This window comes from Nocardiopsis prasina DSM 43845 (genome assembly GCF_000341265.1).
Classification (GTDB): domain Bacteria; phylum Actinomycetota; class Actinomycetes; order Streptosporangiales; family Streptosporangiaceae; genus Nocardiopsis; species Nocardiopsis prasina.
Genome location: NZ_ANAE01000159.1, coordinates 1 through 51,188 on the forward strand (window position 1 = coordinate 1; position 51,188 = coordinate 51,188).

A 51,188-nucleotide genomic window follows, 5' to 3' on the forward strand; every position below is an offset into this window, starting at 1 on the left:
CGCTTCCAGGCCACCGTCACCGCCGTGGAAGCCGAACTCCGCTCCGGGCCCACCGTCTACCGCTACCACCGCGACGACGGCCTGCCCGGCGGCGAGGGCGGCTTCCACCTGTGCACCACCTGGCTCATCGAGGCCTACCTGCTCACCGGCCGAAGGGCCGAGGCCGAGGAACTCTTCAAGCACCTGGTCGACTGCGCCGGCCCCACCGGGCTCATCCCCGAGGAGTACGACCCCGTCACCGAACGCGCGTTGGGCAACCACCCCCAGGCCTACTCCCACCTGGGCCTGATCCGCTGCGCCCAACTCCTCGACCAACACTGACCCACGCCGCACACGCGTAGGGGGGGTGTCCCGTGGTGGGACACCCCCCTACGCGTGTCCCGGGGAGGGCCGTCCGGTCCGCTATCGGTCTGCTCATCACGAAGTCCGCGTCGAGACCACGCCCGGAACGGCGTGGTTCACCCGGATTCATCCCATTTGAGAGGTAGGGTGCCCGCACGTTCCGCACACCGGAGGACCGGAGGGACACACCATGGCCACGACCCTCAGCCGACGCGAACTCAACCGCGCCACCCTGGAACGCCAGTTCCTGCTGAGCCGGGTGGAGCGACCGGCCACGGAGGTGCTGAGCCACCTGGCCGGACTCCAGGCGCAGACCACGCACACCTGGTATGTGGGGTTCCAGAGCCGCATGGCGGACCCCGACCCGCACGAGGTGGGGCGCCTGCTCACCGACGGCACCCTGGTCCGGATGTCCCTGATGCGCTCCACCCTGCACCTGGTCTCCGCCGAGGACGCCGCCTGGATGCGTCCGACCACCCAAGAGGTCATGGAGCGGGACCTGTCGCACGGGTCCCACGGGAAGGGCACCGCAGGGGTGGACCTGGAGGCGGTGGTGACGCTCGGCCGCAAGATCCTGGAGGAACGCCCGCTCTCCCCCAAGGAACTGGGGGAGCACATCGGCGCCCACTGGGAGGGCGTGGACGGCGAGCACCTGGCCTACGTGGTCCGCTGCCTGCTGCCGGTGGTGCAGATCCCGCCGCGCGGTGTGTGGGGAGCCTCGGGGCAGCCGGTGCTGGCTCCCGCCGACACCTGGACCGGCTGGCCGATGGCCCCCGGACCGGACCGGGAGAGGCTGGTCCTGCGGTACCTGGCGGCCTTCGGTCCGGCCAGCGTGATGGACGTGCAGGCCTGGTCCGGCCTGACCCGGCTCAAGGCCGTGGTGGAGGGCCTCCGTGAACGGCTGGTGTCGTTCCGGGACCCCTCGGGTACGGAGCTGTTCGACCTGCCCGACGCCCCACGCCCCTCGGCGGACGTCCCGGCGCCGGTGCGCTTCCTCTACGACTTCGACAACCTGCTGCGCGGGCACGCCGACCGGAGCCGGGTGGTCTCCCACGAGAACCTGCGCGGGCTCTCCGCGCGCAACGGCATGCCGCCCGCGACGGTGCTGGTGGACGGTGAGGTCAGCGCCTCGTGGAGGGTCGACCGGGGCCGGGGAACGCCCTCACTCGACATCACGCCCTTTCGCGCGTTCAACAAATCGGAAATCGAGGAGATCACTGCCGAGGGGGACCGTCTCCTCGCCTTTCTCCACCCTGGCCAGGAGAGTGCGGGTCCGCGATTCACGGACCGCACCTGATTTCCCGCACACCCGGAGGCCGACCGTTTTGTGCACGTGCATCCTGACCATGGATGGCAAGGGCCGGTATGACAGGATTCGGGGGTGACTGAAGAGTTCCGCGCCGCGTTCCAACGTGTGCTCGACACCGCCGCCAGCCAGGCACCCGGCTTCCCCGAAGCCGTGCACGACGTGTTCCGGCTCTCCTCCCAGGTGCCCCGGGAGGAGCTGGCCATAGCGCTGGAGGCGCTGACTCCGGTCCTGAGCGACTGCGAACCCCACGCGGGGGTGGCCGCCGACCTCTCGGTCCTGGCCGGCGCCCTCGTGGAGTCCGGCGCGCCCGCCGGCCAGGTGGGCCTTGAGGTGCTGCGCCAACTCGGCAGCTACGGCCAGGCCGCCGTCGCCTTCATCCACGCGTGGGAGAAGACCGGCGGCGGTGCCCTGCCCGCCCCGAACGGCGTGGACGAGGCCGAGGAGAAGCGGGTCGAGCAGGTCCTCGGGGACAACGCCCCGCTGGCGACCATCGGCTGGTGGACCTCACTCCGCTACGGCCTGGCCGCCAAGGCCATGCTCGGCGACTCCGGAGTGCGCTCGGCCGTGCGCGCCGACCCCGGCGCGCTGCACGAGCTGAGCCAGATCGTGCAGGCGCTCTCCACGCGGCTCAGCGAGTTCGGCGAGGTGGGCGAGCTCCTGCGCATGTCCGAGGCGGACCGGCTCCTCGTCCTGGACCGGGTCTCCCGGCGGGGCTTTCGCGTCGCCTTCGACGGCGTGAGTGACAACTTCCAGCTGCACACCCTGCTCGCCGACGCGCTGATCGGCAAGGAGGGGAACCGCCTGCCCGGCACCCGGCCGGACCCGCGCTGGGTCGCGGCCTCGGTGGACGCGTCGGTGGACCCGTTGGCCGACGTGGTGCGGGGCGAGTGGGACCTGGTCGGCGGGGACGGCACCTGGGTGGGGAACGAGGCCTGTCCCGGCGACGTCCCGCAGGTGGACGGCGAACGGGTCCTGGTGCTGGAACCGCAGTCGCTGCTGCACTCGTGGCGTGCCGGGCGCCGACACCCGCACATCACCGGCTCCCTGAGCGTCCTGGAGGAGCTGTCCCCGGACGAGGCGACGGCCTGGTGGGCGCGCACGCACCCGGCGGGGGCGGTCCGCCACCCGCAGGCCCCGCCGATCGAGAACGACGACACCGGCGCGCACCGGCGCCCGCCCCGGCACTTCGGGGTGGCCGCGCACTTCGCCGAGGTGGATTCCGGACCGATGTCGGCGCCGTTCGCCTCCCTGGGCCCGGACCTGGACCTGGACGCCCCCGGCGGGGGTCTGTCCGCGTCCTTCGAGGACGTCACCATCAACCCCGGGGCCGCTCCGGTGTTCCCGGACTCCCCCGCCTCCCTGTTCGACACCCCGGCGCCGACGCCCGGGGCGCTGGACGACGACGAGGACGAACCCGACGACTTCACCGTGCCCGCGGCCTGGTCCGGCGCGCTGACCCCGACGGCGCCGGACCCCGACGACGACCCCCTCGTCCCTCCCCTCCCCGAGCCCGAGTGGCGCGACCCCCGCCCCCTCCCGGGCCCCGAACCCGAGCCGCGCGCCGACGACCGCCTCACGGAGGATCCCCCCGCCGCCGGGCGCCCGCCGGGCGCCCGGCTGCTCCCCCCGATGCCCCCCGGGGTGTCGGACAGCAGCACCTGGGCCCCCCAATGGAAGTGGCCCATGGGACCGCCCGGGCGCTGAACCCGGCCGCCCGCGCCCGGCCCCTCCACCGCGCGGGCACATGACAACTGTCATCCCCCACTCACCACGCCCCTCACACGAGGGCGGTGACTGCTGGGACTGTGGGCCGGACCCGGTTCACGGAATCATGGAGGGCATGAGGACGATGAGCCAGACCCCGCAGGGCCAAGGACAGCCGGGCGAGACCGGGCACTCCCCCAGGCCCACCCGTGAGGAGGCGCTCACGGCGGCAGGGAAGGCCTGGGACGAGGCCGAGGCGGAGCGCGCCATCGCGCACTGGAAGAGCCAGAAGCCCTGGCCCGGCACGATGCAGCGACAGGACAGGGTCCTGCTCTGGCTGCTCATCGGCATCCCCGCGTTCTTCCTCCTGACCATGCCGCTACGGCCGTTCCTCATCGCGGACCACGCCGTCCCCCTGGCCTTCGTCACCGGCAGCCACGCGGCGGTGGGCGCCGCCTCCGCCTTCGCCGGGGTCGGGCAGGGCTCCCTGTGGGTGGTGATCGTCGCGGGCGTGATCGGCAAGGTGAAGATCGACTGGCTGTTCTGGTGGGTGGGCCGCCGCTGGGGCCGCGGCATCGTCGCCTTCCTCGTCCCGAGCGAGCGCGGCCGTCAGTTCGCCGAGCGCCTGGAAACGATGAACCCGTGGGTCATGCGGCTGCTCATCCCGCTGAGCTACCTGCCGGGCGTTCCCGCGGGCATCCCCCACGTCATGGCCGGGGTGAGCGGGATGCGCCTGCGCACGTACCTGCTGCTGGACGTCATCGGCGCCCTGATGATCACCGCCGTGGTCGCGGCCATCGGGTACCACTCCGGCCAGGCGGGGGTGGACGTGGTCCTGCTGATCGACAGCTACGCGCTCTGGCTGATGCTCGCGATCATCTTCGGCATGGCCGCGATCCCCACCTACACCAGCATCAGGGACCAGCGCGCGCGGCGGAAGCAGGCCCTCGGGGAGGCCGCCGAGGCCTACGACGCCGAGACGGCCCGCCTGGCCGTCCAGGAGGACCCCGGGGCCGCCTCCCGGGAAACCACCCAGGATGATCCCGCCACCCCCACACCCCCTCCGAACAGCAGGGACGACTGAAAGTCAGCTCACCGTCGCGCACGGTCGCGCGCGGAGGCGGACTCCTTGACTAGGCTGGCGTTCGGCAATCCGACACCCCGGGCAAGCCGGCTGCGCTGGGTGCGTCACAAACACACTCAAGGAGATCCCGTCATGGGACAGCAACACTTCGATCTGGTCGTCCTCGGCGCCGGGCCCGGCGGCTACGTCGCCGCGATCCGCGCGGCCCAGCTGGGTCTCAAGGCCGCGGTCATCGAGGAGAAGTACTGGGGCGGCGTCTGCCTGAACGTGGGCTGCATCCCCTCCAAGGCGCTCCTGCGCAACGCGGAGCTGGCCCACCTCTTCAACAATGAGGCCGACCTCTTCGGCATCAAGGTGAACGGGACGGTCGAGTTCGACTACGGCAAGGCGTTCAGCCGCAGCCGCGAGGTGGCGGACGGCCGGGTCAAGGGCGTCCACTTCCTGATGAAGAAAAACAAGATCACCGAGCTCAACGGGCGCGGCACCTTCGTCGACGACCACACGGTCGAGGTCCGGGGCGAGGACGGCTCCACCGGGACCGTCACCTTCGACAACGCGGTCATCGCGGCGGGCTCCTCCACCAAGCTGATCCCGGGCACCTCGCTGTCCGAGCGGGTCGTCACCTACGAGGAGCAGATCCTCAGCGAGGAGCTCCCCGGGAGCATCATCATCGCGGGCGCGGGCGCCATCGGCGTCGAGTTCGCCTACGTCATGCGCAACTACGGCGTCGACGTCACCATCGTGGAGTTCCTCGACCGGGTCGTTCCGCTGGAGGACGAGGAGGTCTCCAAGGAGATCGCCCGCGCCTACAAGAAGCTCGGTGTGAAGGTCCTGACCTCCACCAAGGTGGAGTCGGTCGAGGACACCGGCAAGGGCGTGAGCGTCACCGTCACCGGCAGCGACGGCAAGCAGCAGACGCTGGAGGCGGACAAGCTCCTCCAGGCGATCGGGTTCGCGCCCAACGTCGAGGGCTACGGCCTGGAGAAGACCGGCGTGGCGCTGACGGACCGGGGCGCCATCGAGATCGACGGGCGCGGCCGCACCAACGTGCCGCACATCTTCGCGATCGGCGACGTCACCGCCAAGCTCATGCTGGCGCACACCGCCGAGGCGATGGGGATCGTGGCGGTGGAGACCATCGCCGACGCCGAGACGCAGGAGATCGACTACCGGTTCATCCCGCGCGCCACCTACTGCCAGCCGCAGATCGCCAGCTTCGGCTACAGCGAGACCGAGGCACGGGAAGCGGGCTACGACGTCCAGGTGGCCAAGTTCCCGTTCATGGCCAACGGCAAGGCGCACGGCCTGGGCGACACCCGGGGCTTCGTGAAGATCGTCTCGGACGGGAAGTACGGGGAGTTCCTCGGCGCCCACATGGTCGGTCCGGACGTGACCGAGCTGCTGCCCGAGCTGACCCTGGCCCAGCAGTGGGACCTGACCGTGCACGAGGTGGCGCGCAACATCCACGCGCACCCCACCCTCAGCGAGGCGGTCAAGGAGGCCGTGCACGGCCTGGCCGGGCACATGATCAACTACTGATCCGTCCGCCGACCCCGCACACAGGGGACGGGGCCGGTCCCGTCAGGGGGACCGGCCCCGTCGTTCATGGGGCGCCACGGGTGTCGGCGTCAGCGGATGAGCGACTCCACGTAGCCGTCCAGGCCCACGGACGCGTAGTGGGCGCGGGCCATCTCGATCTTGGTGAAGACGTCCTCGTACCCGGTCTGGGTGCCGTCCTCGTCCACGTACACCATCGCGCCGCTGATGTTGAAGAAGGTGACCATGTGGTCGCAGTCCTCGGGAACGGCGAGCGTGTGGATCTCACCCGGCGGCTCGTAGACGAAGTGACCGGCCTCGGCCACCCAGTCGTGCTCGTAGTAGTGCCAGCGGCCCTCGATGACGTAGCCGAAGACCGCCCCGGGGTGGCGGTGCCGGGAGACGATGCCGGACGCGGTGACCTTGAGCAGGTTGCACCACTGGCCGGTGACGGTGTTGAGCATCAGCGGGCGGAACCACACGTTCGGGGCCTGCGGCACCCACATGCGCGGGTCCTCGGGGACGGCCGGGATCGCGATCTCGTCGGGGATTCCGGCTGACGGGTTGATGACGGGAGCTCGGTTCGGTGACACGGTTCCTCCAGGTGGGCGGGGTGGGACGGCGAGCGGGGACTCGGGGGGAGGGGTCAGGCGGCCAGGTAGCCGCCGTCGACCGGGAGGACGGCCCCGGTGACGAACCCGGCGTCCGGGCCGCACAGGAACTCGACCGCCCCGGCGACCTCGGCCGGGTCGCCCCAGCGGGCCATCGGGGTGCGGCCGAGGATGCGCGCCTCGGCCTCCGTGTCGGCGCGGACCCCCTCGGTGAGCTCGGTGCGGATCCAGCCGGGCGCGACCGCGTTCACGCGGATGCCCAGGGACGCCCAGGCGACGGCGAGCGACCTCGTGAGCTGGGTGATCCCGCCCTTGCTGGCGCTGTAGGCGGGGACCAGGGGGCCGCCGAAGAAGCTGAGCATCGAGGCGACGTTGACGACGCTGCCACCGGCCGCCTCCAGGGCGGGCCGGGCCGCGACGCACGCCCGCATGGCGCAGGTGAGGTTGACCTCCACGACCCTCGCGAACACCGCCGGGTCGAACTCCTCGTGCCTGCGGATGATCCCGGCCGCGTTGACCAGCGCGTCCACGCGCGGGAAGGAGGCCAGGTAGTCCTCCAGAGCGTCCTCGCCGGTGACGTCCAGTTCGGTGACCTCGGCCCGTTCCCGGAGCCTGGCCGGAGCGCGTTCGGTGTCCAGGCCGCAGACCGCGACGCGGCGGCCGCGGTCGACGAAGCGGGCGGCCACGGCCGCACCGATGCCGCTGGTGCCCCCGATGACGACGACGGTCCCATCGTCGGACCTCGGTTCGGGGACATCCCCGGGTGCTGTCTCCATGCGCTGCTCCTTCTAGGCGTCGGAATCCGGGACGGCGAGGGACTCGATCCAGTACTCCCGAGCGAGGGCGTCGACACCCGCGGGGGACACCCCTCTGAGGTGGACCGTCGTGTCGGTCGTCCCGGCGACCCGTCCGTGGTCCTGGAGCTTGAGGAAGTGGTAGCGCTCCGGTTGGAAGCCGAGCACCACGTCCACGTCGAACCGGCCGCGTTCGTCGGGGGCGTCCCCGATCCCGGGTTCGGCCTTGCCGACCGCCTGGACCCCCAACCAGACCTGGTAGAGGAGGACGAGGAGCAGCACCAGCGCGATCCGGCGCAGGGTGGCGCTGCGTACCGCCCTCGCCCCGAAGGACCTAGCCGACATCGGCGGTGCTCCCGTCACTCTCCTGTGGCCCGGCGCCGTCGCGGCTCCGGTCGGAGTCGACGGCCAGGAGCCCGTTGATCCGCGCGACGGTCTCCCGGAAGCCGGGGTGGTCCACCGCCGCCTGCCAGGTGCGCGGGCGGGGCAGGTCCACGGTCACGATCTCCTGGACGGTGCTGGGCCGTGAGGACAGCACCACCACGCGGTCGGAGAGGAAGACCGCCTCGTCGATGTCGTGGGTCACGAAGAACACCGTGGGACGGCGCTCTTCGAAGATCCGGGTGAGGTCCTCCTGGAGCCTGCGCCGGGTCTGCGCGTCGATGCTCGCGAAGGGTTCGTCCATGAGCATCACGGCGGGCTCGTTGGCCAGCACGCGGGCCACGCCCAACCGCTGGCGCATGCCGCCGGACAGTTCGTGGGGGTAGCGGTTCTCGAACCCGGCCAGCCCCACCAGCTCCAGGTACTCGCGGCCGCGCTCCTCCCGCTCGCGGCGTCCCATGCCCTTCATGCGCAGCCCGAAGACCACGTTTCCGAGCACGGTCTTCCACGGGAACAGGGCGTGCCCCTGGAACACCACGCCCCGGTCGGGGCCGGGCCCGCTGACCTCGCGGCCGTCCACCGAAACCGTCCCGCCGGTGGGGTTCGCGAACCCCGCCACGGTGTTCAGGACGGTGGTCTTGCCGCAGCCGCTCGGGCCGAGGACCGACACGAACTCGCCGCGCTCCACCGTGAACGAGATGTCGCCGATCGCGACGACCTCGTCCCCGGTGTAGGAGTCGGTGAAGACCTTCTCCAGGTGTTCGATCACCAAAGCGGTCATCTGTCGTCCTCCATGCTTCGCACCAACCCCCACCGCTCCACGGTGGCCCGCTCGAACGGCGCCAGGACCAGCGCGTCGAGCATGTACCAGAGCACCCCGAGCACGACCATGCCGAGGAACACCTGACTGACGTCGCCCACCCGGCGGGCGTCGAACATCATGAAACCGATCCCACTGGTGCCGACGATGATCTCCGCCGCCACCAGCGCCCGCCAGCCGTAGCCCAGGCCGGTGCGCACACCGGTGGCCACGGACGGCAGCGCGCCCGGCAGGATCACCTCGAAGAACACCCGGACCCTGCCCGCTCCGAGGCTGCGCGCGGCCCGGATCAGCTCCTTGGGGACCTGCTCGACCCCGGAGACCACGCTCAGCATGAGCGGGAAGACGATCGTGTAGACGATGACGAACGTGACGGCGGTCAGGCTGAACCCGAACCACACGATGACGATCGGCAGCCACGCGATGTCCGCGATCGCCTGGAAGAACAGCAGGATCGGCCACACGGCCTTGCGCAGCCGCCAGAAGAGGGCGGTCAGGAAGCCCATCGGGAGACCGATGAGCAGACCGAACCCGACCCCGTAGGCCAGGCGCTCCAGCGAGTCGCCCAGGTAGCCGACCAGGATGCCCTTGCGGACCAGTTCGACGAACTCCAGCACCACCCGGTCGGGGCCCACGAAGAACGCCTGCGGGAAGAGCCCGCTCTCCGCGAGGGCCCACCAGAGGGCGATCACCGGCACGAACGGTCCGAGCGTGCGGAAGGCGGGGCTGCGGGTGAGCCGCAGCCACACGCGCCGGTGCAGGGGCGCCCGCCGACGGACCGCCCGCGCGGGCGCGTCGCCTGTTCTGTTTCCGGCGGGTTGGACGGTCCCGCCGGAAGTCTCAGTGAGGGACCGCATCAGCGACCACCCCCCGTCATGCCCCACCGCTCAACGGTGTTCCGCTCCAGGGGGGCGAGCAGGAGTCGGTCCATCAACAGCCACAGGACACCGATGATCACCATCGAGGCGATGATGACGTCGGTGGAGAACGAGGTCTGGGCCAGGAACAGCGCGTAGCCCAGACCGGCGCTGGTCGCGATGATCTCCGCCGCGACCAGGCCCCGCCAGCCGTAGCCGAGGCCGATCCGCAGGCCGCTGACCACGCTCGGCAGCGCTCCGGGGAGGAGGACCTCCCAGAACAGCCGCCAGGGACCGGCGCCCAGCGAACGCGCCGACCTCAGCAGCTCACCGGGGATGCTGCGCACGCCCAGCATGGTGTTGTAGGCCAGCGCGAAGAACATCGCGTTCCACACGATGAAGATGACGGCGCCGTCGCCGTACCCCAGCCACAGGGTCGCCACGGGGATCCAGGCGATCCCGGCGAGTGCGACGGAGAACCGCAGCAGCGGCGTGAAGAAGGCGGAGAGGACACGGCTGGCGCCGAGCGCGATCCCGAACGGGATGGCGGTGACGATCGCGATGACCGCGCCGACCAGGACCCGGTACAGGCTGGCACTCAGGTGCCGGACCAGCTCGCCGCTGACCGCCATGGACCGCAGGGCCTCGGCCACATCGGTGACCTGGGGGAAAACCCGTTTGGGCACCCCGGTCACGGCCACCGCGGCCGCCCAGGCTCCGACCAGGGCGACCAGCGGCAGCACGAACCAGAGGAAACCGGCGGCCCGGTCTCCGGTACGGCCGCGGCGTGGGGCGGCCGTACCGGATCGCGCGGTGCGTCCGGAACCGCGCGTCGGGCCGTGCGTCATACGGCGCACGCCTCCTGGTCGACCTCACGGATGAAGGTGTGGTCGGACTCGATCTCGGCCGTGTTGGGGACCTCGGGGAGATCGTCGAACAGCTCCGGGTTGTTCTTCTCGACGGAGAGGATCGGACCCGGAACGAACAGGTCGTTGATGTCGGTCTCGTACTCCAGCTGGCCCTGCTCCTCAAGCAGGACCGCGACGGTGTCCAGCGCCAGGTAGTTGCAGGCGGAGAAGCGGCCGTCCAGCTGGGCGATGTTGTACTCCATGGCGGCCTGGGCGACCTCCGGCTCGGTGCCGGTCAGCCAGCGCGCCGCGGAGTCGGCGGCGTCGTCGGGGTTCTGACGGATCCACTGGTCGGTGGCGGCGCGGGCGGTGAGGAAGGCCTCGACCAGCTCGCCGTTCTCCTCCAGGTACTCCGGCGTGGTGACGATGTAGCCGATGAAGGGGATGTACCCGCCGCCGCGCAGGATCTCCTCGGAGCCCTCGACCTGGTCCGTGATGGTGATCGGCCACGGGTCCCAGATGACGGCGGCGTCGATGCCGCCGGTCTCCAGGGCGACCGGCATGTCCGGCGGCGCGGTGTTGACCATCTCGACGTCGTCCGGGTCGATGCGCAGGTCCTTGAGCAGGCCCAGCAGGTACAGGTGGTTGATGGAGCCGAAGGTGGTGCCGATCTTGGCGTCCTCCAGCGTGGAGAGGTCATCCGGGTCGATGCCGGAGTCCTCGGCGGCGACGATGGCCGCCGTCTCGTCGACGCTGCGCTGGACGGCCGAACCGGTGTAGTTGCCGACCAGGGCCAGGTCGACTCCCTCGCCGGCGGCGGCCAGGGCCGGGACGCCGACCTGGATGATGTCGACCTCACCAGCCTCCAGCGCGTTGATCGCGTCGACGCCCGTGGGGAACGGGTCGGCCAGGGTCACGTCCAGACCGTGGTCCTCGAAGTAGCCGACCTCGGTGCCGACGGGCAGGCCGATCTGGTCGATCGCGGACACGTATCCGGCGTTGAGGGAGCCGCTGACGGAGCCGCTGGCTCCCTCCACGTCCTCGTCGACGGTGGAACCGCCACTGCACGCCGTGGCGAGCAGGACTGCGGAGCAGACAAGGGAAAGGGGAGTGAGCGGAAATCGCTGCATGAGGGTTCTTCCGGTGACAGGGTGTGCGCCCTCACACGAACGCTTGCACGTGCCGTTCCCGCTGGTAGGAGACGCACCTGGGACCCGCCCGCGCGGCGGTGAGGGAATGGGGCTGGAGGGCGTGCGAAGCTCCGGAGGACGAGGAGTCGTCCGGAACTTTCATGCTTTCGCTTGCAGACCGTACCTGGATTTGCCCCTGGTCGTGAAGTTCCATTCGCTTATACCCTTATTCGGAAAGCGAATAAGCCCAGGTCCCGACTCCCTGCTCCTCGCTCCGCGGTGCGTTCTGTGTCCTTGTCGGCAGCGTTCCCGCAGGTCGGGGCGCTTCGGTTACAGCCTGGAGAATTCTGCGCGCCGCCGGGGTGAGGGCCCGGGTGGAGTCCCAGCAGACGGCCACGCGGCGCCGAGGAGCACCCTCCAGGGGGCGCACGCGGACCCCCTTGGTGTCGGCGCTCCAGGCGGCCAGCCAGTTGGTGACCCCCACGCCGATCCCGTGCGCGACCAGCGACACGAGGGTCTGGGGCTGGTTGGTGGCCTGGACCGGGCTGATGGTCAGCCCGTGCTCCTGGAAGACCCGGAAGGACTCGAACTCCGCCGTCTCGGGGGCGTCGAGGCGACCTATCACCACGATGGGGTGTTCGGCCACGACGGCCATGGGGACGGGGTCGGGGACGTCGGAGAGCGGATGGTCCTCCGCGTGCACGACGACCAGCGGTTCGGCCCACAGGGGCCTGCTGACCACAGAGGCCGAAGTGGGCTCGGGGGTCATGGGCCTGAGGTAGAGGTCGATGCCGCCCGCCGCGAGGGCATCGTCCAGTTCGAGGGTGGCGTGTTCGGTGAGCACCACCTTGATGTCCGGGTCGCTGACCGCGAGGGACTGGAGGAGTGCGGGCACGAAGGCCGCGCTCGCGCTGGGGTAGGAGCCCAGGGACACGATGCCCCGCGTACCGCCGCGCCAGGGCGCCATGGCGGACTCGGCCCGTTCCAGGGCGCGCAGGACGTTGCGTGCCTGCACCGCCAGGGCACCGCCCGCCTCGGTCAGCTGGACGGGGCGCTTCTTGCGGTCGAAGAGCGGCTGGCCGATCTCCCGTTCGAGCGCGGCGACGTGTTGGCTCACTCGCGGCTGCGACCTGCGGGTCGACTCCGCGGCGGACACGAAGCTGCCGGTCTCGACCACCGCCAGGAACGAGACGAACCACTCCAGGCGAATGTCCGTGTCCAGCATGTCGAGGAGTGCTCCGGTTGCCTAGGGGATGAAGGGGGGCTCACGATACCTCCCCAAATGGGAAATCAGACTCTAAATCGGTCCTCGATCGCTCCGGCACCAGCAGCAACTCCCTTTTCAGACTATTAACGATACTGATTCTGACATTCCAGAAACCGGACACCGAGGCCTGATCGTCCCACCCTCCACCGGCCCGGCGGGGAGGGCCTCCCCGGGGCGCCGGACTTGCTAGGTTTCCCTGTGTCCCCCGCCGGAGCCCCCTCCAGCCCGGCGCACCCCGAACCGAAAGCCACCCATGCGCCTGATCCCGTCATCACCCCTCTCGTGCCTGGGCACGGCCGTCGCCGCAGTCGTGATCGGCGGTGTCGTCCTCGTCGGCTGCGACGTGGTCGACCTCGACCTGGACCTGAGCATGTCGTCAGGCGGCTCGGACTCCCCCGAGGAGGAGGCGAGCGCCAGTCCCAGCCCCGAGGAAGAGCCGGAGGAAGAGGAGGCGTCCGCCTACGGTCTCCCCGAGTCCTGCGAGGCGGCCGGCGCCGCGCAGATCGTCGGGGACCTCGCGCCGGGCCAGGTGCTGACCGAGGAGAGCGGGGAGATCGAGGGGATCGAGAACGCCGAACAGCTCTCCTGCACGTTCAGCGACGGGAGCACCGAGCCCGGAACGCCGTCGTTCACCCTCGTGTTCACCTCGGGTGCCGACCCCAGCGCCAATCCGGACGTCGTCCAGGTCCCTGGCGCGGAGGCGGAGATGAACTGGGAGGTGGACGTCGACGTGGACGTGGACACCTACCACACGGAGGACTCCGACGACCTCGGCGCGGACCTGGAGTACGTCGGCACGGTGGACGGCTCCAGCCGCCACCTGTACCTCCAGCTGCCCGGCGACTTCCACGTGACCGCGATCGCCTACTTCGAGGACGTCGAACGCGGCGACCTGGAGCGCGTGGTCTTCCAGGCCGCGGGCCAGATCCGCAACTGACCGAGCCGCTGAGGGGGCCGCCGACGACGTCGGCGGCCCCCTTCGCGTTCTCCCTGGCCTCCACCGGCGCCCTCCGCCCGGGGGCGGCCGAGGGGGTCGCACGGGCAAAAGCACCGTCCGCGGACGTACCCACCGCCGCGGCCAACCGGAATCCGTATGACCTCCCCGACGCGCTCACGGGTTCCTTGCCACCACCGCCACCTGCTGGGATTCTTCCCGCAACACCGCAGCGAGCCTGGCCTCGCACGTCGTGGCCCGATCCCCCTCCGCCCTGTCACGCGGCCCCGCGCCGCCCGGAAGGAACCCTCGTGACCGACGTACACACCACACCGAATCTCGCCCGCCTGTCCGGCACCTTCGCCCTCGGCGGGAACCTCCCCGTGCACCGCCTCGGATTCGGCGCGATGCAACTGGCGGGCCCCGGGGCCTGGGGAGAGCCCCAGGACCGCGACGAGGCGCTGGCCGTACTGCGACGCGCGGTCGAGCTGGGCGTCACCCTCATCGACACCGCCGACTCCTACGGCCCCGAGGTCAACGAACGGCTGATCCGCGAGGCCCTGCACCCCTATCCCGAGGACCTCCTCGTGACCACCAAGGTGGGCATGGTGCACTCGGGCCCCGGGCAGTGGGAGGCCAACGGGACGCCCTCGCACCTCAAGCGGCAGGTGGAGTCGAGCCTGCGCAACCTGGGCCTGGAGCGCATCGGCCTGCTCCAGCTCCACTGGATCGACCCCGAGGTGCCGCTGTCCGAGCAGCTGGGCGCGCTCGTGGAACTGCGCGAGGAGGGCAAGATCCACCACATCGGGCTGACCGGGGTGACGAGGGAGCAGCTCCGGACCGCCCGCAGGACCACACCCATCGCCTCGGTGCAGAACGAGTACAACCCCGGCCAGCGCAGGTCCGAGGACGTGCTGGAGCGGTGTGAGCAGGAGGGGATCGCGTTCCTGCCCTGGGCGCCGATCGCACGCGGGGAACTGGCGCGTCCGGACTCCCCGCTGGCGCCCATGGCGGCCGAGAGCGGCGTGACCCCGGCCCAGCTGGCACTGGCCTGGCTGCTGCGCCGGTCGCCGGTGATGCTGCCGATCCCGGGCACCTCCCGGGTCGAGCACCTTGAGGAGAACATGGCGGCCGCCTCGGTGAGCCTCTCCGAGGCGGAGAGCGAGCACATCAGGAGGCTCCTCGCCGTCTGACCACGCACGGGGGTCGAACACGACGAGGGGCCGCCGACGGTGCGTCGGCGGCCCCTCGCGGGTCCCGGGTCAGTAGTCGACCGGGATCTCCTCGAACTCACCGAACGGGCCGGCCCGCAGGGTCAGTTCCTTCACGTCCACGGGAGGAGCGGGGAAGACCGCGACCAGCTCGTGGGTGTTGCCGGGCTGGATCATGTGGACCTCCTCGGCGAAGCTGCTGTAGCGGCCGTCGCCGAAGTCCATCTGGGCCACGTAGCGGACCAGGCCGTTGTCCGGCTCGAAGAGCTGGAAGCCGCCGAGGGTGCCCTTGTTGAACTGCTCGGGGCCACCCGCGACCGTCTCGGAACCCCCGAGCTCGGGGGTGAGCGGCTGGTCAGTGGTGTTGGTCATCGCCACGGTACCGATGACGTACGCGCCGTCACGGCGGAGCGGGTGGATCTCCAGGCGGATACCGCCCTCCTCCCCCTCGGCGACGACGGAGCCCGGGTCGTCGCTGTACGGCGCGGGCCAGGTGACGTTGCGCTGGGCCACACCCAGGCCGTCGTCGTCGTACTCCTCGTCCTCGGTGGCCTCCACGGTGGGGTTGAAGACGTAGGAGAACTCGACACGGCGGTTGCGGGCGCGGGCCTCCTCGTCGTCGGGACCGCCCTCGCGGGCGATGGGCTCGCGCTTGCCCCGGCCCTCGACCTCCAGCTTGTAGTCGGTGCCGAGCTCCTCCGCGAGGAGGTCGCGCACGGTCTCGGCGCGCTCCACGGACAGGTTGTCGTTGTAGGAGTCGTCACCGATGCCGTCGGTGTGGCCGATGACCGTGATGGTGGGGTCGTCGGGGTCCACGTTGTTGGCCAGCGTGGTCGCGGCCCGCCGCACGACGTCGGCGGCGGTCTCGGTCAGGTCCGAGCGGTCGAACTCGAACATCACGTCCGAGTGGAGGGAGATGATCTCCCGGTCGCCGTCACGGGTGGTGGAGGCGATCTCGGAGTCCACGAAGCTCTGCACCCAACCCTCGTCGGCCACCGCGTCCTCGTCGGGACGCCGGTTGGCGAAGGTCAGGTTCTCACCGCGTCCGGGCGGGTCGTCGAGGCTGAGGTGGTCCGGCCCGTTGGGGTTCTCGGGGTCCGCCCTCTCCTCGTCCACGTCCTGGATGGTGATGCCGGTCATCGCACCGAGGCCGCTGCCGACGAAGGTCACCTGGGAGACCTCGTCGGGGATGCGGGGGAAGTACCGGGTGTACTCGTTGGTGACCCCGTCGTGCACGGGGTACAGGCCGTCCTCGTTCGGGCTCTCGGAGCCGTACTTGAGTCCCCCCTCGTCGAGGAACTGCCGGTACACGCGGCCGGTCAGGGGGTCGACCAGCGTGTGCGCCATGCTCAGGTTCCGGTTGGGCCCGGCGAAGTCGTCCAGGTAGGTGACCTCGTAGTGCATGACCGTGTAGTCGTCGGTGCGCTCCAGGCCGGTGATCGAGAAGCGCATCTCGGCGTCCTGTCCGGTGTCCTGGAAGATCCGGCCCTCTCGGACGTAGGGGAACTCCTCCCTCACCTCCGGCGGGCCCGACGCGTCGCCGAAGGTCTCTGACCACCAGTCGGACACGGGGGTACAGCCGCTGAGCAGGAGGCTGCCCGAGACCATGAGCGCGACCACGGTGAGGGGCGTCTTCCGCGCCATGTGGGGGAACTCCGATCGTTGAGGAGACGTACGGGCAATATCCTCCTGCACTCGCGGGGTCGAACCGACCACTGCGTCCCCGTAGGAGCACGGTCAACCTCCCTGGCCAGGGGTGACCCCTATGGGGGTTTCTTCGGTTATGGCGCGGGGGCGGCCGCTCCACCGGCACCGCGTTCGTGCTCGGGTGCAGTGAGTCGGGCGCCGCACTACAGCCCGCCGACACGTAGCGTCGTGCCTTGGTGACGGAGGGACATCACCCGAAGGAGAGACGCATGCGCGGATCCACGCTGGCCGCGGTCACGACGGCCGTGGCTCTCGCCCTCGCTCTCGGAGCCTGTGGTTCCGGGGACGGGGACACCGATGGCGAGGGCGCCCAGGAGTCGGGGCAGGAGAGCCGACGAGAGGGTGCGGCCGGGGACGGGAGCACGGACGGCCCCTTCGGCCCCGGGTGCTCGGACTTCCCCTCGGAGGGTGGGGGCAGTCTCGACGCGATGGCAGGCCAGCCGTTCGCCACGGCGATCGCCGACAGTCCGGTGCTGGGCAACCTGGCAGACGCCCTGGAACGGGCCGGGCTCAGCGAGGAACTGGACAACGCCGAGGGCGTGACCGTGTTCGCCCCCGCCAACGACGCCTTCGACATGTACCCGGACGGGGAGATGGACGACCTCCGGAAAGACTCCGGCAGGCTGGCGTACCTGCTCGGCTACCACGTGGTCGCGGGCGAGGTGGACAGCTCGGAACTGGACGGGGGCGTGTTCGACTCCCTCAACGGGGGCCAGGTGCGTGTCTCCGGCTCCAGGGCGGAGTACACCGTGGACGGCTACGCCACCGTGGACTGCGCGGACGTGCGGACCGCCAACGCCACCGTGCACGTGGTGGACATGCTCCTCATACCGTCCTGATCCGGGGCCGGAGAGCCCGGACGGCGCGGAACGGCTCGCCCCGGATGGCAGCTCCCCCGGCGTCGAGCGGAGGGGTGCGCCGGGGTCCCGGGGAGAATTCTCGGAAAACCTCCCCGTCGACCAATCCGGTTCCCTCCCGGCCCCGAATGCCCCACGTGACTACCGGGACACGCGGGGAACAGCACCCGCCACGCGACGGACGACGTTGGGGCGTCGGAGCGGGCCTCGGCCTGCTCGTCGTCGGGGCGGCGCTCGGCTTCGGCGAACTCGCCGCCGGGCTCCTCCGCGTGACGTCCCCGGTGGTGACGGTCGGCGACGCGCTCGTCGACAACAGTCCCCAGTTCCTCATGTCATGGGCGATCGCGCTCTTCGGCACGGCTGACAAGGCCGTGCTGGTCATCGGAGTGCTGATCGTGCTGATCCTGTCCGGGGCGGCACTGGGTGTCGTGGCTTCGCGCCGCCCTGTGGCCGGATACGTGGGACTGGGGCTGTTCACGGCGGTGGGGCTAGCCGCCGTGGCCCTGCGCCGCGCCGACGACCTGGGGGCGGCCACGGCCGTGGTCGTCGGCGGGGTCGCGGGCACCGTCGCCCTCGCTCTGCTGCTGAGGAGCCTGGGCCCGGCTCCGTCCCGCGCCCAGGGGGCGGGACCGGACGCCGACCCGAAGGACGAGACCGACACGGACCGCGCCGCCGAGGCCGGTTCCGAGAAGGACACCGAACCGAACCAGGGGCCGCGTGCGAGGGGTGACGCCCCCGGCGTCCCCCAGGCGGGCCCGGACGCGGGACCCGGCCGGAGGGGCTTCGTCCTCACCGCCGCCGGAGTCCTGGCCGCCTCCGGGACCGCTGGCGCCCTCGGACGCACGCTGCCGTCCCTCCTGGGCGGCGCGGGCACCGGAACCCAGCTGTCCCTGCCCGCCCCCGCGTCCCCGCTGCCCGCCCTACCGTCCGGCGTCGACCTCGGCGTCCCGGGGCTGGCACCCTTCACCACCCCCAACACGGACTTCTACCGGATCGACACCGCCCTGACGGTCCCGAGGCCGGACCCCGCCCGGTGGACGCTGCGCGTGCACGGCATGGTGGACCGCCCCTTCGAGATCGACATGGACGAACTGCTCTCCCGCGACCTGGTCGAAGCGGAGATCACCCTGGCGTGCGTGTCCAACCAGGTCGGCGGGGACCTGATCGGCAACACCCGCTGGCTCGGCTTCCCCCTGGCGGACCTGCTGCGGGAGGCCGGGGTGCGGTCGGGCGCGGACCAGATCCTCAGCACCTCCAGCGACGGCTGGACCTGCGGAACCCCCACCGAGGTGGTCATGGACGGCCGCGACGCCCTGCTGGCCGTGGGCATGGGCGGGGAACCGCTCCCCCACGAGCACGGCTACCCCGCCCGCATGGTGGTGCCGGGCCTGTACGGGTTCGTCAGCGCCACGAAGTGGGTCACCGACATCAAGCTCACCCGCTTCGCCGACGAGCAGGCCTACTGGGCCCAGCGCGGCTGGGGCGTGAGGGCACCGATCAAGACCATGTCCCGGATCGACGTGCCCTCCCCTCTGGGGCGGGTCGAGTCCGGCGAGGTGGTCCTGGCCGGGGTCGCCTGGGCCCAGCACAGGGGGGTCGCGGGGGTGGAGGTGCGGGTGGACGACGGCGACTGGTGGGAGGCCGAACTCGCCGAGGTCCCCGGGATCGACACCTGGGTCCAGTGGGTCGCCGAGACCACCGTCGGCCCCGGCAACCACGCGGTGGAGGTCAGGGCCACCGACGCCACCGGATTCACCCAGCCGTCCGAGCGGGTGGACCCGATCCCCGACGGCGCCACGGGCTGGCACCGCATCCGTTTCACGGCCACCTGAGGAGACGGCTCCGAGCGCGCACCGCCGCACGCCGGACCCTCCGCGCACGGCCCACCACACAGACCGAGAACGCAGTCAGCAACAAAGGAGACTCACGATGAACCGCATGACCGCCACCGCCCGCAGGAACAAGCTCGCCGCCACCGCCGCGGCCGCCGCGCTCGCCTTCGGCCTGTCCGCCTGTGGCGGCATGGACGACTCCGGCAGCGAGAACACGGACGCCGGCGGCGCCGAGGAGACCGAGGACACCGGTACCGACGAGAACACGGACGAGGGCACCGAGACCGCGGGCGAGAACTTCGGCCCCGGCTGCGCCGAGGTGCCCGAGGACGGTGACGGCAGCTTCGAGGGCATGGCCCAGGACCCCGTCGCCACGGCGGCGTCCAACAACCCGCTGCTGTCCACCCTGGTCACGGCCGTGGGCGAGGCCGACCTCGTCGACACGCTCAACTCGGCCGAGGACATCACCGTGTTCGCGCCCACCAACGAGGCCTTCGACAAGATCCCCGAGGAGGACCTCAACGCCCTGCTGGAGGACCAGGAGCAGCTCACCGAGGTGCTGACCTACCACGTGGTCGAGGGCGAGCAGGCCCCCGAGGCCCTTGAGAACGGCACCTTCACCTCGCTCCAGGGCGACGACGTCACCACCGAGGGCTCCGGCGAGGACTACACCGTCAACGGCGACTCGAGCGTGGTCTGCGGCAACGTGCAGACCTCCAACGCGACCGTCTACATCGTTGACACGGTGCTGATGCCCTCCTAGTGAGAGGCTACGCCGGGAGGGACACCCGGGCGGTCCGCGCGTTGAGGCCGGGCCGTCCGGGTCCCCCACCGGGAACCTGACCGCGGCCCCACCCCAGGCCCGGTCGCGCAACGAACCAGCACCACATCACCGAGACGAGAAGGGTCCGGATGGACAGGGCAGCCGCCGCACCGCACGACGCGGTCCACGACGCCGATCCGCCCGGGTTGGAGGAGCTGCTGCGCCTCGTGGCGCGCGGCGACGAACACGCCTTCGGCCGGGTCTACGACCTGATCAGCCCCACCGTGTACGGGCTGGTGCGCCGCATCCTGCGCGACCCCGCCCAGTCGGAGGAGGTCACGCAGGAGGTGCTCGTGGAGGTGTGGCGCAGCGCCTGCCGCTACGACGCCCGCCGGGGCAGCCCCCAGGCCTGGGTGATGACCCTCGCCCACCGCAGGGCCGTGGACCGGGTGCGGTCCGAGCAGGCCAGCACCGACCGGGAGGCCCGGGCCGCGGCGGCCGACACCCAGAGGCCCTACGACGAGGTGGCCGAGGAGGCCACCAACCGGCTCGAACGAGAACGCGTGCGCCGATGTCTGGACACGCTGACCGAGCTCCAGGAACAGTCGGTACGGCTGGCCTTCTACGGCGGATACTCCTACCGTGAGGTGGCCAACCTGCTGTCGTCTCCCCTGGGGACCATCAAGACGCGCATGCGTGACGGGCTGATAAGGCTCAGGGACTGTCTGGGGGTGGACTGGTGAGAGGGACGATGGGGCAGGACACGCACACACTGACGGGCGCCTACGCGCTCAACGCCCTCTCCCCGAACGAGAGCGTCCGGTTCGAGGACCACCTGGCCGACTGCGACTCCTGTGTCCAGGAGGTGCGGGGCTTCAAGGAGACCTCGGCGAGGCTGGCCGCCGCGACCGCGCAGGCCCCGCCCGCCGAACTCAGGGCACGCGTGCTGGAGGAGGTCGCCCGGACACGGCAGCTCGCCCCGGCTCCCGAGCGTCTGCCCGAGCCGCGCGTGCGTCGCGCCTGGCCGTGGATGCTGGGTCTGGCGCTGGCGGCGTGCGTGGCCGCGATCATCGCGCTGGGGGCCGTGGTGCTCGACCAGGGCCGCCAGGTGGACGAGCTCCGCACCAACGAACAGCGGATCGCGGCGGTGATCTCCGCGCCGGACGCGGTCTCCACCAGCGCCGAGCCCATGGAGGGCGTGAGCGTCACCGTGGTGCACTCCGAGGACCTGGGCAACCTGGTGTTCAGCGCGCACGGTCTGGACGACCTGCACGACGAGGACTACCAGCTCTGGCTGACCCGCGACGACGGCAGCGTGTACTCGGCGGGCGTGCTCTCCGTGGACGACGCCGGGTTCGTGCTGCCGGTCCTCGCGGAGCCGGATGAGGGGACCGAGGGCGTGGCGGTGACCGTCGAGCCGGAGGGCGGTTCCGAGCAGCCCACGTCCGACCCGGTGATGGCGATGCCGGTCACCGGCTGACCGGTATCGGCGCCGCCAGCGTGCGGCGTCCGAAGTCCGGACGCGGCCCCCGTCCCCTAGGCGGGGGCCGCGTCGTGTCCGGAGCGCGTCGAGGGGCCATGGCACGTCGCGGCATCTGGTCCCCGTGCTCCGCGGCCTCCCCCACCCAGCCACCTCCCACGACCGTGAGGGGTGGCGGGGCGGGACCCACCCCACGAGCAGTGCCAGGGCAGGGGTCACCTCCGCGAGCGGTGCCGGGCAGAACCCACCCCACGAGCAGCGCCAAGGGCAGGGCTCACCTCCGCGAGCGGTACCGAGCGGGACTCACCTCCGCGAGCGGTGCCGGTCAGAACTCACCTCCGTGAACGGTGCCGAGGCGGGACCCACCCCACGAGCAGCGGCAGGGCAGGGGTCACCTCCGCAAGCAGTTCCGGGCAAAACCATCTCCACGCACAGCGGCAGGGCAGGGCTCACCTCCGCGCGATCTCCTCCGGCCGGGGCAGGTCGCGCATGGTGGGCCCGAGCGTGAGGAGGGCGGCCAGGGCCGACACCACCGCCATCATCAGGAACACGAGGGTCGGCCCCGCGAGGTCGAAGAGCAGTCCGACCGCGACGATCCCGACCGGCTGGGACAGCAGCGCCATGAACGTCACCGCGCCCAGTGCCCGCCCCTGGTAGCGGTCGGGGACCGAGGTAGCGACGTAGCTGTAGAACACCGCGTTCACACTGGGCACGGCGGCAAACACGAACCCCACGATCAACCCGAGCGACAGCACGCCCGGAGCGACCAGCAGAGCGAGCGCGCAGACGGGAGCCGACCAGGCGGTGAAGAGGAAGATCGCGCTGGGCCTCACCTGGCGCACGACCACCCCTGCGGCCAACGCGCCGACCAGCCCGCCCGTGCCCGCGAGGGAGACGGTCAGGCCGACCACGAAGTGGGAGGCGCCGCGGTCGTCAGCCGTGGCGATCAGCGCCAGGAACGCACCGGTCTGGGTGAAGGCCAGGTTGAAGCAGACGATCCACGCGAGCATCGGCCGCAGGATCGGGTCCCGGGCCAGCAGCGCGAAGCCCCGAACCGCTCCGCGCAGGCTCATCCGTTCCGCGCCGTCGAGCCGCGCCTGCATGGGGCGCCGGATGCGCAGGATCAGCGCCCCCGACACCAGGTAGAGGACGGCCTCCGCCAGGAAGGGGTAGGCCCGTCCCAGACTGAAGAGGAACCCGGCGACGGGCGGGCCCAGAGTTGTCGTGGTGAAGAAGCGGATCTGGTTCTGCGCGGCGGCGTCGGCCATCTGCGCGGGCGGCACGAGCTGTTTGATCGCGGCCATGGCGACCGGGTTGGAGACACCCATGAGCGCCGAGGACATCACGGCCACGGCGACCACCACCGGCACGGTGGCGTGCCCGCCGATCAGGGTTCCGGCGAAGGCCACGAGGAGCAGCAGGCGGCCGAGGTCGCACACGAGCAGCACGGCGCGGCGGTTGACGCGGTCCGCGAGGGAGCCGCCGAGCACGGCCGCGACCATGGTGGTGGCCACCTGGGCCGCGCCGACGAACCCGGCCTCGGCGGCCGATCCGGCCAGCGTCAGCATGAGCAGGGGGTAGGCGACCTCGCCGCTCTCCTTGCCCAGCCCGGCGAGGAACCGGCTCGACCACAGTGCCTGGAAGTCCTGGTTGCGCAGGAGCGGGGCCGATCCGTCCCCCGGCGCCACGGTCCCGGGGCCCGGTGGGGACGCCGTGTCCGGGGGCGGGGAGGGGTGCCGCTGTTCGATCGTCATGGTGTCCGACCCCGTCGTGATACCCGGTGAATCCCGGGGGTGCCCCGCGGCCCGGCTCCGAGCGTTGCCCGGGGCGCCCCAGTCACGGTGTGCGTGCGGGTCTCGGGCGTCAGGAGGGAACGGCGGGGATCACGAAGGAGGGTCTTTCGGGGGGTGAGTTGCTCAGACAGACATTATGCGCCTGTTGTGGGCATTGCGAGCTTGAGTGGACACATGTTTCGCATATCCGACGAATTGGCCACTACTGGCCGCCCCTTCAGGAACGGACGCCCGGGAGGTCGGGTGAGCGGTCCGGGCGACGCCGCTGGGCGGCCGCCTCGATCGTCCACGGGGTGCGTTCCACGTAGGCGACCACCAGGCCCACGACCAGCGAACCGCCAGCGATCACCGTGTAGGAGAGGGTCCAGCCGCCGGTCAGCTCGTTGAACAGACCGAACAGCAACGGGCCGCCCAGGGCGATACCGCTGCCCGCCCCCTGCACGAACCCGGACAGGGCCGCCGCGCCCTGCGGTGTGGAACTGCGGGCGTTGATCATGGTCATGACGACCACGAACAGGCTGGTGCCCATGCCGAGGAAGAGCACCCACAGCGCGGCGTACCCGGGGGCCGCGGCCACACCGAGGTAGCCCACGCCGTAGCCGACCAGCCCGAGGGCGACGATCGGGAAGGTGTTGGCGGCCCGCAGGGTGACGATCGGCGCGACCAGGCCGAACATCAGGCTGGTGCCGACCATCAGGGAGACCAGGCTCCCGGCCAGGGCGGGGCCGTGCCCGGCCTCGTCGAGCAGCGCGGGCAGCCAGGTGAACAGCGTGAAGACGTTCCAGGTGACCATGCCGAACAGCAGCGCCATGCGCCAGGCCATGCCCACTCGCCAGATCGGGCGGGCCAGGGACGGCCCTCCGGAGGGGACGACGGCGCGCGGCGCGCTGCCGGGCCGCCGCCACTGGACGGTCCACAGGATCGCGGCGGCCAGGGCCAGGAAGGACCAGACGCCCAGGGCCACCCGCCACCCGGCGACCTCGGCCAGGGGGATCGCGACCAGGGGCGGGAAGAGGGCACCGAGGTGGATGGCGACCATCTGCACAGTGCTGAGGGCGGCGAGCCGGTCCGGGAAGTACTGCTTGATCAGCGGCGGCAGCACGACGTTGCCCAGGGCGGCTCCGGTGAGCGCGATCCCGGTGAGTACCAGCAGGGTTCCGGTGTCGGGCGCGAAGGCGCGCATCACCTGGCCCACACCGGCGAGGAGCATGCTGAGAGCGGCCGTGGCCTCGGGGCCCAGGCGGCGCATGACGGCCGGGGTGACCAGGCCGAACACGGCGAACGCCACCAGCGGCAGGGTGCCGAAGACACCCACGACGGTGGCGGTGAACCCGAACTCCTCGCCGATGGTGGTCAGCAGGGGGGACAGGGAGGTGACCACGAGGCGCAGGTTGAGCGCCGCACAGACGATGGCGAGCAGGGCCAGGAGGCGGCCCCGCGGTTCCGGGCGTGCCGACGGTCGGTCGGCGACGGCCACGACAGAGGAAGGTCTCACGGTGACGGACGTCCCTTTGTGTTGCGGTGGTGCGACGTTGCACCAGTGCTGGGCCGACCGGCGGGCGACAGTGCCTCCAGGAAGGATCACTTCCTGGCGAGCCAAATACGACCTTTTCGCTCAGATGTTACGCATGCTTCGGAGTCGAACACAACAACCCGTATTAAGTACGGGTAAACTCTGGTCATGGCTGATCTTGACGAACTAGATACGGCGATCCTGGCCGAACTCCAGTCAGACGCACGAAAAACCAACCGGGACGTGGCCGCGGCGGTCGGCGCATCGCCCACGACGACGCTGGATCGGACCCGCGCACTGCGAGAAAGGGGTGTGATTCGGGGCTCACTCCTGGACGTGGACCTCGAACTCATCGGACGCCCCGTCCAGGCGCTCATCACCGTGAGCGTCGTGAAGCCCTCGCGCCACAACATCGAGGCCTTCCGCGACTGGGTCCGCGCCCTGCCGGACACCCTGTCGGTCTTCGTCACCTCGGGGAACGAGGACTTCCTGGTGCACGTGGCCCTGCCGGACAACAACAGCCTGTACGCCTTCGTGGTGGACAAGCTGACCGAGCGGCCGGAGGTGGCCGACGTGCGCGCCTCGATCGTCTACGAGCACCTGCGCAACAGCCACATCTCACCCACCAACGCCCGAGCGCAGCGCCTCTCGTGAGCCCGCGGCCCTCCGGTCGGGCACAACCCGCACAGGGCGTTCTCGCCTGACCGGAACGGCCGGGCCGGGACCACCTTCCGGACGCACAGAGAGCGGGGGCACGCAGCGTCTCTCGTGAGCCCGCGGCCCTCCGGTCGGGCACAGCCCGCACAGGGCGTTCTCGCCTGACCGGAGCGGCCGGGCCGGGGTGCTGACGGGACGCACGGAGAGCGGGGGCTAGCCTTGCGGGGTCCCCCTTCCCCTCTGCGAGACATCCAATGACCACACCTATCGTCGTCGCGGTGCTGGTGGCGGCACTGCTCCACGCGGCGTGGAACGCGATCGCGCACGCGATCACCGACCGCCTGCTCGGCTTCGCGCTGATCGGACTCGGCGGGATGTTCGTGACCCTCCCGCTGCTGTTCGTGGTCGGGATGCCGCCGCCCGAGGCCTGGCCGCTCCTCCTGGCGTCCCTGGGCACGCACCTGCTCTACCTGACCCTGCTGATGCTCTCCTACCGGACCGGCGACTTCGGGCAGGTCTACCCCCTGGCCCGCGGCACCGCGCCCTGGGTGGTGGCCCTCATCGGGGTCCTCCTGCTCGGCGAGAGCCTGCCTCTCCAGGAGCTGGTCGGGGTCCTGGTCATCTCGGCCGGGCTCATGATCCTGGTGTTCGCGGGCGGCCTGCCCCGGCGGCACCACGTGCCCGCGCTCCTGGCGGCCTTCGCGACCGGGTTGGCGATCGCCTCCTACACCGTGGTGGACGCCTACGGGGTGCGCCTGACCCAGGATCCGCTGGGGTACATCACGTGGATCATGATGCTCCAGGGACCGGTGTTCTTCCTCGTGGCCCTGGCCACCCGGCGGAGGAACCTGGCCGAGCAGCTGAGGCCGATCTGGAAGGTCGGCCTGTTCGGCGGCGCGGTCAGCGCGGGCGCCTACGGGCTGGTCCTGTGGGCACAGCTGTCGGGAGCCGTCGCCGGGATCGCCGCCCTGCGGGAGACCAGCATCGTCTTCGCGGCGCTGATCGGCCTGGTGTTCTTCAAGGAACGCGTGGGTGCGGTCCGGATCGTCGCCTCGGCCGTGGTCGTGGCCGGGGTCCTCCTCCTGACCCTCTGACCCAGCGCGCGGGACCGTCACTGACCAGTGGGCCCGCCCCAGCCCCGAGCGCGGTTCGGATCGGTCGTAGGCTGGCGCATGTGACTGGAATCTCACTTGCCCCCGAGGGTGACGAGGAGACCGCGATCCGCCGGATCTGGGGCGGGCTCGGACTCCCCGGCCTCGTGGACGTGCACACGCACTTCATGCCGGACAACGTCCTGCGCAAGGTCCAGGCCTACTTCGACGCCCTCGGCGAGGGCGTCTGGCCCCTCAACCCCCGCTACCGGGTGGCCGAGGACGAACGGGTCGCCCTCCTGCGCGGGTTCGGCGTCCTGGGCTTCACCGCGCTCTCCTACCCCCACCGACCGGCCATGGCCGCCTGGCTCAACGGCTGGGCGGCCGACTTCGCCGACCGGCACCCCGATTCCCTGCACAGCGCCACCTTCTTCGCCGAGCCCGAGGCGGCCGGCTACGTGGCCGAGGCGATCGGATCCGGTGCCCGCGTCTTCAAGGCCCACCTCCAGGTCGGCGCCTACGACCCGCGCGACCCCCTGCTCTCCGACGTCTGGGGCGCCCTCGCGGACTCCGGTACCCCCGTGGTCGTCCACTGCGGCTCCGGACCGACCCCCGGGAACTTCACCGGCCCCGGCCCCTTCGCGGAGGTGCTGCGCCAGCACCCGGCGCTCACCGCCGTGGTCGCCCACGCGGGCGCGCCCGAGTACTCGGCGTTCCTGGACCTGGTCGAGGGGTACGACCGCGTCCACCTGGACACCACCATGACGTTCACCCCGTTCACGGAGCGGCAGTCGCCTTTCCCCCGGGAGGAGCTGCCCCGCCTCCGGGAGTTCGGTCACCGCGTGCTCCTGGGTACCGACTTCCCGAACATCCCGTACCGCTACCTCGACCAGATCCGGAGCCTGGTCGAACTGGACCTGGAGGAGGACTGGCTACGCGGAGTCCTGCACGACAACGCCGCCGCGCTGTTCGACCTCCCGACCCGCCCCGGCCGTACCCAGCCGGTCGCCGACACCAGGCAGCACCACACAGAGAGGGCACGATGGAACTCACCCTGACCCCCCTGGAGTTCGCCCGCCGGACCCGCAGACTGCACCCGCACCGCGAGGCGCTGGTCGACCGGGACCTCCGGCTCACCTACGAGCAGTTCTTCGACCGCTGCGACCGCTGGTCGTCCGCGCTCCAGGACATGGGCGTGGCCAAGGGCGACCGGGTCGCCTACATCGCACCCAACACGCACGCACAACTGGAGTCGTTCTACGCGGTCCCGCAGCTGGGCGCGGTGCTGGTCCCGGTCAACTTCCGCCTGACCGCCGAGGACTTCGTCTACATCGTCAACCACTCCGGCGCCAAGGTGCTGTGCGTGCACTCCGACCAGCTCGAAACGGTCGAGGGCGTGCGGGATCGGATGCCCGGGGTGGAGCGCTTCGTCGCCCTGGAGGGCGCCCGCGACGGGTGGGAGGACTACGAGTCCCTGGTCGCGGCGGCCTCCCCCGACTTCGCGCGCCCGGAGATCGCGGAGACCGACCTGCTCACGATCAACTACACCTCCGGCACGACCGCGCGCCCCAAGGGTGTGATGATCACCCACCGCAACGCGTACATGAACTCGGTAGGCACCCTGCTGCACCTGCGGATCGGGCTCGGCGAGAAGTACCTGTGGACGCTGCCGATGTTCCACGCCAACGGCTGGACCTACACGTGGACGGTCACGGCCGCCGGGGGCACCCACGTGTGCCTGCCCGCCATGGACCCGGCGCGGGTGTTCGAGCTCATCCGCACCGAGGAGGTGACCTGGCTGTGCGCGGCGCCCACGGTGCTGATCATGCTCTCCAACACCCCCGAGGCCGTGCGCGGCACCGTCGCGCCGGGGGTGCACGTGGTCACGGCCGGGGCCTCGCCCGCCGCCGAGACCATCGAACGGCTGGAGGAGGACTTCGGCTGGACCGTCACCCACGTCTACGGCCTGACGGAGACCACGCCCTTCATCACGGTCTGCGAACCGCGTCCCGAGCACCGGGACCTGGACGTGCGCGAACGCGCTGCGGTCAAGGCCCGCCAAGGGGTCGAGCTGATCACCTCCGGCGAGCTGCGCGTGGTCGACGGGAACGGCGACGAGGTGCCCTGGGACGGGACGACCGTCGGCCAGATCACCGTGCGCGGCAACGTGGTGATGAAGGGCTACTACAACGACCCCGAGGCCACCGAACAGGCCATGGGCGACGGCTGGTTCCGCACCGGAGACGCCGCCGTCACCCACCCGGACGGCTACGTGGAGATCCAGGACCGGATCAAGGACGTGATCATCTCCGGCGGCGAGAACATCTCGTCCGTCGAGGTGGAGGGCGTGCTGCTCCGGCATCCCTCGGTGCTGGAGGTGGCGATCGTGGGGGTACCGCACGAGCGCTGGGGCGAGACCCCGCGCGCCTCCGTGGTGCTGTGCGAGGGTGCCTCGGCCACCGAGGAGGAGATCATCGCCTTCGCGCGTGAGCACCTCGCCCACTTCAAGGCGCCCACCCAGGTGGAGTTCGTGGAGCAGCTGCCCAAGACCGCCACCGGCAAGATCCAGAAGTTCGTGCTGCGCGGCGGCGCCTCCGCCGTCTCGCGCCAGTAGCGGCCGGGCCCCGCTCCTTCTGGCGGGGCCCGCCGGTCCTACCCGGGGTCCGGGCTGAGCAGCACGAACCCGGCGCCGAACGGGTCGGCGACCGCAGCCAGCCGTCCCACGCCCGCGGTGGATTCCGGGCCCATGTAGACGTGTCCGCCCGCAGCGGTGACCTCCGCGACGGTGGCGTCGCAGTCGATGGAGTGGAAGACGGGATGCCAGTCGGCCGCGCCCCTGGTGGCGGTCAGGTTGTCGGCGTCGACGCCCATGATCCCGCCGAAGCTCCGGTCGTCGCCCAGTCCCGCCGGGCGGGTGATCGAGTACACGCCCGCGTCGCCGAGGTCGAAGGCGTCGAACTCCCACCCGAACAGGCCGCTGTAGAACTCCCTGGCGCCCTCGGCGGAGGGCGTCCACAGCTCGGCCCACATGAAGGTGTTCGGCTCGTCGGTCCGCTCCATGCCCGGTAGGGTTCCGGCCTCCCAGAGGGATACCGACCCGCCCTGCGGGTCGCCCACGACGGCCATCCTGCCCAGGCCCATGACGTCCATGGGCTCCACGTAGGGCGTGGCGCCCAGTTCCCGGGCGCGCTGGAAGGTCATGTCGAGGTCGGGGGTGTTGAAGTAGAGGGACCAGGTGACGGCCTGGTCATCGGACATCTTCGGGCCGAGTCCGCCGATCAGGGCACCCTCGTGCCTGATCAACATGTAGCCGCCGGTGTCCGGGCCGGCCGACTCCGCGGTCCAACCGAACACCCGGCCGTAGAAGTCGACCGCCCGGTCCACGTCGGCCGTGGTCAGTTCGACCCAGCAGGGCGAACCGACCACATAGTCGGTGGTGATCATGCTGCCTCCCGTCGTGGCTCCCTCCCGAGTGTCCTCCAGGGCACTGACATACCGGGGATGATCAGGGCAAAGTCTCGACAACAGAACGATGGAGGAGACCCAGGAATGTCCGTTCGCCTGCACCATGTGGGACCGGTGATCATCGACGTGGTCATGACCGTCGAACACCTGCCCGAGCCGGGCGGTGACACCTTCGCCAGCAGTGCCCGCACGGTACCCGGGGGCGGGTTCAACGTGATCGCCGCCGCTACGCGCGCCGGGCTGGAGGTGGTCTACGGCGGCGCGCACGGGAAGGGTCCCCACGGTGACCTGGTCCGGGCCGCGCTGCGCGACGCGGGGGTGGTGTGCGCGCACCCGCCCCGGCCCCGCGACACCGGTTTCTGCGTGGCACTGGTGGACTCCTCGGCGGAACGCACCTTCGTCACGCACCTGGGTGCCGAGACGGATCTGCCCCTGGCGGACCTGCGCGCCCGGCGCCCGGCGGAGGGCGACTTCGTCTACACGGTGGGGTACTCGCTGCTGCCCGGGCAGCGCGCGGACGAACTCGTCACCTGGATCGGTGAGCTTCCGCAGGGGGTGAGGCTGGTGTTGGACCCGGCGCCGGTGGTGGGTGATGTTCCCACCGGGACTCTCGCGACGGTTCTGGCACGGACGGACGTGCTCAGCCTGAGTGCTGCCGAGGCGGTCACCGTCACCGGGACTGCTGACCTGCCTGCGGCCGCCACGATGCTGGTGGAACGTGTGGCACCCGACGGGGTGGTGGTGCTGCGCGACTCCGCCGAGGGCTGTCTGGTCGCCACGAGGGATGCTGAGCCCGTCCGGGTCCCGGGGTTCGCGGTGACCGCTGTGGACACCAACGGCGCGGGCGACGCGCATGTAGGTGTGTTCACCGCCGCGTTGGCCTCGGGGGTCTCCGCGTTGGAGGCCGCCCGCCGGGCCAACGCGGGGGCCGCCCTGGCAGTGACCCGGCCCGGCCCCGCCACCTCGCCCACCCGGGAGGAACTGGAGGGGTTTTTGAGTGCTCGGGAGTGAGGAGGACCCCGGCCACCACGGTCGGGGTCGTTCGCGTTCGGGCTACTGAGCGACGCGGAGGAGCGCGGACCATTCGAGGGAGGGGAAGGCCAGCGCGCCGAGTTCCCTGTGCTGAGTGTCCCGAACAGCGGCGCCGGTGGGGAGGTCAGCGACCTCGACACAGTTCTCAGTGCGTGCCCCGCTGTATGAGGACTTGCGGAAGCGGGCGACTTCCACACAGTTGTTGCGGTCGCTGTAGCTGGACTTGTGGAAGGCGAGTTCGTCGATGTGGGGGTGCATCTTGGGAACCTCCGCTGGGGGTGGGCAGTGACTCACTCATACACAGTCCTGCCCGCTTCCACACCCGTGCTCAGAGGAAAACGTCCCGAGACACTGTCCAGCTGTGGACAATGGCCGCCCGCCACTCCGGGGTAAAGTGGTCTTGGAACGAGTACACGTAGGCCCCCTGGTTTCACCTGGGGGCCTGCGTTCCGCCTGAGGTCAGCTCTGTCGAATTCCCGCGACAAAGGCGCGCCACTCCGGGGAGGCGAACGCCAGGTGACCCTGCTGGCGATTCTTGGTGTCTCGGACAGCAGACAACCCTGGCGCGTCAGCGACCTCAACGCAGTTCTGCTGCTGCGTGTAGGACGAAGTGCGCCAGGGGGCCTCAGCCGGGAACGAGTACATCGGCTCTTCCTATCGGGTGATCATCTCTGAGACACGGAACATCCGCTCGTCATCCAGTGCGGGTGGTGGAGAGCAAGGCCGACCACTCCGAGGACGGGAAGGACAGCGCGCCGAGGTCCCTGTTCTGGGTGTCGCGGACAGCGGCGCCGCTGGGGAGGTCAGCGACCTCCACGCAGTTGTCGGTGCGGCCCCCGCTGTAGGAGGACTTGCGGAAGCGGGCGACCTCGACGCAGTTGGCACTGTTGGCGCTGTAGCTGGACTTGTGGAAGGTGAGTTCGTCGATGTGAGGGTGCATCTTGGGGGCCTCCGCTGGGAGTGAGGGCACTGACTGACTCATGCACAGTCCTGCCCGCTTCAACGCCCCGTGTGCAGAGAAGAATGTCCCGAACTCCTGTCCAGCTGTGGACAGAGGAGCCTGCTTCCCGCCCGCAGGAGTGCGGGGTAGAATCCGGATTGGATGAATGCAGAGGGCCCCGACCATCACGGTCAGGGCCCTCATCCTTTGTACGGGCTACCGATTGGTGCGCGCAGTGTGAGTAGAGCGACCCACTCCTGGGACGCGAAGGCGAGGTGCCCGGCATCGCGATTCTGGGTGTCTCGCACCGCAGAGCCTCCCTGGAAGTCAGCGGCCTCGACGCAGTCGCGGTTGGTGCTGGAGAAGCTCGACTTGCGGAAGTTGAGCTGAGTGGATGAATGCATGTCGGCTGCTTTCTACAGAGCGTCGTGGATCTTCTTCATGGTGCGGATCGACTCCATGTGTGACTGGGCTGTGACCTGGAGATGATCGAACACGTGCCGGTACTCACCGACCTCCTCCGTCTCCTCTAGAAAAGCCCCTCTGTCCTCGATTCGAGGTAGACGATCGGTGCGTCCATCTCGTCGGGGAAATCCAAGACGACGAACGGTCCTGACACTCCGGGATGGAGCCCGGCAGTGAACGGAAGTACCTGGATAGTGACTCCGTTATCAGGGTTCTCCGCTGCGTCAATCAGATGCTTGATCTGCCCCGCAGCGACACCGTCCTCCGTAGGCATCCGGCGCAGAGCGGATTCATCGATCACAGCCCACACAGTCGGAGGCTGTTCACCTTCAAGGACGTCTTGCCGGGCCATGCGTGCTTCAACCTGGCGAGCGACTTCGTTAGACGGGCGGGCCAGGCTGGCACGCACGGAGGCCTCTGCGTAGCCCTCTGTCTGGAGCAGGCCCGGGATGACGACGGGCTGCCAGGTGGAGATGACAGAAGCCTCCTCCTCGAAGCCAACCAAGGAGTCGGTACCGAACACGTCCTTGAATTTGGTCCACCAACCACGCTCGCGGGACTGTCGCGCGAGGTCGATGGTGGCCTTCCGCGTGGCCGGGTCCTCGACTTCGTAGTAGTCCAACAGGACGAGCGACAACCCCCGCGTGGCCTACATGCTTCAACACGGACCCCTCCCGCACTGGGTCAAAGTGGCCCGCCAACAACGCGAACAGAAGACCCAAGAGGCCCAAAGGGCAGCCGACGCCGCACAGGCCGAACCAGAACCCGACCTCCCCCGGGGCCGCCACCGAGCACCCCGCCGATGGTGGGGATGGCCCGCCACCGCCATCAGCTCCACCCTCCTCCTGGGCCTGACCACCCTGAACACCCTCAGCCGAACCCTCACCCACGAGATCGGCGTCCCGACCTGAACCGACGAGAAGCCGGGGCCCGGCGGACGTCGGGCCCCAGCCACCCCCACAGGCGCGAGGACCAGGCGACCTCATGGTTCAGGTAGCGGGTGAGCCTTGGACGGACAGTTCCACGGCCAGTTCCATACAGCGTTGGCGGGCCGGGGAGAAGTCGTAGGGCATCTTGCCGAGGGCTTCGAACGCGCTCATGGATCCTGCCTCCCGCCTGCCAGTGCTGAGGTGGGCCTCGTCCTCGCCGTCATCAGCAGGAGCAGGGTGCAAAGTGTCCCAGGCATCGAAGAGGGCATCGTCGTCCTTGTCCAGGCCGGACTCCTCGATGACGGCATTCAGTGCGCTTTCGAAGTTGTGCCGGTCGGCGGCCACCTGGGCCACCCGTGGATCGTCGACGGCGACGGTGTCGTCGAGTGCCTCCTCGGCGGCATCGATGCGGTCGGAGTCCTCCCGCAGAGTGGGATGCGTGGCCAGGGCGATGAAGCGGGTGGCCTGGACGGCCGCGCCGAGCGGGCCGAGGATCCGCTCAGTAACCAGCAGAGTGTCCAGGTCCGCCTGGCGCAGGGAGCCCTCGGGCAGGCTCCTGAGGCGTTCGGTGACGAAGTCGGAGAGCAGGCCCATCCGGCTGCCTTCGGTGCGCATCCGCTGCACGGCGGTCCGTTGCCGCCGCAGTTCTGCTTCCCGCTCGGTGAGGGTCTCCTCCAACCGCTCCAGGGTGCCCGCGATACCGCCTCCGCTGTCGGCGCCACCGGAAGTCGTATCGGTCGCGAAGGAGTCGCGGATGTCGTCCAGGGCGATCCCGGCATCGGCCATCCTGCGAATCCACAGCAGGCGGATCATGTCCTCGTGCCCGTAACGGCGGCGGCCATCGCCGCCCCGTTCAGGCTCGGGGAGCAGACCGATCTCGTGGTAGTGGCGAATCGCCCGTGGCGTGATGCCGACGAAGGCCGCCGCGTCACCGATCTTGACCTGACGGGGTGGCATGAGAGACACCTGCATGAGCGGGGACCTTTCCTCAAGGACTCGGGACGTGAGTCCACTGGACCACATGCCGCTACGGAAGGTGCAACCCCTGCGCACCGCCCCGCGCCCATGCCCTCGCGTCTTTCACCTGATGCCGCGTCCGTGCAGGCAGGCGCGATTCGCGCGTGAAGAGTACGGAACCCGAACCTGGATCACGGCCTGGTGCTTGAAGTGGACGAACAGGCGACCGTAGTTCTTGGCTGAACGCACTTACGGAAGTCCTGCTCAGAGATTCCGGTAGACCTCACGACGATGGGCGACACGCAGGGCCACGACGACCAGGCGACCATCATCGATCGAGTAGACCACCCGGTGGTCGCCCACCCGGACACGCCACAGACCTGGGTAACCGCTGAGCTGACGGCACCCGTCCGGACGGGGCTCCTCAGCTAGAGCCATCACGGCTGAGTACACGCGACGCGCTACGGGCTTGTCCAACTTGCCGAGTTCCTTACTGGCCCGGCTGTCGAACACCACATCGTAGGAACGCGACTGCCCATCCATCACAGGCCGAGCTCCTTGGCCACGTCCTCCGCGGACACAACCTCGGCGTCACCCGACCGGATCTCCTCCAACCTCTGATGTGCGACGGCACCGTCCTGCTGATCGAGCAGCTCCTCGTAGGCCTCGACCAGCTCGATCGGAACGATCGCGGCTACACGCTCGTGCTTGCGCCCCCTGGTCACATACGTGATCTCATCACCAAAGGCCGCCCTGTTCACGCGCTGGGAGAAGTGGTTGCGGGCATCCGCGACAGACAGCTCCATTGGCTCAGTACTCATGCCCCCACGATACGCCAAATTCGCCAACTTGGCTAAGTTAGCCACTCTGTTTGACGCTGTGGACGCAATCGGCGCGGACGACGTGCACCTGGTCACGGTATGAGTCCCACGGCAGACGCATGCTCGGGGAAGGTGTGGTCGTTGCAGGACTCCTGGCTGCTTGTTCGTCCACTTCAAGCACTCTGAGATCCTCCGCCGCCCCGGGCCTCCTAGTGCTTGAAGTGGACGAACAGCCGACCGAAGTTCTTGGAGTCCTTCTCGACGCGGTGGTAGCGGGCCTTGACGTCCTTGCGGTCGAGGAAGCGCAGCACCCGCTTCTTCAACTGCCCCGAGCCTTTGCCCGGGATGATCTCGATGGTCTTGGCCCGCTTCCGTTCGGCCTCGTCCATGATGTCGTTCAGGGCCTTGTCGATGCTGGTGCCCCTGTTGAAGATGTCGTGCAAATCGAGCTTGAGTCGCACTCCCGCCCCTTCTCCGATGGCCCGGATGATGCGCGGGGAGACGGCTTCCACGTCCACGACAACTCCCACGTGCACATCGACACCATCACCAAGCCGCCGGAGTCGTCAAGGCCCCGCTCCCGGAGTGTGGCACCCGCCGACCGGAAGGCACGGCCTCGGGTCTAGAGCTGGAGCGCGAAGCACATCCGGTCGTGGCCCGGGCCGTCGTAGTCCTCGAACGGGCCGGTCACCGCGAACCCGAGGGACCGGTGGAACGCGATCGAGCGCTCGTTGGAAGGCGAGGTGACCGCGCGCACCAGGGAACGCCCGTCGGCCCGGGCGGCGTCGGTGAACAGGCGGTACATCTCCCTGCCCAGCCCCGAGCGCCGCTGCCTCGGGGCCACACCCGTGAAGTGCACGTAGGCCTCCGCCGCACGAGCCGGGCTGGGGAACCCCACCAGGAAACCCGCGATCCCCTCGTCGTCTTCGGCGACCAGGGACGTCGTGCGGAAGTGGTCGAGGAACAGGCGCGGCAGGATGTGCGCGACCGGCCTCCCCCACCAGTCGTCGCACACAGCGAGGATCCGCCCGTGGTCGTCGGGCACCGCGTTCCGAACCGTGACCCCACCGGGTCCCCGGCTCTCGAACTCACCGATCCATGCGTTCATCGAAGGCCTCCTCGAAGGGTCTGCGTACCCCGGGATCCCGGTCCGACACCGCGAAGACCACCCGATCGAACACCCCCGCGAAGTCCCCCTTGAGGTGCTTGGCGAACGCGGCGGCCACCACCTCGGGACGGTTGCCGAACACCCCGCAACCCCACGCACCCAGCACGAGCCGCGTGCCCGCCGTGGTTGGGCGCGGCCGCGGTGAGGAAGTCCACCAGCACCGGCTCGGGCGGCCAACCCGCGCGGTCGTCGCGGAGCACCGGAACGCCCGGTGACCAGATCACCCGCTGGAGAGCGCTCCGCTCCGCCACGTGGTGGTCTAGTACTCGCGGCAGCGGATCAGCGAGTCGTGGAGCGCTCGCCCACAGGACCGGATCGAGGCCGAGGCCCTTGCGGTCGTCCCCCAACCCCCACCGCGACACAGGAAAATGCGGTTGCACGTCCTGTGCCCCGAGCCCAGGATGGTCCGGTGAGAATCCGGGAGATCACACTCGACCTCGGCCGGGACACCCTGGCCGGGCTGGACTTCGGCGGCGAGGGCACACCGGTGCTCCTGGTCCACGGCAGCGGGCACAACGCGGCAGCCTGGACCGACGTCGCGGCACATCTGACCGATCGCTGTCGAGTCGTCGCCGTGGACCTGCGCGGACACGGGCGCACCGCTGTCGACTCCCAGAACGCCGAACAGTACTGGTGCGACCTGGCCGACGCCGCTCGGGCCCTGGGCTGGGAGAACCCCGTCCTGGTCGGGCACTCCCTGGGCGGTTACGCCGTCACCGCCGTGGCCGCCGCGGGGTTGCTCCGGCCCGCCGCCGTGTGCGTGGTCGACGGCCTCGTCCTGAACACCCGTGAGAAGGCCGTGGCGGACCAGGCGCGGTGGACCACTCCGGCAGCGGGCGAGGCACTGCGCGCACAGTTCCGCTACGGATGGTCAGCCACCCCTGACGAGGCGCACGCGTACATCGACCAGTGCGTTCGAGAGGCGCAGGACGACGATCTGAACCGGGGCTCCCGCCCCGGTCTGGTGCGCGAGGTTCTGGAACGCTCCTTCACCCAAGGGGCCCGCACCCGGCTGCGACGGCCCACACCCGAACAGGTCGCGGTGATCAGCGCGGTCGCACCGGAGGCCGTCATCCACCCCAGCCTGGACGTCTACGAACGCGTCACCTGCCCGCTCACGATCGTGCTCCCCGACGAGGGGTTCTACGCGGGACGTCGGGAGGAAGTGCGGGCCGTCGTCGCGGCCCGCCCGGAGCGGACGCTCGTGGAGATGCGCGGGCACCACAACGTGACCATGGCCAGACCCGAGGAGCTCGCCCGCGTCATCCTGGACCTCGTGAACCGCCTGCCCGCCCCGGAATCCGGAGAGCCCACGTGACCGACAGCCCTCAGCAGCGTCCCGTGCGCGAACACCCGCTGGCCGAGCCGGGTGCGGGTCCCTACGGCATCGCCTCCGACACCGACGGCTCCCTGTGGGTGACCCTCGTCCACCACGGCCAGATCGCCCACAGAAGGTCGAACGGTTCCGTGACCCTCCACCCGCTGGACTCCGCCATGTGCGGGCCTTCGGTCATCACCCTGGGACCGGACCGCGCGGCCTGGTTCACTCGCGCTCGGGACCACCGGATCGGCCGGATCACGTCCGACGGCAGGACGGACTCCTTCTCACTACCGACACCGGACGCCAGCCCCTTCGGTATCACCACCGGGCCCGACGAAGCACTGTGGTTCACCGAGACGAACGCCGACCGGATCGGCCGTATCACCACGGACGGGGAGGTCACCGAGTTCCCACTACCGATGCGGGGAGGGTTCCCCTCGTTCATCGCCTCGGGCCGCGACGGTGCCCTGTACTTCACCCTCAACCAGGCCAACGCCATCGGACGCATCAGTACCGGCGGGCACGTGGAACTGCACCCCCTCCCGACCGCCGACGCGGGCCCGGTCGGCATCACCCGGGGCTCTGACCACGCCCTGTGGTTCGTGGAGATCGCCGCGGGCCAGATCGGCCGCCTCACACCGGACGGCGAGGTCCGGGAGTTCCCCCTGCCTCGACGCGACGCACGCCCCCACGCGATCACCGCGGATCCCGCAGGCGGATGTTGGTTCACCGAGTGGGGCGCGAACCGGATCGGCCACATCACGCCAGAAGGCGACATCTCCCTGTTCGATCTGCCCACCCCCGCCCGCGAGCCTCACGGCATCACGCTCGCTCCGGACGGCACGGTGTGGACGGCCTTGGAGATCGGAACCATCGCCTCTCTCCGCCCCTGAGCCCCGAGCGCCCACCGCGCCTCGCGGACCCCATCCCAGACCCGATCCCCCAGAGGACTCCTCATCCCCGGGCCGAAGGTTCCCGACTCCGTCCCGCCCGCGTACCTGCTCGGCTGACGCGGGGTACCGCTACCCCGGCTTGACCGCCGAGAAGATCGCCGTCCCCGGGATCATCCGGCCGCGCACCGGCCCCCAGCCGCCCCACACCTGGTCGTTTCCCTCGGGCCACTCCGGCTCGACCATGTCCCGGAACTCCAGCCCCGCCGCCACGATCCCCCGCAACCAGTCGCCCACGGTGTGGTGGTGTTCCACGTAGACCGCCCGGCCCTCGTCGTCCTCCTCCACGTAGGCGCGGCGGTCGAAGTAGCTCTGCCGCACGGTCATCCCCCGCTCGGTGGGGTCGTCCGGGAAGCACCAACGGATCGGGTGCGTCACCGAGAACACGAACCGCCCGCCGGGCCTGAGCACCCGCCCGGCCTCGGCCAGCGCGGTCTCGGCGGCGGGCACGAACGGGAACGCCCCGAACGAGGAGAAGACGACGTCGAAGGAGCCCGCGGCGAACGGCATCCGCTGCGCGTCGGCCTGCACCGCGGGCAGCCGGTGCCCGGTCTGCTCGTCGATCCTCCGGGAGTGCTGGAGCTGCCGCCGGGCCAGGTCGAACCCCACGACCTCCCGCACGCCCTGGGCCCGCAGCCACCGGCCGCACTGCCCGGCACCGCAGCCGACCTCCAGCACCCGTTTGCCGTCCAGGCCGCCCAGCAGCCGCACATCGGCCTCGTCCACGCCCTCGGGCGACCAGACGAACCCCACGTCACGGAGGAAGTCGCCGTGCTCGGCCTGGTAGGCGTCGGCGGCACCGTCCCACCACAGCCGACCGGCGCGGGCGCTCTCGTCGCCCGCCACGGCACGCCGCTCCACCCAACCGGGAGCCGGGTAGTCCATCTGATCGTCCACGTTGCTCCTCGGGCTGCTGACGCGGCTCAGGTCCGGTTCGGCCGAGCGCTCCGCGCGGGCTCGGCCGGGCCAGCGGGCCCCTCCGGGTCCTGGGCGTCTCCGTCACCAGTGTCCCCGCTCCCGGGACCGTTCTCCTCGGCCTCGCGGGCGTCGCGGAGCTCACGGCGGATCAGCACGATCCAGCCCACCACGGCGACGACGCTGAACACCCACCACTGGAAGGCGTAGGAGGCGCTCATGCCGGTGTTCTCCTCGCGCAGGGCGATCCGCTCGGGCGCCTCCTCGGGCACGGGGTCCTGGGCGGTGAGCTCCACGTACCCGCCGTAGATCGGGTACGGCAGGGGCCCCGGNCCTCGGCCAGCCGGTCCATGTCCACGAACATGATCTGGCCCTCGGGCATACCGTCGCGCTCGCGCAGCCCGGTGTTCTCCTCGGTCTCGCCGAACTGGAGGCGCCCGGTCACCTGGACCTCGCCCTCGGGAACCGGGGGGGCGTCGGGGGTGTCCTGGGCGTTCTCGCCGCGCTCGATCCACCCCCGGTTGACCAGGACGGCCGTACCGTCCCCGGTGACCAGCGGGGTGAGCACGTGGAATCCCACTCCCTGGGAGCCGTCCCGGTTGCGGAGCAGGAGTTCGTTCTCCTGGTCCCACGTGCCGGTGGCCTCGACAGTGCGCCAGCGGTCCGACGGCGCGACGTCCTCGCCCACGGAGGCGAGCTGGTCCACGGCCACGGGGTCCGCGGCGACGTTGTCCCGTTGGAGGTTGACCGCCGCGCTGCGCAGCTCGGCCCGGTCCAGCTGCCAGAACCCCAGCCAGACGAAGGCGGGCACCAGGACCACGACCAGCGCGTGGAAGGCCAGCATGCGTGAGGAGAACAGGACTTTGAGCACGTCTTCGAGGTTATGAGACGTTCCCGGCCGCCCCGCACCGACCCCACACACGCGGACGGGGCCGCCGGTCTCCCGGCGACCCCGTGGGTCGGGCGCGTCGCGTCCGCGCTCCTGGCCCGATGCTCCGGGCGGGCCGACTACTCGTCGTCGGCGGTGGCGGCCCTGCGCTTGCGGGCGAAGTACAGACCGGCGCCACCGGCGCCGATCGCGGCCACGGCGGCGGCCACCAGGCCGCCCAGGGCGCCACCGGTCACCGCCAGCTCCTCACCGGCCTCCTGCTGGGGAGCGGGCTTCTCGTCGGTCTCCTCGGGAGTCTCCGGGACCTTGGGCTTCTCGGACTCCTCGGGGGTCTTCGGCTCCTCGGGCTTCTCGGACTCCTCGGGGGTCTCCGGCTCCTTCGGCTTCTCCGAGATGGTCTCCACGCAGGAGGCCTCGGCGATGCCGAGCACGGACACCGCGTTGCCGCAGATGTCGACGGCCGCGTTGACCGGCACCGAGACCTGGTTACCGCTGGCCACACCGTCGGCACCGCTCGTGGCGGCGGCGGGAGCACCCTCGTTGTCCGGGGAGGCGTGGATGATGTTGATGATCGTGGTGCACTGCGCGCTGGAGGCGCCCAGGACGGCGATGGAGTTGCCGCAGATCTCGATGGCGGTGTCCACGGGGACGGAGATCTGGTTTCCGCTGGCCACGCCACCCGAACCGTCGGTCGTCAAGGTGGAGGGAGCGTCCTCGGCCTCCTTCTCCAGGACCTCGACCACCTCCTTGCACTCGGCCTCGGAGATCCCGGCCACGGCCACGGAGTTGCCGCAGGCGTTCAGGGCGGCGTCCACCGGAACGATGATCTGGTTTCCGCTGGCCACACCACCCGAACCGTCGGTGCTGGCGCCCTGCCCGCTGTTCTCGTAGAGGACCTCGGAGACCTTGGTGCACGTGGCCTTGGAGATACCGAGGACGGCCAGGGAGTTGCCGCACAGGTTGGCCTCGACGTCGACGGGGACGACGATCTGGTTTCCGCTGGCCACACCGCCGGAGCCGTCGGTCTGGACGTCGGCGAACGCGGCGCTGAAGGGCGCCAGGACCAGCCCCGCGGTCAGTGCGGTGGCGAAGGTGTAACGGAACGTGTTTCGCATGGTGCGGCTTGGACCCTTTCACGATGTGCTGCCAGGGGATGCGCCGAGAAGCGCGAGCCGTGAGCCCGAGCCCGGCGACCGTCGATGCGGTCGCCCCGGGTCACACGGCGAGCGGACCCGTCCACGAAGACGTCGGGACGGCGGGGTGGCCCACTTGCTGAAGACATGGGTGTCGGCCCGGTTCTCACAAAGTACTTTCCGACCGGAACTGCCAACGGACCGAAACGTTAGCAGCCAAGGAGTCCGCGCAGGCCCATTCCGGAAATGTTGCCGCGAATCATGAACACCCTAAGCTCATGGGGTATTACGCAGAGTCATTCTTCCTGTTCAGGTGGGTTCGTTTCAACTCGCTGGGCCCTGAATCCGCGACAACAATCGCCACTCGAAACCCAGAGATCCCATCGAACGCACTCAACAAAGAGAAACTAACCGACTTCGTAGATTCGTTTCGGGCGAGTGATTCAGCGCCTCATACCCTGCGCACACAATTATGCGGATCGCACTTTATGCCCGAATGATCCCCCCTTTTCACGACCCTCCCCGGGGTCGCGAGCGCAACCACCACCGCCGAGTTCCACCAGCCACCCACGGCGACGCGCCACGAGCCACAAAAGACCCATAGGCACTGGTCAGGGCGACTTAACCTGGCCCGAAGCACCGTCGCCCCACTCACACCAACAGCACCACACACTCAAAGGACGTCACCTTCGGAGAGCAGCCCGAAGCATTCCGTAGTCGATCGGCGCGGGGCCAGGGACCCGCCGCGCGCACCTCCCACATGGGACCAACCGGAGGCAGCCGGGTCGCGTCCTACCGGAAGGACATGCACTCTGCGCTCCCTCACTGGAGCACGCATGAACCCAGAACACCCGCGCCCACGAATCCGCAGGTCGATCGCGGCCGGGGCCGCGACGCTCGCCCTCACCCTCGCCGCCTCCTGTTCCTCGGCGAGCGACCACGGCGAACTCGGCGCGGGATCCCTCGCCCCCGGCGCCGAGGGACCGGCGCGACCCCGGTCCTCCTCCGCCCCGGAGCCTGAGCCGGAGCCGGAACCCCTCACCGTCGCCTTCGGCGGTGACGTGATGTTCGAGGGACTGCTCCGCTCCCGCCTGGACGCCCCGGCCTCCGCCCTGGATCCGATCTCCACACACCTGTCCGCCGCCGACCTCGCCATGGTCAACCTGGAGACCGCCGTCACCGAGCGCGGCACACCCGTACCGGGCAAGGACTTCGTCTTCCGTGCGCCCGCCAGCTCGCTGGAGGCCCTGGACGCGGCCGGTGTCGACGTGGCCACCGTCGCCAACAACCACGGCATGGACTACGGCGAGCAGGGCCTGCTCGACACCCTCGACAACGGGGACGCCTCCCCCGTCGCCCTCGTGGGCGCGGGCCGGGACGCGGACGAGGCCTACACGCCGCACGTGGCCGAGGTCGACGGCCAGAGCATCGCCCTGTTCGGCGCGACCGACGTGATCGACGACCACCTCATCCCCGAGTGGACCGCGGGCGAGGGCAAACCCGGCCTGGCCTCCACCAAGGGCGAGATGCGCGCACGCATGGTCAGCGCGGTCTCCGAGGCCGCCGCCGAACACGACAACGTCGTGGTCTTCCTCCACTGGGGACTGGAGGGCGCGCACTGCCCGCTCCCGCACGCCCCGCAGCTGGCGGACGAGCTGTCCGAGGCGGGCGCCGCCGCCGTGGTCGGCGGCCACGCGCACGTGCTCTCCCCCGGCGGCTACCAGCGCGGCGCCTACGTCCACTACGGACTCAGCAACTTCGTGTTCTACAACTTCGGCGGCGCGACCGCCGAGACCGGAGTCCTCACCCTCACCTTCGACCAAGGCGACGTCACGGAGGCCGACTGGACCCCCGCCCGGATCCAGGGCGGCGTCCCGGTTCCCTACGAGGGCGAGAGCGCGGACCGGGCCCACCGGTCCTGGGTGGACATGCGCGCCCAGTGCGAACTCCCCCTGGCCGACTCCCCCGCCTGACCGGGCCCGCGGGCACCTGACCGGGTCGCGGAGTCACGAGCCGGACCCTCCCGAGGGGCCGGGGACACCAGCCCCGCCCCCTTGGGTCAGCTCACGTGCACCACGGGCCGACGGTCGGCGTCCAGCTCGTTCTCCCGCAGGATCTCCCGGGTGAAACCGGCGGTGCCACCGGAACCCAACACCAGGAACCGGAAGAACGCGCGCACCGGTGAGACCTCGGACCAGGCGAAGTAGCAGTGCGGGATGCTCCCCGTGGCGTCACGCACGCACAGCAGCACCGCCGCCAGCGCGTTGGGGACCGCGGGACTGCTCACCCGCAGCACCCGGTGCCCGTGCACCCACGTCCCCCGCACGGTGAGGGTGCCCTCGAAGTCCGAGGGATGGTGGACGCGCACCTCCAGGAACAGCGGGGTGATCTTCAGCGACACCGGGTTGAGCCGGTGCTGCTCGGCCTCGGTCGCCGCGTACTCGTCCGCCTCCCCCGAGCGCGGCCGGTTCGCGAAGAGGAGGAGCTTGCCGTGCCGCGCCGCCTCCCGGACGAACCGCCGGGCGGTCGGGTCCAGGTCGACCGAGTGCGCACGCAGTTCGGTACTGCGCAGGGCCCGCGAGACCAGCGACACGACGATGATCGCCACCACGAACAACAGCGCGATGGCCAGGCCGTCCGGGCGGCTCACGATGTTGTCCACCAGCGCGAACCCGAACACGACGGTCAGCACCGAGAACCCGACCGTCGCCGCCAGCGCCCGCCTGCGGTGCACGATGATGGTCACCGCCACCGCCGATGTCACCAGCATCGCCAGGATGCCCGTGGCGTAGGCACCGGACTGCGCGTCCACGCTGGCCCCGAAGGCGATCGTGATCACCATCGTCACGGCCGTGTACACCAGCACCACGGGCCGGACGGCGGTCCCCCACGCCGGGGCCATCCCGAACCGGGGCAGGTAGCGCGGCACGATGTTGATCAGCCCGGCCATGGCCGAGGCCCCCGCGAACCAGAGGATGAGGATCGTCGAGACGTCGTAGACGGTGCCGAACCCCTGCCCCAGCAGGTCGTGCGCCAGGTAGGCCATGACCCGGTCGGCCGCCGGACCGCCGACCTCCACGTCCGACCGGGAGACCAGCACCCCGCTGACGAAGGTGGTCGCCAGCAGATAGAAGCTCATGATGACCGCGGCGGTGGTGAGGAGCCTGCGGGTGGCCGCGATGCGGGCCCGCATCCGTTCCTCGTGGTCGGCGCCCTCCGAACTCACCAGCGGCATCATGCTCACACCGGTCTCGAACCCGGACAGCCCGAGGACCAGCAGCGGGAAGGCGAGCAGCACCACACCGGTGGTGGACCAGAGGCCGTCGCCGGTCAGGGACAGCTCCCACTGGGCCAGGGTCTGCGGGTGGGCGGCGATGTGCGCCAGGGCCGCCACCACGACCACCAGGTTCAACGCGAGGAACAGCACCACCAGGGGGATCGCCACCCGGACCGCTTCCTTGAACCCCGCGAGGAACACCGCACCCAACAGGGCGAGGAGCACCAGGGTGACCAGGACCGGGTGGTCGGCCACCGCCTGCGGGGTGTACGGATTGGCCGCCAGGTGCGCGGTGGCGTCGGCGGTGGACAGGGTGATGGTGACGATCCACGAGGTCGCCACGAAGCCGATGAGGCACAGGACCAGGAACTTGCCCCGCCACTCCGGCAGCAGGTGCGCCAGCATCGCCACCGAACCCTGCCCGTGCGGGCTGCGCTCGGCCACGCGGCGGTAGATGGGCAGCATGCCGAACAGGGTCAGCAGCACGATCAGCAGGGTGGCGACCGGCGACAGGGCCCCGGCCGTGAGGATGGCGATGCTGGGGAGGTAGCTCAGCGTGGAGAAGTAGTCCACGCCGGTCAGACACATGACCTTCCACCACGAGTGCTGCCGTTCGGCGCGCGGCCGGGACCCGGCACCGCCCACGTCGTCGACCTGGTGCGACGTCATCCACCGGCCGACCGCGGCCCGCCACCCCCCGCGCCGACGCCCCCGGCAGGGGACCTCCCAGTGGTACCCGTCCCGCGTGGCGTCCTGCTCCAACACGCCTCCCCCGACCGACACGTACGCGCACAAGTCTGCGGGGGGAGGCGGTCAAAAGGGGGCAGGTCGCGGGCGTGTCGGTGCCTGCGCGGGGACGTCGGGCGGTTCAGGGGGCGCCGGTGCCCTCCATCCAGGGCGTGAGCCCGTCCAGCAGACGCCGCATGCCGGACGCGAACATGCCGTTGACGTCGGGCGGGCCGGAGACGCTCAGCATGGTGGGGAATCTTCCCTCGGCGGCGAACCGCTGGAACAACGGGAATCGGGAGCGCCACCAGTGTTCGGCGTCCATGTCGTGTTCGTGCTCCTCCAACGCCACCCGCGTGGCCTGGAGCGCCATACCGGAGGTGTAGGCGGACACGATGGTGAGGATCTCGAGGGCCTCGTCGGGGGTGCGGCCCTGGGCGACGATCACCCGCATCATCCACTCACCGTTCCTCAGGAGCGCCGGGGTGACGACCCCGCCCGCCATCACCGTCAGCCGGGCGGCCCAGGGGTGCCTGCGGTAGATCTCCCACTCACGCACCAGGGCGACCTCGAAGGCCTCCCGCCAGTCGGAGGGCGGGGGCTCGGCCAGGGCGTGGACCGTGAAGAGGTGGTCGACGATCTCGGTGAGCAGTTCGCCCTTGCTCGCGACGTGCCGGTACAGGGCCATGGTGCTCACCCCGAGTTCGACCGAGACCCGGCGCATGGACAGGCCCTCGAGGCCCTCGGCGTCGGCGACGGCGATCGCGGCCAGGACGATGCCCTCGCGGGTCAGACCCGACTCGGGGTGGGGGCCGCGCTCCGCACGCGTGGTGGATCTCGGGCGCTCCCGTGATCCCCGCGTGCCACGCGCCTCCGCTACCCGGGGTACGGCCGGGTGCTGGGGTTCGCGGTCGGCCGGGTGCTGGGGTTCGCGGTCGGCCGGGTGTTGGGGTTCGCGGTCGGACGAGAGGTCGGTCGCCGGTCCGTTCTCCGGTCCCGGCACCCCCACGTCCGAGCCCGGGGCGCGGCTGACGACGGTGCCGACGCCCCGTACCGCCTCCACCCGACCCTCCCGGCGCAGGACCGAGAGCGCCTTGGTGGCGGTGGCCATGGCCACGCCCCACCGCCGGGTGATCTCCCGGGTGGAGGGAACCCGGCCGCCGGGCGGCAGCTCCCCCGAGTCGATGTCGGCGCGGATGTCGGCGATGATCCGCTCGTAGGGCGAGAGCCCGTCCTCAGCATCCATGCTGTCCTCTTCCGGCCACGTCACCATGCCTCACAAGTGTACTAGTGCACTTTGCCCCTGGAACACCGCAGCACACACGGCACCTTCGGCCGACACCCCCGAATCGACCCCCTAGTGCACTAGTGCATCCACTCACGTCTCCAGCAAAAATGGGGTTTTCCCTGGGGAACTTTCGTGTTTATAGTGTACGCACAAGGTGCACTACCCGCCGGGTCACACACGTCGGGGCCGAGCGCGTACAGCGTTCACCACGTGCGCCGCATCCACCACGGCCCCCGGAGACCACCATGACCCAGACGCCCGTGTCCACACACGGTGTGCCGGACACCGCCAACCGTCCCCTCGCACCGGACCGCCGCTCACTCGCCCCCGACCTCGCACGCGGGATCATGCTCCTGGTCATCGCGCTCGCCCACACGCACCTGTTCACCGTGTTCATCGGCGGCACCGAGACCACCCCGAGCGTCCTGGACCGGATCGCCACCGCGGGCACGGTGATGTTCGTGGACCTGCGCGCCTACCCGATGTTCGCGGCTCTGTTCGGCTACGGTCTCGCGCAGATCCACCGCCGCCGCACCGAACAGGGACGCGAGTGGCACTGGACCCGGGCCCTCCTGCGCCGACGCGGCTTCTGGCTCGTCGTGCTCGGCCTCGCCCACGGCGTGCTGCTCTTCCCCGGAGACATCCTGGCCGTCTACGGCGCCGTGTCCCTGCTCCTGGTCGGTGTGCTGCGGTTCCGCGACCGCACCCTGGTGATCATGGCCCTGGCCTGGCTGCCCCTGGCCGCGACCGCCCACGCCCTGGTCGCCGCCGAGGGAGCCGTGTCCGGCCTCGGCTTCCCCCTGATGCCCGACGGCCTCGTGAACGAGTTCCTCTTCCGGGTGACCGTCTACCCGGTCCTCATCGTGATGATGTTCCTGAGCACCGTCGTGCCCTTCCTCATCGGCGTGCTCGCCGCCCGGCACCGTGTCCTGGAGAAGCCGCACGAGCACCTTCGCCTGCTGCGCACGACCGCGCTGGTCGGCGTCCCCGTCGCGGTGCTGGGCGCGATCCCCTTCGCCCTGACGAAGACGGGTGTGTGGACCGACCCCACCGCGCTGGACATGCTGCTCGTCGCACCCCTGCACCAGGTGACGGGGTACGTGGGAGGCATGGGTTACGCCGCGCTCATCGCCCTGGTGGCCGTCCGCACGAACCACTCCCGGGGTCGGGTGACCGTCGCACTGTCCGCCCTGGGCCAGCGCTCCATGACCTTCTACCTGGCGCAGTCCGTGGTGTGGGCGGTGCTGTTCTCCTCCTACACGCTCCACGTGCAGCTCACGTCCCCGGCCGTCGGCGTCGGTGTGGCCGTGGCCGTGTGGGCGACCACCGTGGTCCTCGCCGACCTCATGCGCCGCCGTGGTCAGCGGGGCCCGGCCGAGACGGTGCTGCGCCACCTGACCTACGGGCCCGCCCGCTGAACCCGTGTCCGGGGCCCGGGGTTCCCGGGTCCCCGGCCCCGGGCCCTCAAGCCGCTCCGTGCCGTTCGGCGACGGCGTCGATCTCCGCCAGCAACGCGTGCCTGCGGGCCGCGCCCAGGTAGGAGGCGTGGACGCCGTTGCGGGCCAGGCGCACCAGCCCCTGGGCGCCCACCAGGTCGTGCGCGATCCCGTACTCCCCGCTCAGGTCGCTGCCGAACAGGGTGGGGTCGTCACTGTTGAGGGTGACCAGCAGACCCGCGTCGAGCATGGCGGGCAGCGGGTGCTCCTCGATCCGCTCCACCACGCGCGTGCGGATATTGGAGGTCGGGCTCACGTCCACCGGGATCTGCGCGTCCACCAGCCGCTCCACCAGCGCCTGGTCCTTCATCGAGTCGATGCCGTGCCCGATCCGCTCGGCGCCCAACAGGTCCAGGGCCTCCCGGACCCGCTCCGGCCCGGCCTGCTCACCGGCGTGCGGGAGGCTGACCAGCCCGGCCGCGCGGGCCCGGGCGAACACCTCGGCGTACGGAGCGAGCGGGGACTCCACCCCGCCGACCCCGAACCCCACCACGCTGGACGGCCCCTCCCTGAGCACCGCGTCCAGAGTGGTCTCGGCCGCCTCCACCCCGAAGTCCGCCGGGAAGTCGGGGATCCACCGCAGCTGGATGCCGTGCTCGCGCTCGGCCCGCACACGCGCGTCCTCGATCCCGTCGAAGACCACCTTCGCCGGGACACCGCGCATGAGGTGGGCGTACAGGCTCACGTGCACCTCCGCGTAGCGCACGTTCTGCGCGGCCAGCCGCTCGGCGACCACCGACGCCAGCAGGGCGAAGTCGGCCTCGTCCAGCAGGGTGCGCACCGAGGCCAGGTAGACCTCGACGAAGTGCGGGAAGTCGGTGAAGACGTACCACTCCCGCAGCTCCTCCAGCGTGCCGGGGAGGTCCGCCACCCGGTGCCTGGTGGCCAGCTCGAAGAGGGTCTCGGCGGGCATCGAGCCCTCCAGGTGGACGTGCAGCTCGACCTTGGGCAGGTCACGGACGAGCGGACGAAGGTCTGACGTGGGGTTCTGGTCCATGGCGCCAACCTAGGAGCACGGCCCGCCCGGTCGCCACCGGGGACGGGCAACCTGACGAAAGTTGGGGAACTCCGCTCTCGAACGCTGACCAAAGAGCATGGTGGCACCCCCTCCTACCCGCGTAGGTTCTGGAACCTCACCTCACAGTCCGCAAAGGAGCAGACGATGACCGCGCCCGACGCCGCACTGCCCCGACCCACCGGCACCCAGGTCCTCGGCTCCCGAGTCCGCGTCCACGCCCGGAACCGTCCGGTCGGCTTCGCGCTCGGCGGCGGACTCGTCGCGGGGGCGATGGTCGCGCTCCTGGCCCTGGTCTCCGCCGCTCCGGCACTGACCGACCCGACCGGCGCACCCGGCTGGCTGCTGGCCGGGGTCACGGTCGCCATGCTCGTGGCCGCCCTGGTGGTCGCCGGCCTCCTCGCCCTCTACGCCCGGAGTCTTCCGAAGGTGGCCGAGACCGACCCGGTCCGCTACGCCACCGCCCGGCTCCAGGCGGAGAGCGGCGAACTCGGCCCGGACCACGGGACCAACCGCCTGGCCCACCAGATGTCCACCCACACGGGGTACGGGAGCGACCCCCGTCACCACCTCGTCCCGCTGGTGGTGTTCCTGACCCTCGTGACGGTCCGGCCCCTCGCGGAGATCATCGGACCGGGCTTCGAGCCGCGGACGCTGGTCCAGCTCGCACCCGCCGTCGTGCTGGTGCTGCTGGTGGTCCCCGCCTACCGCCGCGCCATGGCGCGGTACGAACGGGTCGCGGCCTTCCGCCGCACGTACGAGGCGACCCACTCCTGAGCGCCGGGACGGCGCGGCGCCCGTGGGCCCCGGCCGCCCCGCCAACGGGATCCGCTCACTTCGACGGCAACCCGCCGTTCACCCTCTGGGGAACGGACAACGGATTGCCGTCCCGCAGCTCCGGCGGCAGCAGCGGCTGTGGAACGGACTGGTAGGTGACCGGCCGAAGGAACCGGCGGATCGCGGTGCTGCCCACCGAGGTGTGCGCGGGCGCGGTCGTGGCCGGGTAGGGGCCGCCGTGGGTCATGGCGTGGGTGACCGCCACCCCGGTCGGCCAGCCGTTCCAGATCACCCGCCCCGCGACGGAGGCGCCCAGGGCCAGGAGCGCCGGGGCCACGGGGTCGTCCTCCTCCCCGTGGACGGTGACGGTGAGCTGCCCGTGCAGGGCCCCGCCCACCTCCAGGAGACGGCGTTCGTCGGGATAGGTGACCACGAGGGTGGCGGGCCCGAAGCACTCGGTCAGCAGGTCCTCGGTGTGCTCCAGCAGGGAGTCCAGCTCCGTGCGCAGCAGGGTGGGTGACCATCCCTCGGCGCCTTCACGTCCCCGGACCAGCACCTCTGTGGCCGGGTGCGCGGACAGGGCGTCCACACCCCGGGCGAAGCCCTCGGCCACCCGGTCGTTGAGCAGCGGCGCCGCGGCCCGGCCCTCGAAGTCGGCGACCAGCGCGTCCAGCTTGGCGCCCTCGGGGACGAACACCACCCCGGGCTTGGTGCAGAACTGGCCCGAGCCCATCGTGGCCGAACCCGCGTAGCCGTCCAGGATCTCCTCCCCACGGGCGGCCATCGCCGCGCGGGTCACGAAGACCGGGTTGACGCTGCCGAGCTCCCCGTAGAACGGGATGGGTTCCGGACGCGAGACGGCGAGGTCGTACAGGGCGCGCCCGCCGGGGATGGACCCGGTGAAGCCCACCGCCCGTGTGAGCGGGTGGGTGACCGCGCGCCTGCCCGCCTCGAAGCCGTTCACCAGGGCGAAGACCCCCTCCGGAACCCCGGCGTCGGCCAGGGCGGCCACGACCAGCTCGGTGGTGAGTCGGGCCAGCTCCGGGTGGCCGGGGTGGGCCTTGACCACCACCGGGCAGCCGGCGGCCAGAGCGGAGGCGGTG

The 51,188-nt window shown here is 70.6% G+C and carries 54 protein-coding genes; 23 read left to right on the forward strand and 31 right to left on the reverse strand.

Features of this window, described 5'->3' with window-relative positions:
• The 5 genes from D452_RS28585 to lpdA all read left to right on the forward strand — a co-directional run.
• Positions 1–321, forward strand: a 321-nt coding sequence (locus D452_RS28585) for a glycoside hydrolase family 15 protein (RefSeq protein WP_040694224.1), incomplete at its 5' end; no start/stop codon positions are given.
• Between the two features lie 211 nt (positions 322–532).
• Positions 533–1,639 (forward strand): winged helix DNA-binding domain-containing protein, encoded by a 1,107-nt coding sequence (locus D452_RS0118310; RefSeq protein WP_017545597.1) that lies wholly within the window; start codon positions 533–535, stop codon positions 1,637–1,639.
• An 84-nt stretch (positions 1,640–1,723) separates the two neighbouring features.
• The gene (locus tag D452_RS0118315; protein ID WP_017545598.1) at positions 1,724–3,355 is read left to right on the forward strand and encodes a hypothetical protein; all 1,632 of its coding nucleotides are present in this window, start codon (positions 1,724–1,726) and stop codon (positions 3,353–3,355) included.
• 136 nt (positions 3,356–3,491) lie between these two features.
• On the forward strand, positions 3,492–4,439 hold the full coding sequence (locus D452_RS0118320; protein WP_040694230.1) for a DedA family protein: 948 nt from the start codon (positions 3,492–3,494) through the stop codon (positions 4,437–4,439).
• Positions 4,440–4,571: 132 nt separating this feature from the next.
• The gene (gene lpdA / locus D452_RS0118325) at positions 4,572–5,978 is read left to right on the forward strand and encodes a dihydrolipoyl dehydrogenase (protein WP_017545600.1); all 1,407 of its coding nucleotides are present in this window, start codon (positions 4,572–4,574) and stop codon (positions 5,976–5,978) included.
• A gap of 89 nt (positions 5,979–6,067) precedes the next feature.
• On the opposite strand, the gene D452_RS0118330 is transcribed toward lpdA, so the two are convergent.
• The 8 genes from D452_RS0118330 to D452_RS0118365 form a co-directional block, all read right to left on the reverse strand.
• Positions 6,068–6,568: a 2,4'-dihydroxyacetophenone dioxygenase family protein gene (locus D452_RS0118330; RefSeq protein WP_017545601.1), complete on the reverse strand. Its 501-nt coding sequence runs from the start codon at positions 6,566–6,568 to the stop codon at positions 6,068–6,070.
• A 53-nt stretch (positions 6,569–6,621) separates the two neighbouring features.
• Positions 6,622–7,362 (reverse strand): SDR family NAD(P)-dependent oxidoreductase, encoded by a 741-nt coding sequence (locus D452_RS0118335; protein ID WP_017545602.1) that lies wholly within the window; start codon positions 7,360–7,362, stop codon positions 6,622–6,624.
• Between the two features lie 12 nt (positions 7,363–7,374).
• A complete protein-coding gene (locus D452_RS0118340; RefSeq protein ID WP_017545603.1) occupies positions 7,375–7,725 on the reverse strand; it encodes a hypothetical protein in 351 nt (116 codons plus the stop codon).
• On the reverse strand, positions 7,715–8,542 hold the full coding sequence (locus tag D452_RS0118345; protein ID WP_017545604.1) for an ABC transporter ATP-binding protein: 828 nt from the start codon (positions 8,540–8,542) through the stop codon (positions 7,715–7,717). Before D452_RS0118345 ends, D452_RS0118340 begins: the two co-directional genes overlap by 11 nt.
• Positions 8,539–9,438, reverse strand: coding sequence for an ABC transporter permease (locus D452_RS0118350; protein ID WP_233515932.1), 900 nt, complete (start codon positions 9,436–9,438; stop codon positions 8,539–8,541). The genes D452_RS0118345 and D452_RS0118350 overlap by 4 nt, the downstream gene beginning before the upstream one ends.
• Positions 9,438–10,286 carry an ABC transporter permease gene (locus D452_RS0118355; RefSeq protein WP_017545606.1) on the reverse strand — a complete coding sequence of 283 codons (849 nt, stop codon included), beginning with the start codon at positions 10,284–10,286 and terminating at the stop codon, positions 9,438–9,440. The genes D452_RS0118350 and D452_RS0118355 overlap by 1 nt, the downstream gene beginning before the upstream one ends.
• The gene (locus tag D452_RS0118360) at positions 10,283–11,416 is read right to left on the reverse strand and encodes an ABC transporter substrate-binding protein (RefSeq protein WP_017545607.1); all 1,134 of its coding nucleotides are present in this window, start codon (positions 11,414–11,416) and stop codon (positions 10,283–10,285) included. Before D452_RS0118360 ends, D452_RS0118355 begins: the two co-directional genes overlap by 4 nt.
• Positions 11,417–11,642: 226 nt before the next feature.
• Positions 11,643–12,641, reverse strand: a complete 999-nt coding sequence (locus D452_RS0118365; protein ID WP_017545608.1) for a LysR family transcriptional regulator — start codon at positions 12,639–12,641, stop codon at positions 11,643–11,645.
• 295 nt (positions 12,642–12,936) lie between these two features.
• Here D452_RS0118365 and D452_RS0118370 point away from each other — a divergent pair, with 295 nt between their 5' ends.
• Positions 12,937–13,620 (forward strand): hypothetical protein, encoded by a 684-nt coding sequence (locus tag D452_RS0118370; RefSeq protein WP_017545609.1) that lies wholly within the window; start codon positions 12,937–12,939, stop codon positions 13,618–13,620.
• Between the two features lie 308 nt (positions 13,621–13,928).
• A complete protein-coding gene (locus D452_RS0118375) occupies positions 13,929–14,810 on the forward strand; it encodes an aldo/keto reductase (protein ID WP_017545610.1) in 882 nt (293 codons plus the stop codon).
• A gap of 69 nt (positions 14,811–14,879) precedes the next feature.
• On the opposite strand, the gene D452_RS0118380 is transcribed toward D452_RS0118375, so the two are convergent.
• The gene (locus D452_RS0118380; RefSeq protein ID WP_017545611.1) at positions 14,880–16,472 is read right to left on the reverse strand and encodes an OmpA family protein; all 1,593 of its coding nucleotides are present in this window, start codon (positions 16,470–16,472) and stop codon (positions 14,880–14,882) included.
• 272 nt (positions 16,473–16,744) lie between these two features.
• Between D452_RS0118380 and D452_RS0118385 the strand changes: the two genes are divergently transcribed.
• The 5 genes from D452_RS0118385 (at position 16,745) to D452_RS0118405 (ending at position 21,467) form a co-directional block, all read left to right on the forward strand.
• Positions 16,745–17,374 (forward strand): fasciclin domain-containing protein, encoded by a 630-nt coding sequence (locus D452_RS0118385; protein WP_017545612.1) that lies wholly within the window; start codon positions 16,745–16,747, stop codon positions 17,372–17,374.
• Positions 17,375–17,520: 146 nt separating this feature from the next.
• Positions 17,521–19,224, forward strand: coding sequence for a molybdopterin-dependent oxidoreductase (locus D452_RS0118390; RefSeq protein WP_026129449.1), 1,704 nt, complete (start codon positions 17,521–17,523; stop codon positions 19,222–19,224).
• Positions 19,225–19,321: 97 nt separating this feature from the next.
• Positions 19,322–19,987, forward strand: a complete 666-nt coding sequence (locus tag D452_RS0118395) for a fasciclin domain-containing protein (protein ID WP_017545614.1) — start codon at positions 19,322–19,324, stop codon at positions 19,985–19,987.
• 149 nt (positions 19,988–20,136) lie between these two features.
• Entirely contained in the window at positions 20,137–20,730 is a 594-nt protein-coding gene (locus D452_RS0118400; RefSeq protein WP_017545615.1) for a sigma-70 family RNA polymerase sigma factor, read from the forward strand.
• 8 nt (positions 20,731–20,738) lie between these two features.
• The gene (locus D452_RS0118405; RefSeq protein ID WP_017545616.1) at positions 20,739–21,467 is read left to right on the forward strand and encodes an anti-sigma factor; all 729 of its coding nucleotides are present in this window, start codon (positions 20,739–20,741) and stop codon (positions 21,465–21,467) included.
• Positions 21,468–21,916: 449 nt separating this feature from the next.
• Here D452_RS0118405 and D452_RS0118410 read toward each other — a convergent pair whose 3' ends face one another.
• Together D452_RS0118410 and D452_RS0118415 are read right to left on the reverse strand one after the other, a co-directional pair.
• On the reverse strand, positions 21,917–23,221 hold the full coding sequence (locus D452_RS0118410) for an MFS transporter (RefSeq protein ID WP_017545617.1): 1,305 nt from the start codon (positions 23,219–23,221) through the stop codon (positions 21,917–21,919).
• A gap of 256 nt (positions 23,222–23,477) precedes the next feature.
• Positions 23,478–24,755, reverse strand: coding sequence for an MFS transporter (locus tag D452_RS0118415; RefSeq protein ID WP_026129450.1), 1,278 nt, complete (start codon positions 24,753–24,755; stop codon positions 23,478–23,480).
• 186 nt (positions 24,756–24,941) lie between these two features.
• On the opposite strand from D452_RS0118415, the gene D452_RS28590 reads away from it, so the two are divergent.
• The 4 genes from D452_RS28590 (at position 24,942) to D452_RS0118435 (ending at position 29,135) form a co-directional block, all read left to right on the forward strand.
• Positions 24,942–25,427: an Lrp/AsnC family transcriptional regulator gene (locus tag D452_RS28590; protein ID WP_026129451.1), complete on the forward strand. Its 486-nt coding sequence runs from the start codon at positions 24,942–24,944 to the stop codon at positions 25,425–25,427.
• Between the two features lie 257 nt (positions 25,428–25,684).
• Positions 25,685–26,524 (forward strand): EamA family transporter, encoded by an 840-nt coding sequence (locus D452_RS0118425; protein WP_017545620.1) that lies wholly within the window; start codon positions 25,685–25,687, stop codon positions 26,522–26,524.
• An 80-nt stretch (positions 26,525–26,604) separates the two neighbouring features.
• A complete protein-coding gene (locus D452_RS0118430) occupies positions 26,605–27,579 on the forward strand; it encodes an amidohydrolase family protein (protein ID WP_017545621.1) in 975 nt (324 codons plus the stop codon).
• Positions 27,564–29,135 carry a long-chain-fatty-acid--CoA ligase gene (locus tag D452_RS0118435; protein WP_017545622.1) on the forward strand — a complete coding sequence of 524 codons (1,572 nt, stop codon included), beginning with the start codon at positions 27,564–27,566 and terminating at the stop codon, positions 29,133–29,135. Before D452_RS0118430 ends, D452_RS0118435 begins: the two co-directional genes overlap by 16 nt.
• Positions 29,136–29,173: 38 nt before the next feature.
• Here D452_RS0118435 and D452_RS0118440 read toward each other — a convergent pair whose 3' ends face one another.
• Positions 29,174–29,965 (reverse strand): VOC family protein, encoded by a 792-nt coding sequence (locus D452_RS0118440; RefSeq protein WP_017545623.1) that lies wholly within the window; start codon positions 29,963–29,965, stop codon positions 29,174–29,176.
• A 105-nt stretch (positions 29,966–30,070) separates the two neighbouring features.
• Here D452_RS0118440 and D452_RS0118445 point away from each other — a divergent pair, with 105 nt between their 5' ends.
• The gene (locus D452_RS0118445) at positions 30,071–30,997 is read left to right on the forward strand and encodes a PfkB family carbohydrate kinase (protein WP_017545624.1); all 927 of its coding nucleotides are present in this window, start codon (positions 30,071–30,073) and stop codon (positions 30,995–30,997) included.
• A gap of 42 nt (positions 30,998–31,039) precedes the next feature.
• Here the strand turns inward: D452_RS0118445 and D452_RS0118450 are convergent, their stop codons facing one another.
• The 5 genes from D452_RS0118450 to D452_RS28595 form a co-directional block, all read right to left on the reverse strand.
• Positions 31,040–31,276, reverse strand: coding sequence for a DUF397 domain-containing protein (locus D452_RS0118450; RefSeq protein WP_017545625.1), 237 nt, complete (start codon positions 31,274–31,276; stop codon positions 31,040–31,042).
• A 201-nt stretch (positions 31,277–31,477) separates the two neighbouring features.
• Positions 31,478–31,663 (reverse strand): DUF397 domain-containing protein, encoded by a 186-nt coding sequence (locus D452_RS0118455; RefSeq protein ID WP_017545626.1) that lies wholly within the window; start codon positions 31,661–31,663, stop codon positions 31,478–31,480.
• Between the two features lie 49 nt (positions 31,664–31,712).
• The gene (locus D452_RS0118460) at positions 31,713–31,958 is read right to left on the reverse strand and encodes a DUF397 domain-containing protein (protein WP_017545627.1); all 246 of its coding nucleotides are present in this window, start codon (positions 31,956–31,958) and stop codon (positions 31,713–31,715) included.
• A 200-nt stretch (positions 31,959–32,158) separates the two neighbouring features.
• Positions 32,159–32,362 (reverse strand): DUF397 domain-containing protein, encoded by a 204-nt coding sequence (locus D452_RS29755; RefSeq protein WP_083927554.1) that lies wholly within the window; start codon positions 32,360–32,362, stop codon positions 32,159–32,161.
• A 125-nt stretch (positions 32,363–32,487) separates the two neighbouring features.
• Positions 32,488–33,045, reverse strand: a complete 558-nt coding sequence (locus tag D452_RS28595) for a DUF5753 domain-containing protein (RefSeq protein WP_239646417.1) — start codon at positions 33,043–33,045, stop codon at positions 32,488–32,490.
• A 31-nt stretch (positions 33,046–33,076) separates the two neighbouring features.
• On the opposite strand from D452_RS28595, the gene D452_RS0118470 reads away from it, so the two are divergent.
• A complete protein-coding gene (locus D452_RS0118470) occupies positions 33,077–33,334 on the forward strand; it encodes a hypothetical protein (RefSeq protein ID WP_040694240.1) in 258 nt (85 codons plus the stop codon).
• 78 nt (positions 33,335–33,412) lie between these two features.
• Here D452_RS0118470 and D452_RS0118475 read toward each other — a convergent pair whose 3' ends face one another.
• From D452_RS0118475 to D452_RS31975, 6 genes are all read right to left on the reverse strand, one after another.
• Positions 33,413–34,324, reverse strand: coding sequence for a MerR family transcriptional regulator (locus D452_RS0118475; RefSeq protein WP_017545630.1), 912 nt, complete (start codon positions 34,322–34,324; stop codon positions 33,413–33,415).
• 249 nt (positions 34,325–34,573) lie between these two features.
• On the reverse strand, positions 34,574–34,852 hold the full coding sequence (locus D452_RS29760; protein WP_233515931.1) for a type II toxin-antitoxin system RelE family toxin: 279 nt from the start codon (positions 34,850–34,852) through the stop codon (positions 34,574–34,576).
• Positions 34,852–35,130, reverse strand: a complete 279-nt coding sequence (locus tag D452_RS0118485; protein ID WP_026129452.1) for a type II toxin-antitoxin system prevent-host-death family antitoxin — start codon at positions 35,128–35,130, stop codon at positions 34,852–34,854. The genes D452_RS29760 and D452_RS0118485 overlap by 1 nt, the downstream gene beginning before the upstream one ends.
• A gap of 209 nt (positions 35,131–35,339) precedes the next feature.
• Positions 35,340–35,591: a Smr/MutS family protein gene (locus tag D452_RS0118490; RefSeq protein WP_026129453.1), complete on the reverse strand. Its 252-nt coding sequence runs from the start codon at positions 35,589–35,591 to the stop codon at positions 35,340–35,342.
• Positions 35,592–35,752: 161 nt separating this feature from the next.
• A complete protein-coding gene (locus D452_RS0118495) occupies positions 35,753–36,238 on the reverse strand; it encodes a GNAT family N-acetyltransferase (RefSeq protein ID WP_017545634.1) in 486 nt (161 codons plus the stop codon).
• The gene (locus D452_RS31975; protein WP_394297092.1) at positions 36,219–36,404 is read right to left on the reverse strand and encodes a hypothetical protein; all 186 of its coding nucleotides are present in this window, start codon (positions 36,402–36,404) and stop codon (positions 36,219–36,221) included. The genes D452_RS0118495 and D452_RS31975 overlap by 20 nt, the downstream gene beginning before the upstream one ends.
• Before the next feature lie 303 nt (positions 36,405–36,707).
• Between D452_RS31975 and D452_RS0118505 the strand changes: the two genes are divergently transcribed.
• Together D452_RS0118505 and D452_RS0118510 are read left to right on the forward strand one after the other, a co-directional pair.
• Positions 36,708–37,616, forward strand: coding sequence for an alpha/beta fold hydrolase (locus D452_RS0118505; RefSeq protein ID WP_017545636.1), 909 nt, complete (start codon positions 36,708–36,710; stop codon positions 37,614–37,616).
• Complete coding sequence (locus tag D452_RS0118510) at positions 37,613–38,512, forward strand: Vgb family protein (protein ID WP_017545637.1); 900 nt, start codon at positions 37,613–37,615, stop codon at positions 38,510–38,512. The genes D452_RS0118505 and D452_RS0118510 overlap by 4 nt, the downstream gene beginning before the upstream one ends.
• Positions 38,513–38,641: 129 nt before the next feature.
• On the opposite strand, the gene D452_RS0118515 is transcribed toward D452_RS0118510, so the two are convergent.
• The 4 genes from D452_RS0118515 to D452_RS0118525 all read right to left on the reverse strand — a co-directional run bounded on the left by D452_RS0118515 (position 38,642) and on the right by D452_RS0118525 (position 41,488).
• Positions 38,642–39,466 carry a class I SAM-dependent methyltransferase gene (locus D452_RS0118515; protein WP_017545638.1) on the reverse strand — a complete coding sequence of 275 codons (825 nt, stop codon included), beginning with the start codon at positions 39,464–39,466 and terminating at the stop codon, positions 38,642–38,644.
• Positions 39,467–39,492: 26 nt separating this feature from the next.
• Complete coding sequence (locus D452_RS32035; RefSeq protein ID WP_449289522.1) at positions 39,493–39,705, reverse strand: hypothetical protein; 213 nt, start codon at positions 39,703–39,705, stop codon at positions 39,493–39,495.
• On the reverse strand, positions 39,702–40,328 hold the full coding sequence (locus D452_RS28605) for an SURF1 family protein (protein ID WP_449289523.1): 627 nt from the start codon (positions 40,326–40,328) through the stop codon (positions 39,702–39,704). The genes D452_RS32035 and D452_RS28605 overlap by 4 nt, the downstream gene beginning before the upstream one ends.
• Positions 40,329–40,492: 164 nt before the next feature.
• Complete coding sequence (locus D452_RS0118525; protein ID WP_017545640.1) at positions 40,493–41,488, reverse strand: chaplin; 996 nt, start codon at positions 41,486–41,488, stop codon at positions 40,493–40,495.
• 854 nt (positions 41,489–42,342) lie between these two features.
• Here D452_RS0118525 and D452_RS0118530 point away from each other — a divergent pair.
• On the forward strand, positions 42,343–43,479 hold the full coding sequence (locus tag D452_RS0118530) for a CapA family protein (protein WP_017545641.1): 1,137 nt from the start codon (positions 42,343–42,345) through the stop codon (positions 43,477–43,479).
• Between the two features lie 86 nt (positions 43,480–43,565).
• Here the strand turns inward: D452_RS0118530 and D452_RS0118535 are convergent, their stop codons facing one another.
• Both D452_RS0118535 and D452_RS0118540 read right to left on the reverse strand, forming a co-directional pair.
• Positions 43,566–45,548 carry an APC family permease gene (locus tag D452_RS0118535; protein WP_026129455.1) on the reverse strand — a complete coding sequence of 661 codons (1,983 nt, stop codon included), beginning with the start codon at positions 45,546–45,548 and terminating at the stop codon, positions 43,566–43,568.
• Positions 45,549–45,651: 103 nt separating this feature from the next.
• The gene (locus D452_RS0118540) at positions 45,652–46,755 is read right to left on the reverse strand and encodes a GntR family transcriptional regulator (protein WP_017545643.1); all 1,104 of its coding nucleotides are present in this window, start codon (positions 46,753–46,755) and stop codon (positions 45,652–45,654) included.
• A 287-nt stretch (positions 46,756–47,042) separates the two neighbouring features.
• Between D452_RS0118540 and D452_RS0118545 the strand changes: the two genes are divergently transcribed.
• Positions 47,043–48,215: a DUF418 domain-containing protein gene (locus tag D452_RS0118545; protein WP_017545644.1), complete on the forward strand. Its 1,173-nt coding sequence runs from the start codon at positions 47,043–47,045 to the stop codon at positions 48,213–48,215.
• A 46-nt stretch (positions 48,216–48,261) separates the two neighbouring features.
• On the opposite strand, the gene add is transcribed toward D452_RS0118545, so the two are convergent.
• The gene (gene add / locus D452_RS0118550; RefSeq protein WP_017545645.1) at positions 48,262–49,290 is read right to left on the reverse strand and encodes an adenosine deaminase; all 1,029 of its coding nucleotides are present in this window, start codon (positions 49,288–49,290) and stop codon (positions 48,262–48,264) included.
• 165 nt (positions 49,291–49,455) lie between these two features.
• Between add and D452_RS0118555 the strand changes: the two genes are divergently transcribed.
• On the forward strand, positions 49,456–50,085 hold the full coding sequence (locus D452_RS0118555) for a hypothetical protein (protein WP_017545646.1): 630 nt from the start codon (positions 49,456–49,458) through the stop codon (positions 50,083–50,085).
• Positions 50,086–50,140: 55 nt separating this feature from the next.
• Here D452_RS0118555 and D452_RS0118560 read toward each other — a convergent pair.
• Positions 50,141–51,188, reverse strand: a 1,048-nt coding sequence (locus tag D452_RS0118560; RefSeq protein WP_017545647.1) for an aldehyde dehydrogenase family protein, incomplete at its 5' end; no start/stop codon positions are given.

Bases quoted from the DNA above. Each gene is read 5' to 3' on its own strand.
- D452_RS0118310 (WP_017545597.1), top strand. From the start codon at position 533: ATGGCCACGACCCTCAGCCGACGCGAACTCAACCGCGCCACCCTGGAA.
- D452_RS0118320 (WP_040694230.1), top strand. From the start codon at position 3,492: ATGAGGACGATGAGCCAGACCCCGCAGGGCCAAGGACAGCCGGGCGAG.
- lpdA (WP_017545600.1), top strand. From the start codon at position 4,572: ATGGGACAGCAACACTTCGATCTGGTCGTCCTCGGCGCCGGGCCCGGC.
- D452_RS0118335 (WP_017545602.1), bottom strand. From the start codon at position 7,362: ATGGAGACAGCACCCGGGGATGTCCCCGAACCGAGGTCCGACGATGGG.
- D452_RS0118340 (WP_017545603.1), bottom strand. From the start codon at position 7,725: ATGTCGGCTAGGTCCTTCGGGGCGAGGGCGGTACGCAGCGCCACCCTG.
- D452_RS0118345 (WP_017545604.1), bottom strand. From the start codon at position 8,542: ATGACCGCTTTGGTGATCGAACACCTGGAGAAGGTCTTCACCGACTCC.
- D452_RS0118350 (WP_233515932.1), bottom strand. From the start codon at position 9,438: ATGCGGTCCCTCACTGAGACTTCCGGCGGGACCGTCCAACCCGCCGGA.
- D452_RS0118355 (WP_017545606.1), bottom strand. From the start codon at position 10,286: ATGACGCACGGCCCGACGCGCGGTTCCGGACGCACCGCGCGATCCGGT.
- D452_RS0118360 (WP_017545607.1), bottom strand. From the start codon at position 11,416: ATGCAGCGATTTCCGCTCACTCCCCTTTCCCTTGTCTGCTCCGCAGTC.
- D452_RS0118365 (WP_017545608.1), bottom strand. From the start codon at position 12,641: ATGCTGGACACGGACATTCGCCTGGAGTGGTTCGTCTCGTTCCTGGCG.
- D452_RS0118370 (WP_017545609.1), top strand. From the start codon at position 12,937: ATGCGCCTGATCCCGTCATCACCCCTCTCGTGCCTGGGCACGGCCGTC.
- D452_RS0118380 (WP_017545611.1), bottom strand. From the start codon at position 16,472: ATGGCGCGGAAGACGCCCCTCACCGTGGTCGCGCTCATGGTCTCGGGC.
- D452_RS0118385 (WP_017545612.1), top strand. From the start codon at position 16,745: ATGCGCGGATCCACGCTGGCCGCGGTCACGACGGCCGTGGCTCTCGCC.
- D452_RS0118390 (WP_026129449.1), top strand. From the start codon at position 17,521: ATGCCCCACGTGACTACCGGGACACGCGGGGAACAGCACCCGCCACGC.
- D452_RS0118395 (WP_017545614.1), top strand. From the start codon at position 19,322: ATGAACCGCATGACCGCCACCGCCCGCAGGAACAAGCTCGCCGCCACC.
- D452_RS0118400 (WP_017545615.1), top strand. From the start codon at position 20,137: ATGGACAGGGCAGCCGCCGCACCGCACGACGCGGTCCACGACGCCGAT.
- D452_RS0118405 (WP_017545616.1), top strand. From the start codon at position 20,739: ATGGGGCAGGACACGCACACACTGACGGGCGCCTACGCGCTCAACGCC.
- D452_RS0118410 (WP_017545617.1), bottom strand. From the start codon at position 23,221: ATGACGATCGAACAGCGGCACCCCTCCCCGCCCCCGGACACGGCGTCC.
- D452_RS28590 (WP_026129451.1), top strand. From the start codon at position 24,942: ATGGCTGATCTTGACGAACTAGATACGGCGATCCTGGCCGAACTCCAG.
- D452_RS0118425 (WP_017545620.1), top strand. From the start codon at position 25,685: ATGACCACACCTATCGTCGTCGCGGTGCTGGTGGCGGCACTGCTCCAC.
- D452_RS0118435 (WP_017545622.1), top strand. From the start codon at position 27,564: ATGGAACTCACCCTGACCCCCCTGGAGTTCGCCCGCCGGACCCGCAGA.
- D452_RS0118440 (WP_017545623.1), bottom strand. From the start codon at position 29,965: ATGATCACCACCGACTATGTGGTCGGTTCGCCCTGCTGGGTCGAACTG.
- D452_RS0118445 (WP_017545624.1), top strand. From the start codon at position 30,071: ATGTCCGTTCGCCTGCACCATGTGGGACCGGTGATCATCGACGTGGTC.
- D452_RS0118450 (WP_017545625.1), bottom strand. From the start codon at position 31,276: ATGCACCCCCACATCGACGAACTCGCCTTCCACAAGTCCAGCTACAGC.
- D452_RS0118455 (WP_017545626.1), bottom strand. From the start codon at position 31,663: ATGTACTCGTTCCCGGCTGAGGCCCCCTGGCGCACTTCGTCCTACACG.
- D452_RS0118460 (WP_017545627.1), bottom strand. From the start codon at position 31,958: ATGCACCCTCACATCGACGAACTCACCTTCCACAAGTCCAGCTACAGC.
- D452_RS29755 (WP_083927554.1), bottom strand. From the start codon at position 32,362: ATGCATTCATCCACTCAGCTCAACTTCCGCAAGTCGAGCTTCTCCAGC.
- D452_RS0118470 (WP_040694240.1), top strand. From the start codon at position 33,077: ATGCTTCAACACGGACCCCTCCCGCACTGGGTCAAAGTGGCCCGCCAA.
- D452_RS0118475 (WP_017545630.1), bottom strand. From the start codon at position 34,324: ATGCAGGTGTCTCTCATGCCACCCCGTCAGGTCAAGATCGGTGACGCG.
- D452_RS29760 (WP_233515931.1), bottom strand. From the start codon at position 34,852: ATGGATGGGCAGTCGCGTTCCTACGATGTGGTGTTCGACAGCCGGGCC.
- D452_RS0118485 (WP_026129452.1), bottom strand. From the start codon at position 35,130: ATGAGTACTGAGCCAATGGAGCTGTCTGTCGCGGATGCCCGCAACCAC.
- D452_RS0118495 (WP_017545634.1), bottom strand. From the start codon at position 36,238: ATGAACGCATGGATCGGTGAGTTCGAGAGCCGGGGACCCGGTGGGGTC.
- D452_RS32035 (WP_449289522.1), bottom strand. From the start codon at position 39,705: ATGAGCGCCTCCTACGCCTTCCAGTGGTGGGTGTTCAGCGTCGTCGCC.
- D452_RS0118525 (WP_017545640.1), bottom strand. From the start codon at position 41,488: ATGCGAAACACGTTCCGTTACACCTTCGCCACCGCACTGACCGCGGGG.
- D452_RS0118530 (WP_017545641.1), top strand. From the start codon at position 42,343: ATGAACCCAGAACACCCGCGCCCACGAATCCGCAGGTCGATCGCGGCC.
- D452_RS0118540 (WP_017545643.1), bottom strand. From the start codon at position 46,755: ATGGATGCTGAGGACGGGCTCTCGCCCTACGAGCGGATCATCGCCGAC.
- D452_RS0118545 (WP_017545644.1), top strand. From the start codon at position 47,043: ATGACCCAGACGCCCGTGTCCACACACGGTGTGCCGGACACCGCCAAC.
- add (WP_017545645.1), bottom strand. From the start codon at position 49,290: ATGGACCAGAACCCCACGTCAGACCTTCGTCCGCTCGTCCGTGACCTG.
- D452_RS0118555 (WP_017545646.1), top strand. From the start codon at position 49,456: ATGACCGCGCCCGACGCCGCACTGCCCCGACCCACCGGCACCCAGGTC.